General features: G+C 62.8%; 51 protein-coding genes (1 of these 51 cut by a window edge). 20 read left to right on the forward strand and 31 right to left on the reverse strand.

Features of this window, described 5'->3' with window-relative positions; translation table 11 throughout:
* On the reverse strand, positions 1-153 hold the beginning of the coding sequence (locus tag OQZ28_RS11320) for a glycosyltransferase (protein ID WP_458136221.1). 639 nt of this gene lie to the left of the window's left edge; the window shows 153 of its 792 coding nt (coding positions 1-153); its start codon is at positions 151-153; its stop codon lies off the left edge, out of view.
* A gap of 348 nt (positions 154-501) precedes the next feature.
* Between OQZ28_RS11320 and OQZ28_RS11325 the strand changes: the two genes are divergently transcribed.
* On the forward strand, positions 502-810 hold the full coding sequence (locus OQZ28_RS11325) for a hypothetical protein (RefSeq protein WP_458136176.1): 309 nt from the start codon (positions 502-504) through the stop codon (positions 808-810).
* A 108-nt stretch (positions 811-918) separates the two neighbouring features.
* Here OQZ28_RS11325 and OQZ28_RS11330 read toward each other — a convergent pair whose 3' ends face one another.
* The gene (locus tag OQZ28_RS11330; protein WP_242621829.1) at positions 919-1,149 is read right to left on the reverse strand and encodes a hypothetical protein; all 231 of its coding nucleotides are present in this window, start codon (positions 1,147-1,149) and stop codon (positions 919-921) included.
* Between the two features lie 339 nt (positions 1,150-1,488).
* Here OQZ28_RS11330 and OQZ28_RS11335 point away from each other — a divergent pair, with 339 nt between their 5' ends.
* The gene (locus tag OQZ28_RS11335) at positions 1,489-1,683 is read left to right on the forward strand and encodes a hypothetical protein (RefSeq protein WP_458136177.1); all 195 of its coding nucleotides are present in this window, start codon (positions 1,489-1,491) and stop codon (positions 1,681-1,683) included.
* Between the two features lie 19 nt (positions 1,684-1,702).
* Here OQZ28_RS11335 and OQZ28_RS11340 read toward each other — a convergent pair whose 3' ends face one another.
* The 3 genes from OQZ28_RS11340 to OQZ28_RS11350 form a co-directional block, all read right to left on the reverse strand.
* On the reverse strand, positions 1,703-2,143 hold the full coding sequence (locus tag OQZ28_RS11340) for a c-type cytochrome (RefSeq protein ID WP_458136178.1): 441 nt from the start codon (positions 2,141-2,143) through the stop codon (positions 1,703-1,705).
* Positions 2,143-3,384: an FAD-dependent oxidoreductase gene (locus OQZ28_RS11345; protein ID WP_207303468.1), complete on the reverse strand. Its 1,242-nt coding sequence runs from the start codon at positions 3,382-3,384 to the stop codon at positions 2,143-2,145. Before OQZ28_RS11345 ends, OQZ28_RS11340 begins: the two co-directional genes overlap by 1 nt.
* Positions 3,385-3,556: 172 nt before the next feature.
* On the reverse strand, positions 3,557-3,790 hold the full coding sequence (locus OQZ28_RS11350) for a hypothetical protein (RefSeq protein WP_458136179.1): 234 nt from the start codon (positions 3,788-3,790) through the stop codon (positions 3,557-3,559).
* Positions 3,791-3,820: 30 nt separating this feature from the next.
* Here OQZ28_RS11350 and OQZ28_RS11355 point away from each other — a divergent pair, with 30 nt between their 5' ends.
* Positions 3,821-4,201 (forward strand): hypothetical protein, encoded by a 381-nt coding sequence (locus tag OQZ28_RS11355; RefSeq protein WP_458136180.1) that lies wholly within the window; start codon positions 3,821-3,823, stop codon positions 4,199-4,201.
* A gap of 111 nt (positions 4,202-4,312) precedes the next feature.
* Here the strand turns inward: OQZ28_RS11355 and treY are convergent, their stop codons facing one another.
* From treY to glgA, 6 genes are all read right to left on the reverse strand, one after another.
* The gene (gene treY, locus OQZ28_RS11360; protein WP_458136181.1) at positions 4,313-7,057 is read right to left on the reverse strand and encodes a malto-oligosyltrehalose synthase; all 2,745 of its coding nucleotides are present in this window, start codon (positions 7,055-7,057) and stop codon (positions 4,313-4,315) included.
* Complete coding sequence (gene malQ, locus OQZ28_RS11365) at positions 7,050-9,125, reverse strand: 4-alpha-glucanotransferase (RefSeq protein WP_458136182.1); 2,076 nt, start codon at positions 9,123-9,125, stop codon at positions 7,050-7,052. Before malQ ends, treY begins: the two co-directional genes overlap by 8 nt.
* Positions 9,118-10,899: a malto-oligosyltrehalose trehalohydrolase gene (gene treZ / locus OQZ28_RS11370; RefSeq protein WP_458136183.1), complete on the reverse strand. Its 1,782-nt coding sequence runs from the start codon at positions 10,897-10,899 to the stop codon at positions 9,118-9,120. Before treZ ends, malQ begins: the two co-directional genes overlap by 8 nt.
* Positions 10,896-13,025, reverse strand: coding sequence for a glycogen debranching protein GlgX (gene glgX, locus OQZ28_RS11375; RefSeq protein ID WP_458136184.1), 2,130 nt, complete (start codon positions 13,023-13,025; stop codon positions 10,896-10,898). Before glgX ends, treZ begins: the two co-directional genes overlap by 4 nt.
* Positions 13,022-15,241 (reverse strand): 1,4-alpha-glucan branching protein GlgB, encoded by a 2,220-nt coding sequence (glgB, locus tag OQZ28_RS11380; RefSeq protein ID WP_458136185.1) that lies wholly within the window; start codon positions 15,239-15,241, stop codon positions 13,022-13,024. The genes glgX and glgB overlap by 4 nt, the downstream gene beginning before the upstream one ends.
* 63 nt (positions 15,242-15,304) lie before the next feature.
* Positions 15,305-16,939, reverse strand: a complete 1,635-nt coding sequence (glgA, locus tag OQZ28_RS11385; RefSeq protein ID WP_458136186.1) for a glycogen synthase GlgA — start codon at positions 16,937-16,939, stop codon at positions 15,305-15,307.
* A 246-nt stretch (positions 16,940-17,185) separates the two neighbouring features.
* Here glgA and OQZ28_RS11390 point away from each other — a divergent pair, with 246 nt between their 5' ends.
* On the forward strand, positions 17,186-17,707 hold the full coding sequence (locus OQZ28_RS11390) for an immunity protein Imm33 domain-containing protein (protein WP_458136187.1): 522 nt from the start codon (positions 17,186-17,188) through the stop codon (positions 17,705-17,707).
* 29 nt (positions 17,708-17,736) lie between these two features.
* Positions 17,737-17,850, forward strand: a complete 114-nt coding sequence (locus tag OQZ28_RS11395) for a hypothetical protein (RefSeq protein ID WP_458136188.1) — start codon at positions 17,737-17,739, stop codon at positions 17,848-17,850.
* 48 nt (positions 17,851-17,898) lie between these two features.
* On the opposite strand, the gene OQZ28_RS11400 is transcribed toward OQZ28_RS11395, so the two are convergent.
* The 3 genes from OQZ28_RS11400 to OQZ28_RS11410 all read right to left on the reverse strand — a co-directional run bounded on the left by OQZ28_RS11400 (position 17,899) and on the right by OQZ28_RS11410 (position 19,184).
* The gene (locus tag OQZ28_RS11400; RefSeq protein ID WP_130731644.1) at positions 17,899-18,084 is read right to left on the reverse strand and encodes a hypothetical protein; all 186 of its coding nucleotides are present in this window, start codon (positions 18,082-18,084) and stop codon (positions 17,899-17,901) included.
* Between the two features lie 92 nt (positions 18,085-18,176).
* Entirely contained in the window at positions 18,177-18,710 is a 534-nt protein-coding gene (locus OQZ28_RS11405) for a DUF4142 domain-containing protein (protein WP_458136189.1), read from the reverse strand.
* Positions 18,711-18,809: 99 nt separating this feature from the next.
* Positions 18,810-19,184, reverse strand: coding sequence for a general stress protein (locus tag OQZ28_RS11410; protein ID WP_458136190.1), 375 nt, complete (start codon positions 19,182-19,184; stop codon positions 18,810-18,812).
* Between the two features lie 306 nt (positions 19,185-19,490).
* On the opposite strand from OQZ28_RS11410, the gene OQZ28_RS11415 reads away from it, so the two are divergent.
* Positions 19,491-19,961 carry a hypothetical protein gene (locus OQZ28_RS11415; RefSeq protein ID WP_130731646.1) on the forward strand — a complete coding sequence of 157 codons (471 nt, stop codon included), beginning with the start codon at positions 19,491-19,493 and terminating at the stop codon, positions 19,959-19,961.
* Positions 19,962-20,075: 114 nt separating this feature from the next.
* On the opposite strand, the gene OQZ28_RS11420 is transcribed toward OQZ28_RS11415, so the two are convergent.
* On the reverse strand, positions 20,076-20,768 hold the full coding sequence (locus OQZ28_RS11420) for a YfdX family protein (protein ID WP_458136191.1): 693 nt from the start codon (positions 20,766-20,768) through the stop codon (positions 20,076-20,078).
* A gap of 201 nt (positions 20,769-20,969) precedes the next feature.
* On the opposite strand from OQZ28_RS11420, the gene OQZ28_RS11425 reads away from it, so the two are divergent.
* Positions 20,970-21,353, forward strand: coding sequence for a VOC family protein (locus tag OQZ28_RS11425; protein ID WP_130731648.1), 384 nt, complete (start codon positions 20,970-20,972; stop codon positions 21,351-21,353).
* Between the two features lie 106 nt (positions 21,354-21,459).
* The gene (locus tag OQZ28_RS11430; RefSeq protein WP_458136192.1) at positions 21,460-21,939 is read left to right on the forward strand and encodes a DUF3574 domain-containing protein; all 480 of its coding nucleotides are present in this window, start codon (positions 21,460-21,462) and stop codon (positions 21,937-21,939) included.
* 327 nt (positions 21,940-22,266) lie between these two features.
* Here OQZ28_RS11430 and OQZ28_RS11435 read toward each other — a convergent pair whose 3' ends face one another.
* Positions 22,267-22,971, reverse strand: a complete 705-nt coding sequence (locus tag OQZ28_RS11435) for a CDP-diacylglycerol pyrophosphatase (RefSeq protein WP_458136193.1) — start codon at positions 22,969-22,971, stop codon at positions 22,267-22,269.
* A gap of 228 nt (positions 22,972-23,199) precedes the next feature.
* Between OQZ28_RS11435 and OQZ28_RS11440 the strand changes: the two genes are divergently transcribed.
* Positions 23,200-24,759, forward strand: coding sequence for an acid phosphatase (locus OQZ28_RS11440; protein WP_458136194.1), 1,560 nt, complete (start codon positions 23,200-23,202; stop codon positions 24,757-24,759).
* Here OQZ28_RS11440 and OQZ28_RS11445 read toward each other — a convergent pair.
* On the reverse strand, positions 24,745-25,929 hold the full coding sequence (locus tag OQZ28_RS11445; protein WP_458136222.1) for a cytochrome-c peroxidase: 1,185 nt from the start codon (positions 25,927-25,929) through the stop codon (positions 24,745-24,747). The genes OQZ28_RS11440 and OQZ28_RS11445 overlap by 15 nt on opposite strands.
* 303 nt (positions 25,930-26,232) lie before the next feature.
* On the opposite strand from OQZ28_RS11445, the gene OQZ28_RS11450 reads away from it, so the two are divergent.
* From OQZ28_RS11450 to OQZ28_RS11460, 3 genes are all read left to right on the forward strand, one after another.
* Positions 26,233-27,174 carry a nucleoside hydrolase gene (locus OQZ28_RS11450; protein WP_458136223.1) on the forward strand — a complete coding sequence of 314 codons (942 nt, stop codon included), beginning with the start codon at positions 26,233-26,235 and terminating at the stop codon, positions 27,172-27,174.
* A gap of 211 nt (positions 27,175-27,385) precedes the next feature.
* The gene (locus OQZ28_RS11455; protein ID WP_458136195.1) at positions 27,386-27,622 is read left to right on the forward strand and encodes a hypothetical protein; all 237 of its coding nucleotides are present in this window, start codon (positions 27,386-27,388) and stop codon (positions 27,620-27,622) included.
* A 191-nt stretch (positions 27,623-27,813) separates the two neighbouring features.
* Positions 27,814-28,599, forward strand: coding sequence for a sulfite exporter TauE/SafE family protein (locus OQZ28_RS11460; protein ID WP_130732687.1), 786 nt, complete (start codon positions 27,814-27,816; stop codon positions 28,597-28,599).
* Between the two features lie 119 nt (positions 28,600-28,718).
* Here the strand turns inward: OQZ28_RS11460 and OQZ28_RS11465 are convergent, their stop codons facing one another.
* The 5 genes from OQZ28_RS11465 to OQZ28_RS11485 all read right to left on the reverse strand — a co-directional run bounded on the left by OQZ28_RS11465 (position 28,719) and on the right by OQZ28_RS11485 (position 33,619).
* A complete protein-coding gene (locus OQZ28_RS11465; RefSeq protein ID WP_458136196.1) occupies positions 28,719-29,228 on the reverse strand; it encodes a MucR family transcriptional regulator in 510 nt (169 codons plus the stop codon).
* Positions 29,229-30,057: 829 nt separating this feature from the next.
* On the reverse strand, positions 30,058-30,837 hold the full coding sequence (locus OQZ28_RS11470; RefSeq protein WP_130732689.1) for an ABC transporter ATP-binding protein: 780 nt from the start codon (positions 30,835-30,837) through the stop codon (positions 30,058-30,060).
* Positions 30,837-31,940, reverse strand: a complete 1,104-nt coding sequence (locus OQZ28_RS11475; protein WP_458136224.1) for a FecCD family ABC transporter permease — start codon at positions 31,938-31,940, stop codon at positions 30,837-30,839. Before OQZ28_RS11475 ends, OQZ28_RS11470 begins: the two co-directional genes overlap by 1 nt.
* Entirely contained in the window at positions 31,927-33,063 is a 1,137-nt protein-coding gene (locus OQZ28_RS11480; protein ID WP_458136197.1) for an ABC transporter substrate-binding protein, read from the reverse strand. Before OQZ28_RS11480 ends, OQZ28_RS11475 begins: the two co-directional genes overlap by 14 nt.
* A 13-nt stretch (positions 33,064-33,076) precedes the next feature.
* Positions 33,077-33,619 carry an iron transporter gene (locus OQZ28_RS11485; protein WP_458136198.1) on the reverse strand — a complete coding sequence of 181 codons (543 nt, stop codon included), beginning with the start codon at positions 33,617-33,619 and terminating at the stop codon, positions 33,077-33,079.
* 172 nt (positions 33,620-33,791) lie between these two features.
* Here OQZ28_RS11485 and OQZ28_RS11490 point away from each other — a divergent pair, with 172 nt between their 5' ends.
* The 6 genes from OQZ28_RS11490 to OQZ28_RS11515 all read left to right on the forward strand — a co-directional run bounded on the left by OQZ28_RS11490 (position 33,792) and on the right by OQZ28_RS11515 (position 38,507).
* Complete coding sequence (locus OQZ28_RS11490) at positions 33,792-34,310, forward strand: hypothetical protein (protein WP_458136199.1); 519 nt, start codon at positions 33,792-33,794, stop codon at positions 34,308-34,310.
* A gap of 107 nt (positions 34,311-34,417) precedes the next feature.
* Positions 34,418-36,076, forward strand: a complete 1,659-nt coding sequence (locus OQZ28_RS11495; protein ID WP_458136200.1) for a carbohydrate porin — start codon at positions 34,418-34,420, stop codon at positions 36,074-36,076.
* A gap of 223 nt (positions 36,077-36,299) precedes the next feature.
* On the forward strand, positions 36,300-37,511 hold the full coding sequence (locus OQZ28_RS11500) for an FUSC family protein (RefSeq protein WP_458136201.1): 1,212 nt from the start codon (positions 36,300-36,302) through the stop codon (positions 37,509-37,511).
* Entirely contained in the window at positions 37,508-37,708 is a 201-nt protein-coding gene (locus OQZ28_RS11505; RefSeq protein ID WP_458136202.1) for a hypothetical protein, read from the forward strand. The genes OQZ28_RS11500 and OQZ28_RS11505 overlap by 4 nt, the downstream gene beginning before the upstream one ends.
* Positions 37,709-37,775: 67 nt before the next feature.
* Positions 37,776-38,141, forward strand: coding sequence for a hypothetical protein (locus tag OQZ28_RS11510; RefSeq protein WP_130732694.1), 366 nt, complete (start codon positions 37,776-37,778; stop codon positions 38,139-38,141).
* 90 nt (positions 38,142-38,231) lie between these two features.
* The gene (locus OQZ28_RS11515) at positions 38,232-38,507 is read left to right on the forward strand and encodes a hypothetical protein (protein WP_458136203.1); all 276 of its coding nucleotides are present in this window, start codon (positions 38,232-38,234) and stop codon (positions 38,505-38,507) included.
* A gap of 152 nt (positions 38,508-38,659) precedes the next feature.
* On the opposite strand, the gene OQZ28_RS11520 is transcribed toward OQZ28_RS11515, so the two are convergent.
* Entirely contained in the window at positions 38,660-40,258 is a 1,599-nt protein-coding gene (locus tag OQZ28_RS11520) for an alkaline phosphatase D family protein (protein WP_130732696.1), read from the reverse strand.
* Between the two features lie 599 nt (positions 40,259-40,857).
* On the opposite strand from OQZ28_RS11520, the gene OQZ28_RS11525 reads away from it, so the two are divergent.
* Both OQZ28_RS11525 and OQZ28_RS11530 read left to right on the forward strand, forming a co-directional pair.
* A complete protein-coding gene (locus OQZ28_RS11525; RefSeq protein WP_458136204.1) occupies positions 40,858-41,712 on the forward strand; it encodes an acid phosphatase in 855 nt (284 codons plus the stop codon).
* Positions 41,713-41,895: 183 nt separating this feature from the next.
* A complete protein-coding gene (locus OQZ28_RS11530) occupies positions 41,896-42,354 on the forward strand; it encodes a c-type cytochrome (protein WP_458136205.1) in 459 nt (152 codons plus the stop codon).
* A 136-nt stretch (positions 42,355-42,490) separates the two neighbouring features.
* Here OQZ28_RS11530 and OQZ28_RS11535 read toward each other — a convergent pair whose 3' ends face one another.
* The 8 genes from OQZ28_RS11535 to OQZ28_RS11570 form a co-directional block, all read right to left on the reverse strand.
* Positions 42,491-43,003, reverse strand: a complete 513-nt coding sequence (locus OQZ28_RS11535; protein WP_458136206.1) for a RidA family protein — start codon at positions 43,001-43,003, stop codon at positions 42,491-42,493.
* A 4-nt stretch (positions 43,004-43,007) separates the two neighbouring features.
* Positions 43,008-43,433, reverse strand: a complete 426-nt coding sequence (locus OQZ28_RS11540) for a c-type cytochrome (protein WP_458136207.1) — start codon at positions 43,431-43,433, stop codon at positions 43,008-43,010.
* Positions 43,433-45,037 (reverse strand): flavin monoamine oxidase family protein, encoded by a 1,605-nt coding sequence (locus OQZ28_RS11545; protein ID WP_458136208.1) that lies wholly within the window; start codon positions 45,035-45,037, stop codon positions 43,433-43,435. Before OQZ28_RS11545 ends, OQZ28_RS11540 begins: the two co-directional genes overlap by 1 nt.
* Positions 45,038-45,277: 240 nt before the next feature.
* Positions 45,278-45,856: a DNA-3-methyladenine glycosylase I gene (locus OQZ28_RS11550; protein ID WP_458136209.1), complete on the reverse strand. Its 579-nt coding sequence runs from the start codon at positions 45,854-45,856 to the stop codon at positions 45,278-45,280.
* A 46-nt stretch (positions 45,857-45,902) separates the two neighbouring features.
* Positions 45,903-46,496, reverse strand: coding sequence for an NAD(P)H-dependent oxidoreductase (locus tag OQZ28_RS11555; RefSeq protein ID WP_458136210.1), 594 nt, complete (start codon positions 46,494-46,496; stop codon positions 45,903-45,905).
* 149 nt (positions 46,497-46,645) lie between these two features.
* Positions 46,646-48,832 carry an outer membrane protein assembly factor BamB family protein gene (locus tag OQZ28_RS11560; RefSeq protein WP_458136225.1) on the reverse strand — a complete coding sequence of 729 codons (2,187 nt, stop codon included), beginning with the start codon at positions 48,830-48,832 and terminating at the stop codon, positions 46,646-46,648.
* 17 nt (positions 48,833-48,849) lie between these two features.
* Positions 48,850-49,236, reverse strand: coding sequence for a glycerol dehydrogenase (locus OQZ28_RS11565; RefSeq protein ID WP_458136211.1), 387 nt, complete (start codon positions 49,234-49,236; stop codon positions 48,850-48,852).
* Between the two features lie 119 nt (positions 49,237-49,355).
* Positions 49,356-50,773, reverse strand: a 1,418-nt coding sequence (locus OQZ28_RS11570; protein WP_458136212.1) for a Tn3 family transposase, incomplete at its 5' end; no start/stop codon positions are given.

Consider the following 50,773-nt stretch of genomic DNA (forward strand, 5'->3'; position numbering starts at 1 on the left):
CTTTGTATTCCTCATGCGCCTGAACACATCATGCAGCTTATGCTCGCGTTTGGGCACCCGCACGGATGTGACAAGAATCCTGCGCACCGGCTGCCTGCGCGCAATATTCCTGACATGGCGGGAATACTTCCGGTTATGGAAATCAAACACCATGTCGGTCAGGACGGACACCTTGCGTTTTTGCCAGAAATTCTTGTGCTGGCAGAAATCGGAATCAAAGAAATCCGTTTTTTCCTGTTCTGGCATTGTCATGTTTTTCTCTCCATTACCATTTCAGAGGTGGCCGGCGATGGATGACATACATTGCCACCAAGGCGTGGATATGGCAGCACAAACAGGATTCTGATCACGAAGTTTCAAATTATTTCCAGGGTAGTCATATTCCATAATATTCAGGCCACGGCTGGAACTGTGCCTGCGCCCGCACGATACGACCAGCAGGGCGCCTGCCCCGAAGCCATCTTCACCCATGCGTGTTTCTTTACAGAGAAAGAGGACAACATGCGTATTATTTCTGCATTTGCAGTAACGGGCGTGATGCTCATGGCCAGCGGGTCCGTGGCCCTAGCCCAGAAACACCCGACCGACAAAAGCGTGGACCTGCCGGGGGATAATTCCCCCTCATCCATAGAGCGGGCGCATCCGCAGGCCCGCAAGACCGTGCCGCTGCCCGAAAAGAGTGAACGACCCGGCCCCACGGACCAGCCCGACCAGCCTTTGACCCGTCAACCCGCCGCCAATAAAAACCCGGATGCTCCCGGCATGTCTTCCAACCACCAGACCCTGCGCAGCCCGTCCGCCCTGCAATAGGGCACGACCCTAATGACATGCTTTTTGCGGGGCTGCTGCACGCAACCCCGCTTTATCTGATTGTCACGCCTGAACCAGAAATATGAAACGGTTCTCCCCGCATTCGCCTCAGGCGCAGCTTTTTGCGTGCGACATGGTCATGGCATGGGTGGCAAGGTAGCGAAACTGCGCCTGTTCTTCAGGAAAGGCGGGAATGCCCTGCAGGGCATGCGCGGTCCTGCGGTAGCGATGCAGGTTGCTCAGCCGCCGCCAGGGGCGGTCGGGGTGCTGCTTGTTCCACAGGCTGATCGCCCGCAGTTCAACTTCCTGAATGTTTACATCATGATCTGACTTCGGCATGTCCATCTCCCTTGCATCTGCGTTGTGGGTACTGGAACTGTCACGAGGTTTATGCTGGTGCGGTGGGTCATACCCGCCACGCGCATCCAACGCCGCAGCATAACACGGGTTCCCGCGCGGGCATGCACTCTCCCCATACTGTGATGGCAGGGCCTTTTTACATGCCGCAATCAAACCTCACGTTTCGTTACGGCTCCTGCGAAGCCGCACCCGTTAGGATCGCGCCCGGCATGACAATGACGGGGAGCGTGCATGTTTTTCCTGATCCGCAGGCCACCGGCTCCGGTGGCGGTATCGGCAATCCGCATCGGCGGGCCGGGCTGAATGCGGGCTGCGGTCATGCTGACGTGTTTCATGATGCTGGCGGGCTGCGCTACGCATCACGTGCCGCTTGATGATGACGGGCTGCCCGTTACAAACGGCCGGGAAATGGACACCCCGGCCGAAGGCGGCCCGCAGGGTGGCAGGGGCGCGCTGTGGCACGACATGCTGCATACCGCCATGCAAGCGGGCATGGGCATGCTCCACCACTAGCTGCCTCCTGCCCGCTTTTTTACTTCATGCTCGCAGCCGTTGTTTTGGGAAACAGCATGGTTTTCACCCCCTCGGGGGTGAGGTCGTGCCTGCCGGCAGGCACGCCATTTTCACGCAGCACGAATGCCAGCAGATCCGCATTCTGCGCCTGTGTCAGCGTGCCGGGCGCGAAAAGCGGCATGGCTTTTGACATGTAGTCAAACAACTGGCCCAGCGGCGCGCCCGACCAGTTGGCGGCAAAACGCCCCACAAGCGGCGGCACGTCAAACGCCCCGCCCAGATCCGCCCCATGGCACACCGCGCAGAACTGCTGGTAGGCCGCAGCCCCCCGCTCGGCCTGCGCTGCGGTATAATAGGATGTCCTGGCCCGCGACGGTGCCGCATGGGCCACCTGCCCTGCCAGGGCCAGCAGCCCCGCCCCCAGCGCGGCACAAAGCCCCTTTGCCCGTAAGCCGCGCATCAGCCCTGCCCCGCGGGAAAACGGGCGAAAAGGTTTTCAAATATGCCAATCGCCTTTTCCGCCTCGCTGCGATCGGCATGTTCAAAACTGTTGCCCACGCCGTCCATTTCGCCCAGGCCCGACATGTCAAACCCCTGTATCATCAAGCCATCACTTTTCGAAAGCGCCGAGGCCCCCTTGTATCGCACCCCATAGGCCACATCGGGCTGCGGCGGCAGCCACGCGGTCTGGCCACGCACGGGAATGAGCGAGCGGTCCCCCCACAGGTCACGCGCCGCGTAGCCGGGGCAATTGAGGATGACCGGCTCAGGCAGGCTCTTCATGTCGGCAGGCGTATGGAACTCACGGATGACGATCCGCCCCCCCGCCTGATAAAACTCGGACAGCAGAAGATGCCCGTACGCCCCGAAATTGAAGATCATCAGCGGCGCGCGCCGGGCATAGGGCACCGCAAAAGGATTTTCCTGCGCGGAGAGCAGTTCGGCGGCAGGAATGATATCGCGTATCCGCGCGCCATAACTGGCAAACTCGCTCGATTGCTGCGGCATGCCGGTCGTGGCGTAATCCCCCTTTTGGCCCGGGTTTTCCGGCTCGGGCTCCGGCGCGTCAAAAGGCGTGTCGGACAGGACGTAACTGTCGCGGAAGTCGATCGGGTTGCCGGGCAGGCCCAGGTAATCGCGATAGCTCTTCCATGAATAACGGGCCATCCGCTCCCATGTATCGGCAAATTGCGGGCCTGCGGGGGCGGTCAGCGCCACGCGTGAATCCGGTGTCCAGCTACCATTGGCCCTGACCGAGCGGGTGTGGGGCAGCAGGTCGCGCGTATAGATCGTGACATCAAGCCCCGCGCGCTGCGCCACGAGCGCCGTGGTCAGGCCAATGACCCCGCACCCCACGACCGCCACGCGCCGGGGCGAGAGCGCCGCCGCCTTGCCCACCGCCATCTCGGCCGACCCCCATGAAAGCGACCACCCGCTGCCCCCATGACCGTAATTATGGATGACCACCTTCTCGCCCACCCGCTCGACATCCAGCCGGGGGCCAGCGGCGCGGAACGGGCGCAGGCAGACCTTGATATCGGTTATCTGGTCGGCATGGGGGCGCATGGGCACAAGCCGGGGTACCGTGCCGGGCACCGCCGTGCGCCGCAGGGCGGCCGCAGCAGCCGGCACGGAGGCCCACCGGCCCCCCGCCAGCGCACCAAGCGCCAGGGAACCGGCAAACAGCCCCCTCCGGCCCAGGCGGGAGGGCGTGTTTTTCGGGTCGTCAGGAAAACTGTTCACGTTCAAACCTTTGGCTGCCGGGCACCTGTCATGGAAAACCCGCCGGTTCCATGACACGAGCATCCATGCACATCCGTCTGGAAAGAGTGTATGTGCCGCTTTTTGAAATCCGCTGTCATGACCTGTGCTTTCATGGGATGGACAGGATAATTTTCCTCTCCCCCGCCGTCAAACCGTAGCAAGAAACCGCCTGTGGCAATGTATCGGCACGCCCGGCCTGCGCCGTTTTACCGGTGTCGGGCAAGAGGCGCAGGGGGCTTGCCTGTACGGCACCAATATTATGGCAGATTTGGTCCATAATAACGTGCTTATGATATTCGGGATTTAAATAATGGGCTTCAATTCCTCCTGTCTTGCGTTCCATGGTGTCAGCCGGGAAGAAATACTGGCCCTTATGGAATTCGAGGATACCGGGATCAGGGATGAGGCACGCAAGGCCGATTTTTCCATTGCCGACAGGCCCACGGAGTGGACCATCTTGTGGTCCAGCCAGTGTGAATACCTGCCCGACAGCGAGCCGGTTCACCTGCCGTTCAGGGGCAGGCACAGCATCGTGGGCTGTTGCGTGCTGGAAACAACCATGATGAGCGTCGGCTTCGGGTATGATTATGATGATTACGGCAGGATGTGCAGTTCGTGGAATATTACCTACGATGGCCACAAGAGGTGCGACAACCTTGAGTGCACCGGTACCCTGCCGCCCGAAAGCAGGGCCATCATCGATGGCAGCCCGTACCAAGGCCAACATGAACACAAGCGTGGATATGTTTTTTGATGTACCGGTCAGCGTGATCCAGAGCCTGACCGGTTTCAGCTACGATCGACCGGTTTATGACGGCAAGGAAATCCTTTTTACCGAACTGCGTTCCCTCGCCACCGCCTGATTTCACGGCAGTCCCCGGCCACCCGCATCGTGCACGAGGCAGGCAAGGGGCACCTGCCCGCGCGTAAACGGCACGGCGGCCTGAAGTGGCACGGCACCCAGCAGGCTGTGCCACGGGCCGACTGGCTGCGGCAGGATCACGCGCAGCGCCATGTCGCGCCCTACGGCCAGCGTATCGGCCTGCACGTCCATGCCCAGCGGCAGGCGCGGGGCCACCACCAGCAGGCTGAACCCGTCATGCTCGCGCAGGAAGGCAATGGCGTGCTCGCGCTCCGCCCCTTCCACCTCAAGCGGCTGGTAGCTGCCTTGGGCAAACAGGTCCGGGTAGCGGGCCCGAAACGACAGGATGCGCCGGATCAGGTCGAGCTTGACCTGCCCCGTGCGCCATGAGGCAGCGGAGGCATCAAAACTGCCCGCGTGTTCGAGCAGCGCATGGCGCAGGCCGAAATCAACCGGGCGGCGGTTATCGGGGTCAACGAGGCTGAAATCCCATAAATCACAGCCCTGGTACAGGTCCGGCACGCCGGGCGTGGTCAGCCGCAGCAGGGTCTGCGCCAACCCGTTGAGCGCGCCCGCCGGGGCAATCCGGGCTACCATCCCCTCCATCTGCGCCATGAAAGCAGGGTTGGCGGCGAGGCGGCGCACAAAGGCCGCGCAGGCTTCTTCATAGGCCATGTCGGGGTCGAGCCAGTTGGTATGGCGCTTGGCCTCGCGCAGGGCTTTGGTCTGCCATTGCACGATCCGCTCGCACCACGCCTTACGCGCATCCTCGCTGGCAAAGGGGGTGAGCGGCCACGCGCCGAGCATGGTCTGGTACAGCATCAGTTCATCAATGCGGTCCGGCCCGATAGCCGTTTGCGCGCCATTGCGGGCAAACCATTCGCTGACCTGCGCATGCCACTGTGGCGCCATCTCGCTCAGCACGGCCAGGCGGGCGCGGCTGTCCTCGCCACGCTTGTGGTCATGGGTCGCGGTCGTGAGCATGGCGGCAGGGTGCTGGCGCGCGCGCGCGGTGCAGCCGGCATGGAAATCCGCAACCGCAAGGCCAAGCCGTGCGGGGTCGGACCCCACCTCATTACGCGAGATCAGGCGGACGTAGCGGTAGAAGGTCGTATCTTCCGTTGATTTGGCGGCCAGCGGTGCGGTCAGGTGCTCGAAGGCCTGCTCGGCGCGGCGCATGCAGGCCGCGGGCGCGTGCTCCGGCCGGGCCGACAGGATGCCCGTTACCGCATCAAGCACCGGTTCAAGGCCGCCTTCCAGCCGTGGCCGGGCGGTCTTTGCCGCAGCGTGCAGGGCCGCGCCATCTTCGGCATGGTCCTGCACCACCTCATCGCCAAAATAGGTGCGGTAGGACGTGAAGGAGAGCAGAACGGCCTCAAGCACCGTCCGCAGGCCCGCAGGTGGGCAGTCCATTCCCCCTGCCCTCAGCGCCGTGGCCAGCAGGCGGGTCAGATGCGCGAATTCGGCGGCAAAACCCTCAGCCAGCAGTTGTGCTCGGGCCTCGCGCGCAATCAGGCCGCAGGCTCTGGCATCCGGCCCGCACGCCGCCCACAGCCGATCGAGCACAGGGGCAGCGCGCGCATCATGCAGCACGGCGGAAACCTGGTCCATGAAGTCATAGCCCGTGGTGCCCGCCACCGGCCAGGCGGCAGGCAGGCTCTCGTGGGTGGCAAGAATTTTTTCCACGTAAATGGCCGCCCCCGGCAGGGCGCTTTCGGGGCGCAGGCGGGCCAGCGCGTCAAGCCGGGCACGCAGGCGCTGGCAGTAGGCGGCGGGAGCGGCCAGCCCATCAATGTGATCGACCCGCACGCCATCAACCAGCCCGCGCTGGTAAAGCGAGAACAGATAGCCATGCACGGCCTCGAACACCTCGGCGCGCTCCACGCACACGCCCACGAGGCCGGTAATGTCAAAAAACCGCCGCCAGTTGATCCGTGTCGCGGCATCACGCCAGCAGGCCAGACGCCATGGCTGTATGGCCAGCAGGCGCTCGAGGCGGGCATGGCCTGTGGGGTCGCATCCATCATGCAGGCTGGCAAGCCGCGCCATGGCCGCCTGCCCGCGCTGTGTTGCCGCCCAGTGCCGCAGGGCCGCCAGCGCGGAATCCGCTTCCGCCCCCGGCCCGCCGCGTAGCGCCACGGTGGTGAAGGCCGCGAGCAGCGCGCCGGGTGCCCCCACCTGCGCCAGCAGGCCCGCGTAGCTGGCCGGGCTCAGCGGAAAGCTGTGCTCATGGTGATGGATATGGAACAGCCCCCCATCCCCGTCATGGCGCAGGACAAGGCTGCCTGCCGCCATTGCCTCGGGCAGCGGGCGATCAAGGAAGGGCAGCAGCACGCGCCCGCGCAGATCCGGGTCCGGGTCATGCCAGTTGATGTCAAACCATGTGGCATGTGCCGAAGCCTGCCCCCAGGCCAGCACATCCATCCACCACGCATTATGGGCATCAACGGCCATGTGGTTGGGCACGATATCAAGGATCAGCCCCATGCCGTGGGCATGCAGCCGGTCGGCCAGGCGCACCAGTGCCGTCTCGCCGCCCAGCGCAGGGTCGATGCGATCATAGGCCACGGTATCATAGCCATGGGTCGAGCCGGGGCGCGCGGCAAACAGGGGCGAGGCATACAGATGGCTTATGCCAAGGCGGGCGAATTGTGGCACGAGGGCCGTGGCGTCATCGATCGTCATGCCCGCGCGGAACTGCAGCCGCAGCGTAGCCCGCACCAGGGCGGCCGGAATGGCGCTATTCATGGGCACGCCCCGCGCGCAGGCGGTTGAAGCGCCTGCGCGTATCATGCCCCGACAGCAGGGTTGCGGTCATGGCGGGGTAGCGGCGCTGCCAGTTGGGGTGGCCGCTCGTGGTGCCGGGCAGGTTGGGCTGCTCGGCAAGGCCGAGCATGTCCTCCACCGCCACGAGGGCCAGCGGGCACGCGGCCCGGCCCACGAAGCCGATGGCCTCCTCCACCACCCTTGCCGCGCCCGTGGCGTTGGGCGGGGGCCTTTGCGCGCACCTGCCCCGGGCAGCCGGTGCGGGCCGGTCCTGCATCAGGGCGGACCACAGGGCGGTGCGGTCATTTTCACGTTCGTCATGCACGGTGTTGGGGTCGAGGCCCGGGGGGAGCTGGTGCAGTTTCTCGCGCCAGGCAATATCCGTCCCCTGCCACCAGCCTGCCACCGTGGGCAGGTCATGGGTGGTGGTCATGGCCGTGGCATGGGGCGACCACGTGGCGGGTGGCTTGAACACGCCCTGCGGCGTACGCTCGAAAAACAGCACGTTCATGCCCATGATGCCATGTGCCCCCGCCGCCTTGCGAAAGGCGGTGGTGACCGTGCCCAGGTCCTCGCCAATCACCATGGCATCGGCCCGCATGGCCTCAAGGGCAACAAGCCGCATAAGGTCGCGCACGGGAAAGGACAGGTAACTCCCCTCCGCCGAAGCGCCGCCCTGCGGTATGATCCACAGCCGTTCCAGCGCCATGACATGGTCGATGCGCAAGCCCCCGCCATGGGCGAAGCCCGCGCGCAGCGTGTCGATAAAGGCGCGGTAGCCCGTGGCCCGCAGCCCGGCGGGTGAAAACGTGGTCAGCCCCCAGTCCTGCCCCAGCGGGCTGAGCGCATCGGGCGGCGCGCCGATGCCGGCACCCAGCAGGAATTCGGACTGGCGCGCCCAGCATTCGCTGCCCGTCGGGTCCACGCCCACCGCCATGTCCTTGATCAGGCCGATGCGCATGCCCGCTGAGCGCGCACCCGTACAGGCCCGGGCCAGGCTGGTGGCCGCCAGCCACTGCACGAACACATGGAAGGTTACGTCATGGGCGAATTCCTGCGCAAACCGCGCCACTTCGGGGCTGTCGGGCTGGCGCATGGCCACGGGCCAGCGCCGCCAGTCGCCGCCGCGTTCGCCACGGGTGGCGAAATAGGCATGCAACGCCTCGAACAGGGCATGCTGCTCGAGCGCTTTACCGCCCGCCGCGCGGAAGTCGCGCATGGCCTGTGGCGGGCTGGCCGCGATCCGGTCATCATACAGCCGCCTGAGCAGCTGGTAGCGACACGTGCTGGCCCGCACCCAGTCGATCAGCGGCGCATCCTCGAGTTGCCTGAGCGTATCGACATAGGCCGCGCCCCCCTTGACCACGGCGGCCTGCACGGTTGCGGCATCAAACACGGCATGCGGATCAGCCAGCAACACGTTGAGGAACAGGCGCGATGAGGGTGAATACGGGCTGTACTGCCCGGGGCGGGCTGCAAACATGGCATGGGCCGGGCTGATGGCCAGCGCATCCGCCCCGCGTGCTGCAGCTGCGCGAGCCAGGGTTTCGACCGCGCCAAAATGCCCGATCCCCCCATCGCCCGCCATGCGCAGGCCGTAAACCTGCGTGCCCAGCCCCCATGGGCGCACGCTGCCGCCTGCGCATATCCGGCTCACCCGCGGGCAGGATGCGGGGGCTATGGCCAGGGTGGTGGGCATATCCCCCACTTCCAGCCGGTGGTAGCCGCATACCCCCACGGGGGGGAGTGCGGGGTGGCCACGCATCAGGCGCAGGCTGCCCTCGATCTGCGCGCCATTTTCCAGCACGAGACGAAACCGGCCCCCTCCATCACCCGGTGGCAGGGGCAGCACGGTGGCCTGGCCTGCAACGCCTACCACCATGGCGGGCAATGCCCCGCGCGGACGTGGCGCAGGGGCATGGCCTTCCAGCACGGCCAGCAGGCGGCGCAGGCTCTCGTTCGAGACGCGGTGCATCTCGCCTGCGGCATCGCGCCAGCGCAGGCTCAGCCCGGCATGGCGGGCGCGCTCGACAAGGGTGCGGTTATTCATCCTCGGCCTCGTTCAGGCAGGCCATCATGGCATAAGGGGGCAGGGTTGCGGAGAACAGGTCCGCCCCGTGCGGCAGCACCGCATGCAGGCAGCGCCCCTGCGGCATGTCTGGCAGCGGCACTGCCGCATCGGCCAGGTTGAGGGCAATGGACAGCACCGCCCCATCGCCCATGCGCCACCGGGCAAAAACCGCTCCCGTGCCCAGAACCTGCGCCCCCATGGCGCGCGCGCCGGGCAGGCGGGGCGTGATCTCGGCGTGACGCAGGGCCAGCAGTTGCGCAATCTGCGCGTTCCATTCCCTGTGGGCCGGTTTATCGCGCTCGGCGGGGTCAAGGCGCGAGGCGGCATAGGTTTCGGGCGCGTTGGGGTCGGGGATGGTGTCGCGCTTTTCCGCCGAGGCAAAATGCGAGAAACCGGCAAATTCCTGCCGCCGCCCCTCGCGCACGATCCGCCCCAGCGCCGGGTTGTAGTCGGTAAAGAACAGGAAGGGCTGGTGCGAACCCCATTCCTCGCCCATGAACAGCATCGGGACCTGCGGACACAGGAGCACCAGCCCGTAGGCCGCGCGCAGGGCCTGTGGCGTGGCCAGCACGCCCAGCCGCTCGCCTAGCGCACGGTTGCCGATCTGGTCATGGTTTTGCAGGAAGATGATGAAGCGGTCCGGGGCAAGGTCGGCACTCGGGCTGCCCCTTGCCTTGCCGTTGACCGGCTGCACCTCGCCCTGAAAGGCAAAGCCTTCGGCCAGCACGCGCGCCAGCGCGGGCGCCGGATCGGGGGCGAAATTGCCGTAATAGCCCTCGTCCTCGCCGGTCAGCAGCACATGCAGGGCGTTATGGGCATCATCATTCCACTGGGCCCGATAACCTGCGCGCAGCAGGCCGGCATCGTTGTTTTCATTTTCCACGATCAGGTGCACATGCCGCCCGCGCTCGACATGGTTGCGGATGATGGCAGGCAGCGCCAGCAGCCAGTCCCGGTCCACAATGGCCTGCACGGCATCAAGCCGCAGCCCGTCAAAGCGGAATTCCATGAGCCAGTACAGCGCGTTATCAATAAAGAACTGGCTGACCGCCTCCTGCCTGAAATCGATGGCCGCCCCCCATGGTGTTGCCGTGTCATACCTAAAGAAGGGGGTTGCGTAGTCCGCCAGGTAATTCCCGTCCGGGCCGAAATGGTTGTACACCACATCAAGGAACACCATGAGCCCCAGCCCGTGCGCCGTATCAATCAGGGCCTTCAGCGCATCAGGCGGGCCGTAGGCGGATTCCGGGGCAAAAGGCAGCACGCCGTCATAACCCCAGTTGCGCCCGCCCGGCACCTCGGCCAGCGGCATGAGTTCGATTGCGGTCACGCCAAGGGCAGCAAGGCGCGGCAGTTCGCGGGCCACGCCGTCATAACCGCCCATCAGGCCCACATGCACCTCGTATATGACCACCTCATGCCACGGGCGGCCCGGCCATGCGCTATGCCGCCAGTCATAGGCGGCAGGGTCGACCACCTCGCTTGGCCCCCGCACGTCATCGGGCTGGTAGCATGATGCGGGGTCCGGCACGGCAAGGTCGCGGGCCACGCGGTAGCGGTAGCGCGTGCCCGCCCCGCAGGGGAACACGCATTCAAACCACCCTTCCCTGTCGCGGGCCATGGCAACCGGCGCATGGCCCTCAGCCTCGAGCAGGACCGTGTGGCATGAGGGCGCCCAGAATCGGAAGCGGGTATGCCGGGCATCAAGCAACGTGGCCCCGGTGTCGCGGTCAGACTGGAAATGGGTGTTCATGCGGCGTCCTCCGCCTCGTTATCGCTGCCGGGCACGAAAGCCAGCAGCACAAGCCCGTGGGCGGGCACGGTGATGTCCTGCACGTCCGCCGACAGCGCTTCGGCCCCGCGTTCGGGCCGCGTGGTGTCGATCAGCAGGGTCCACTGCCCCGGGGGCTCGGGTAGCGTGGCGTTCATGTCCTCGCTACCGGCGTTGAGCAGCATGTAGGTAATGTCGAACGTGCCATCGGCCACGGTGCTGGCGCGGCGCACGCCCAGCAGGTGGCATGCTTCGTCGTTCCACTGCTCCACCTCCATGGGCGTGCCATCATGGCTGAACCAGCCAATATCGGGCACATCAGGCAGTGGCCTGTGGCGGCCATGCATGTAGCGCGCCGCGCGCAGCGAGGCGTGGGCCCGGCGCAGCGTGGCAAGGCGGGCGACAAAGCCGGTCATCATCCGGCCCTGCGGCGTTGCGGCGCGCTTCCAGTCCAACCAGCTCGCGGGGTTGTCCTGACAGTAGGTGTTGTTGTTGCCGTTCTGGGTCTGGCCAAACTCATCGCCCGCCAGCAGCATGGGGGTTCCGTGCGCGAACATGAGGGTCGCCATCATGGCACGCTGCACGCGGCCACGCAGGTCAAGGATGGCGGGGTCATCGGTCGGGCCTTCCACGCCCCAGTTGGCGCTGTTGTTATCCGCACTGCCATCCTGGCCGTCTTCCCCATTGGCCTCGTTATGGCGCTCGGCGTAGCTGACCACGTCCTCGAGCGTGAAGCCGTCATGCGCGGTAATGAGGTTGACCGAGCTCCACGGCCTGCGCCCCCTGCGGTCGAGCAGGTCGCCCGAGCCTGCAATGCGGGCGGCGAGATCGCCAAGCTGCTGGCCATCGCCACGCCAGAAGCGCCGCGTGGTATCACGGAAGCGGTCATTCCATTCGGCAAATCCGGGCGGGAAGTTGCCGAACTGGTAACCACCGGGACCGGGGTCCCATGGCTCGGCAATGAGCTTGCGGGTGGACAGCACGGGATCCTGGATGATGGCATCGAAAAAGCCCGATCCCTGGTCAAAGCCGTAAGGCTCGCGGCCCAGCACCGGGGCGAGGTCGAAGCGGAAGCCATCGATGTGGAATTCGCTTGCCCAGTAGCGCAGCGAGTCCAGCACCATCTGCAGCACGCGCGGGTGCGACAGGTTGAGCGTGTTGCCGCAGCCTGTATCGTTTATGAGGTGGCGCTCGTCACCGGGCACGAGGCTGTAATAAGTGGCGTTGTCCAGCCCGCGGTAGCACAGGGTCGGGCCGAGTTCGCTGCCCTCGCAGGTGTGGTTGTAGACCACATCCATCACCACCTCGATGCCCGCCTTGTGCAGCCGCCTGATGGCCGCGCGCAGTTCATGCGCCGAGCCACTGGCCAGATAGCCCGCATGCGGCACGAAGAACGCCAGCGTGTTGTAGCCCCAGTAATTGGTCAGCCTGCGCTCGATCAGGTAACGCTCGGGGGCAAAGCACTGGATGGGCAGCAGCTCGAGCGTGGTCACACCCAGCCTGCGCAGGTGGGCGATCATCTCCGGCGCGCCAAGGGCCTGGAACGTACCGGGCTGGGGGTTGCGCTCCAGCGCGCGCTGCATGGTCAGGCCCCTGACATGGGCCTCCATGATGACGGTATCCGCCCATGGCACGCAGGGCAGGATGTCATCCTCCCACTCATACGCGTCGTTCACCACCACGCATTTGGGCATGGAGGGCGCGCTGTCGCGCCGGTCGAAGGACAGGTCGGCGCGCGGCGAGTGCAGGCGGTAGCCGAACTGCGTGTCCGACCATGCAACCGGCCCCGTAAGCCTGCGGGCATAGGGGTCGATCAGCAGCTTGTGCGGGTTGAAGCGGTGGCCGTTGGCGGGGTCATATGGCCCGAAGGCACGAAAGCCGTATAACAGCCCCGGCTCGGCATCGGGCAGGTAGCCGTGCCAGATTTCATCGGTATATTCGGGCAGGCGGAAGCGTGCGATCTCGCGCCGGTCGCGCGGGTCGAAAATGCACAGGTCGATCTGCTGGGCATTGGCCGAGAACACCGCGAAATTGACGCCAAGCCCATCCCAGCACGCCCCGAGGCGCGTGGGGCTGCCGGGCGATAGCGCGGGCGGGAAGCGCATCATGATCCTTCTCCCGCAGGCTGAAGGTAAAGCGCTGCCAGCGGCGGCAGGGTCAGCACGCACGAGCAGGGCTGGCCGTGGGCGGGCTCGGGCTGCGCCATGACGCCACCGCCATTACCCACGCCGCTGCCGCCATAGGCGCCAGCATCGGAATTGAGGCGCTCGCGCCACGGCCCGCCCACCGGCACGCCCACGCGGTAGCCATGGCGCACCACGGGGGTCAGGTTGAGCACCACCAGAACCGGGGCATGGCCCGGCGCCAGCCGCAGCCAGGCCAGCACGGCGTTGGCGGTGTCATCGCCAATCACCCACGCAAAACCGGCGGGGTCGCTGTCAAGCGCATGGAGGGCGGGCAGTTCACGATAAAGGCGGTTGAGATCGGTGATGAGACCGAGCATACCCGCCTTGAGCGGATCATCCAGACTGCGCCATGGCGGCTCGCTCTCATGCGACCATTCCGCCTCCTGCGCCAGCTCGGCGCCCATGAACACCAGCTTGCGCCCCGGATGGGCCCACATGAAGGCGAAAAACACCCGCAGGTTGGCATGGCGCTGCCACCCGTCACCAGGCATGCGGGCCAGCAGCGAGCCCTTGCCGTGGGTGACTTCATCATGCGACAGGCACAGGATGAAGTGCTCGCTGAAGGCATAATGCAGCCCGAACAGGATTTCATTGAGGTGATGGCCACGCCACAGCGGATCACGCGCAAAGAAGCGCAGGCTGTCATGCATCCACCCCATGTTCCATTTATAGGAAAAGCCAAGCCCCCCCTGCGCCACCGGGCGGGTCACGCCGGGCCAGGCGGTGGATTCCTCGGCAATCATCATCGCATCGGGGCAGGTTTCGTGCACGGTCTCGTTGAGCTGGCGCAGGAAGGCCACCGCCTCGAGGTTTTCACGCCCGCCATGGATGTTGGGGATCCACTCCCCTTCCCGCCGGCTGTAGTCGCGGTACAGCATGGAGGCCACGGCATCGACACGCAGGCCATCAATATGGAAGCGCTCCAGCCACATCAGCGCGCTGGCGATGAGGAAGCCGCGCACCTCATGACGCCCAAAATTATAGATATGGGTGTTCCAGTCGCGGTGCACGCCCTCGCGCGGGTCCTGATGCTCGTACAGCGCGCAGCCATCGAAACAGGCCAGCCCGTGCACGTCGTTGGGAAAATGGGCGGGCACCCAGTCCAGGATCACGCCGATGCCGGCTACGTGGCAGGCATCGATGAAGGCCGCGAAATCAGCCGGCGTGCCATGCCGGGCCGAGGGCGCGAACAGCCCGAGCGGCTGGTAGCCCCATGAGCCGCCAAACGGATATTCCATCACCGGCATCAACTCTACATGCGTAAAGGCCGCCGCCTGCATGTACGGAATGAGCTCGCCCGCCAGTTCCCGCCATGACATGATGCGGTCAGGGTCGCCCTGGGGCCTGCGCCATGAGGGAACATGCAGCTCGTATATGGCCAGCGGCGCATCCGTGGCCTGCGCGCGCCCGCGCGTGGCCATCCAGTCCGCATCGTTCCAGGCAAACGGCGCGGGGGATGCCACGACCGAGGCGGTGGCGGGCGGCCGCTCGGCAAACCGGGCGAAGGGATCGGCCTTGTGCGGCAGGATATGGCCCTCGCGCGTCATGATCTCGAATTTGTAGCGCTCGCCGGGGCCGAGGCCGGGAATGAACAGCTCCCACACCCCGGCGCTGTGGCGCAGGCGCATGGGGTGGCGCCTGCCATCCCAGAAATTGAAATCCCCGATGACCGAAACCCGCCGTGCATTGGGCGCCCACACGGCAAAGCGCACGCCCGGCGTGCCGTCAATCACCATGGGCTGCGCTCCCATGAGGTGGTCAAGCTGGCGGTGGCGGCCTTCGGCAAACAGGCGCAGCTCCGCCTCATCGAGCAGCAGGCCGAATGAATACGGGTCGGCGGTTTCCTCCACCGCGTCGGCCCAGACGATTTTCAGGTGATAGCGCGCGCCTGCGGGAATGGTGCCGACATGCAGCCCCGTGTCGTCCATGCGCCGCATGGGGCGCTCGATCGGGCTGGCGCGCGGGCGTTCAACCACCAGCCGCACGCGCGCCGCATCATGGTACAACACGCGGATGACATCGACACGCCCCATATTATGGCGGCCAAGAATGGCAAACGGGTCAGAACTGCGCCCATGCACAAGATCATCAATACCATCGGGGAGGACATAGTGGGCTGCATCGTGCCTGATCCGCATGCCGGGGCCTTTACTGTGCTGTCGGGATATGCCGTGGAGTGACGCCCCAAGGGGCCGGGCGCGTTAATGGGGAACTGCCAGCGCGCGCGACAGGCGGGGTGGCCTGCGCGCGATGCGCCGCCTGCGGCCCTCGCGCAGGCCATGCCACCCCGATGGCAGGCTGATCACGTTTGAATCCGCCCGGCCGCCCGCATCCATGCCCAGCATCTCGGCAAACAGCGTGACGTAGTGGGCGGCCTTCTCGTTCCACGACACGTCATAGGCCGCGCCCGTAAGCTGGAGCTGGCGCCACATGCGGCGGTTGCGCCGGTAGAGCAGGCGGGCGCGCACCACGGTGGCGAGCAGGGTCTCGCCATCAACGGGGGTGAACAGGAAGCCGGTCGCAGCGCCCTGGGCAATGGCAGCGGGGTTGGCGTTGACGATGGTGTCGGCCAGGCCGCCCACGCGGGCGGCGACCGGCACCGCGCCATAACGCAGCGCGCCAAGCTGGGTCAGCCCGCAAGGCTCGAAGCGCGAGGGGATGAGCAGCGCATCGACCGCCGAAGGCAGGCGGTGGCCAAGGGATTCACTATAGCCGAGATGGCAGGCGAACCGGCCGGGAAACTGGCGCTGCAGGCCAGCGAGGCGGCGCTCGATCTCGCGGTCGCCCTCGCCCACCACGATCAGCTGGGTGTTGCCTTCCAGCAGGCGTGGCGTGACATCGGCAAGCAGGTCGATGCCCTTTTGCGCGGTCAGGCGGCTGACAACACCCACCACAAAGGCATCCGGGTCGGCCCACAGGCCGAATTCCGCCTGCAGGTCGCGCTTGTTGGGCGCGCGCCCCACGGTATCGCCCACCCTGTAGGGAAAATGCACCGCCGGGTCGGAGGCGGGGTTCCATGTCTCGGTGCTGATGCCGTTGAGAATGCCCTCCAGCCGGTCGCTGCGGTGGCGCAGCAGGCCATCGAGGCCCATGCCGCCTTCAGGTGTCTGGATTTCCTGCGCGTAGGATGGCGAGACGGTGGTGATGCGATCGGCATGGTACAGCCCCGCCTTGAGGAAGCTGATGGCCCCGTAGCATTCGCACCCCTCAACCGAGAACGCCTCGGGAGGGAGGCCGAACTCGGCCAGGCACCCGGCGGGAAACCGCCCTTGGAAGGCAAGGTTGTGGATGGTCTGGATGACCGGAACGCGGGTGGCCACGGGCTGGCCGCCCTGCCCTGCCCTGACGTGGTCATGATGCAGGTAGGCTGCCACAAGCCCGGCCTGCCAGTCATGCGCCTGCACCAGGTCGGGGCGTGGATGCGGGGTGCGGCCCTGGGCAATATCCGCAGCCATGCGTGAAAGGGCTGCAAAGCGGATGCCGTTATCGGGCCAGTCCTGCCCCTCGGGGCCAAGATAGGGGTTGCCGGGGCGGTCGAACAGGGCGGGCACGTCAAGCACCAGCAGGTCCAGTCCCGCCACATGGGCCGACCATAGCGTGGCCTCATGCCCCAGCAGGTCGGGGTGATGCATGACCTGCGCGCGCGCAGGCAGTGCCGCCAGCACGGCGGGGTAGCCGGGCAGCAGGGTCGTGACCTCCACGCCATAAGGGGCCAGCGCATGTGGCAGGGAACCCGCCACATCGCCCAGCCCCCCGGTCTTGACGAAGGGAAACATCTCTGCCGCGACTGAAAGCAGGCGGATCGGGGTTGAAAAAGGCGTAACCGCATTCATCATCGGCCTGTTTCCTTGCAGGAGGAGAAACCGGTGCCATTTCTGGATCTGTATCGGTTAACGGGGTATTAACCCCATGGTCTCACCCACACGGTTAAGTGATCCTGCGCATGGAGTCGTTTTACTTATCTGTTCAGTGACACCTCAATAAAAATGGCAATTCCATGTCCCCGTTTACAATACCGACGCATGTGTTTATTATGCCCAGCTCAGGACAGGCCCGTTCCCCCACGCCGCCCCGACATGAAAATGACAGGATATGACCCCGGTCATAACACTCATAAAAACGGCCTGAGCCTGCACATATCGGGACTGCTCGACAGTAACGGGCATGAATTACGCGCAACCGTATCGCAGTCCCGCCTGCTTGCCGGGTATGAAAATTTCCTGTGCCACGCCATCGAGCGCATCACCATAAAACACAGGCCCATAGAACCTGACACCCCGATCCGTTACGGCTACTGGGCCACGCGTGGCGCGCTTGCGGCTGACGGCTACCTCGATTTTCATGAACCCGTGCCCGCCTGCCCCACCTTCGGGCTGGAAGAACAGAGCGGCGTGGATGCCTGCGTGACCTACCGGGAAGAACAGCATGCCACCTGCCGCAGCGTACAGGCAGCGTTCAGCCCGCCCTGGCCCGAGCATCTGGTCGTCATCTCCGGTGGGGTATATGAGGGTGATGTGGTGCAGGGCGTGCGCTATCCGTCCCCACCCCATATGTCAGGCTGGTGGATCACCACCGACGTTATGATGATGACATCACCAGCCTGAAAACCGTACACGCCTGCCATGTCACAGCCATGCGCCCTGAGCTGGCGCGGTATCTGGCCCTGCCGCCCGGGTGGCGGTTCGATACGGCGCGGGACAGCATTGGCTTCGACCTTGCAGCCAGCAGGCTTGCAGAGGACAGATAATGCCGCCTTCGTTAAAAAAAGGCGGCTTTACAGGCAGTGCCGCCACGATCAGAACCGTGGCAGCGGGATATGGGGCGCAAACAGGCATGTCAGCACGATAAGCGTTACAAAAAACACCACCATGCCCCCCACAATAAAGACATGCCGTTTTTCTGCCGGGGTGGCGAGAGGCGTATCGCGGCGTGGGTCGGTTACCGCCCCGCCGCGCATCTGTTTGTCCTGACCGTATTGCATGGGAATACTCCCTTGGCAGACGTTGATGCATGCCGCCTCCCGGGCAGGAAAGTAGCATGCCTGTGGTTTTGCCCGGTGCTTTGCCGGGTGTTTTACTGGGGCAGGTCCTTAGCCATCTGCAGGTGGTTTTCAAGCGTGGGCAATGTATTGCCTGCCCATGTCTTGAGGGCTGCGTTATCACCGCTCTGCGCATAACGGCGGAAGAGCGAGACAGCATCTTCATGCCCCGCGATCTGGTCCGCGCGGTACTGCAGGGCGAAGTCACGGCCATGCAGGGTCTTGAGGTGGTCAAGCTTGTCCTGATGGGTCTCATCAATGCCGGTGGGCGGACTGACCTGCACGTTACTGCTCTGGAGGAGGTCTTTCAGGGCAGCAGATGTTTTCTTGTGGTCTTCGATCATCCGGTTGGCGAAGGCGGTGAGCTTGGGGTCGTTATCCTGCAATGCCAGTTCGCTGGACTGGATCTCGAACATATCGCTGATGGTGGCGATCTTGATGAAATCCTCCGTGCGGGGCGCGACCCCCATCAGCGAATTGATGCCTGCCTTTTCGGGTATGGACTGGGCCAGGACCGGCGCGGGCACGCAGGCAACCAGCCCCAGTATCACCATCATGCTTTTTTTCATTGTTTTGCTCCAGATGGATCAGAAATCCGTATCATCCCGGCCCGGCCGGGCAATGGGAGGGGGCGGAACCAGGCACGGGTTCCGCGCACCCCGCATCAGTCAGGATTTATCGTGATCGTGGCTATGCTGGCCGCCCTTGCGCCCGGCTTCCGCCGCACGTTCGGGGTCCTTGGCAAAATTGCCGCCACTGTGCTGCCCGCCCTTGTGGCCCGCCTCGGCGGCCTTTGCCGGGTCATGGGCAAAATTGCCGGGGCTGTGCTCTCCCCCCTTATGGCCTGCTTCGGCTGCGCGCTCGGGGTCCTTGGCAAAATTGCCCGAGCTGTGCTGGCCACCCTTGTGCCCCGCCTCCGAGGCCTTCTTGCGGTCATTGGCGAAGTTGCCCGGATTATGCGCGGCGCCACCGCCGCCCCGGCTGTCAGCCGGCGCCAGGGTGGCAGTGCGGGTGCGTTCTTGCATGGGAATGCGATAAGCCATGATCGTTCACCTTTTCCAGATTACAGCGCGGCTACGGGGTCCTTGTTTTTTCTCGCCGCCCCATGGGTCCGTGGTGAGAAAGCGATCCCGGCCATATGCACTGTGGAGGGTTCAACGAGGCAACCGGCGAGCAGTTTCGGCATGGTCCTGGAAAATAAAAAATAAATATTCAGGACCACAAATGCATTATATGAGCCAAATCCATAGTAAAGCGAAGCGGCAGCCCTCACTTTGCCCGCAACCCATCCCCACGCCATGCGATAGGTAGCCCGTGCCCACGGGCTACCGCGTCAGGAAAAGAGAACCATGCACCATCTGTCCCGCTTCGCATTTGCCTGCGCCAGCCTTCTGCTCATGATGCTGGCCCTTTTCCTGCTGACATTTGGCATGTCCGACCTGCTCAGGGCGGTGGGGCAGTCATGGCATGCGGGCCGCAACGCCATATTGCAGGCCATCAGCTATGTCGTGATCGCGGTGGCGGTATTTGACGTGGCCAAGTACTTCGTGGAAGAAGAGGTGATCCAGACCAGTGGCAAGAAAAGCTTGGGCGAGGCACGGGCCAGCCTGACCAAGTTTATCACCACCATCATCATTGCGGTGTTCATTGAAGGGCTGGTGGGCGTTTTCGAGACCAGTACAAGCGAACCGGCCGCCATTCTCTACCCTGCCAGCCTGCTGGTGGTGGCAACCTTCATCGTCCTTTCGCTTGGCGCGTTCCAGCGCATGAGCGTGGATGCCGAGCGTGAAAAGAAAAAGGTGGGTGGCGGGGAAGAATAACCACCCTGCCCTACGGGATGTTCCAGCATTTAAAAAATAATGCCGCCTTTAAAATAAAGGCGGCATCAAAAAAGCTTTCCCGGGTTCCGGAGCCGCTTTTACGTTCGTGGCAGATTATTTCTGCGCGGGAGCGGCCGGGGCCTGCGCACCCGGAGGGGGCAGCGTCTCGGACACATCTTCCGAGACGAACACGACATTATCAAGCACCTGCTGCAGGGCCGCGGAAGCCTCCTGCGAGTGACGGGCCTCGGTAAAGACGGTGGCGCGGTTGATCGCCCCCTGCGTGGGTTCAAGCGCTGTCAGCGCCATGATGAAATCGGCATCCTCGCCCACGACCTGCAGCGTCTGCGCGGCCTGCTTGGTCTGGCCTGCCTTGAGCTGGGTATTGGCGGTGGCAATGGCGGCCTTCTTCTCGGGGGCCAGGGTCTCACTGCCAATGATTTCACCGCCAACCGGAATCCAGGTCACCGGCGTGGTGCCTGCCACATGGCCGGGCGCCGCCGGGTGCTGCGGGGCGGGATGGAGGCTGGTCTCGGCGGCGATGAACTGCGTGCTGGCCTTGCCTGCGGCGGTCAGGCGCTTGGTGGCATCATACAGCGCGGGAATGGCGGCATCGGTCTGGCCTGCGTCGAGCACCTGCTTGGCGTTGAGCACATCGAGCATGGCGCGCTGCCCATCAGCCGAAAGGTGATTGAATGCACGGGTGGCCTTGAACTTTTCCCAATCCGTATGCACCGATGCCGCCTGGGCACCCAGGGGTGCGGCGAGCAGTCCCGCCACGGCGGCCAGTGAAGCGATAAAACGCATGGTTTCCCTTTTCAGAGCAATCTGTCTGTTATTTATTCTGTGGCCCGGATATCCGGGCCCGGGCGGAATGTTACAAAAAATGGCATGCGGGGTCCATGACTATTCCCATCGTTACCATCCGGATCGCGTGGGGGCGGTTGTCGGCCCGCGGCACACCGTGCCATGATCGCGCCAGACCATTATCTCTCAGGGAGAAACTGCATGTTCAGCCATGTTACCGTTGGCGCAAACGATATTGAAGCCGCTAAGAAATTCTATGACAGCATATTCGCAACCCTTGGCGTGCCCGCCGCCACCGTCAATGCCAAGGGCAAGCTGTTCTACAAGGGCGATACGGGTTTTTTCCTCGTAACAAAGCCGGTGAACGGCCAGCCCGCCACGGCCGCCAACGGGGGCACGATCGGCTTTGCCGCCCCCTCGCCTGAAGTGATCGACGCATGGCATGCAGCCGGCGTGGCCAATGGCGGCACCACCTGCGAGGACCCGCCGGGCATTCGCCACATGCCCAATGGCGACCTGTACCTGGCCTATCTGCGCGACCCGACCGGCAACAAGCTGTGCGCGCTCTATCGCGTCCAGTCCTGATCCGGGCTGCCGGGCAAAGTTGCCGGGTGCCGCCTTTTGTCACTAAAGGCGGCACCAAAACTTTCCACTGTGCTGCGCCCCGTAGCGGGCAGGAAAAAGACCGAGCATGAACTGCCAGCCTCCTGTTTTTTCAAGGCAATGGTACCTGTGCGCCGCCGCCGTTGTGGCCAGTACGGTGGCCTGGGGGCAACCCGGCCACGCACGCGGCCCAGAGGCACCAGCCCCTGATGCGCTACAGACGGCCTGCACGGCGTTGCATGCCCCGCCCGTGCTGCAGGTGTCGTTGCTGTTTGGCCTTAAACGCCCTGATGGCGGCCATGTCAGCCGGCGGGACTGGGCCCGTTTTGTGCGCGACACTGTCACCCCGCGTTTTCCGGCCGGTTTTTCGGTCCTGCGCATGACGGGACAGTGGCGGGATGAACGCACCGGGCGCATCATACGCGAACCCTCGCGCATCATATGGATTGCAACCCCTCTTACCCCCGACCTCAGGCCGCGGCTTGAAGCGATACGCCAGGCCTATCGCCAACGCTTCGGGCAGGATACCGTGGGGCTGGTCATCACGCCGGGCTGTGCCGCGTTCTGAAACAATAGCAATGCGGACATGGACCTGAAATTATCAAAGTTTTTGGTAAAGCTTTTTCAAGATGCTTTGAAAGACGTCGCCTTTATGAAAAAAGGCGACACCAAAAAATTTTATTTATATGCCGTCCAGACGAGGCTTCACTATTTTACGAAAGAATCTGTGCTAAATATAGACTAGTACAAATCATATTTTCCGATAACCATTAATAATAAATAATGTGAATATGAAATTTGATATATTCATATCTTACTTTGGAATAGAAAACATTTCCGCGCAATTTCAGGAAGCAGGCGCTGCCGGAAGCGCCCGGGCAACCTTCACCCTGTTTCAGGGAAAACGTGCAATGCCGCAGGTATGATCCTGTAATTCCTCCCCACTTGCCGGGTCAGCGTGGGTCGGGTCAGCGCGGTCATCAAGTAAAACAAAATCCACCAATCCGTCAGGTCGTGTCATGGCACTCACCACCAGCGTGTGGCGCCCCATCTCGTGCACAGGGTCTGCCATGTCACGCCTCAGCAGGCGGAAGGGGCGGATGCCCGCGAGGCTGCCCGTTCCCACAAGGCGCGCCCGATAGGCGTGGCCTGCAAGCGGCAGCAGCACCCATGCCGGGCCGAGCCGGGACCGCGCCCAGTGCAACGCCACTTTTACATCGGGGCGGATGCAGTCCACATGGATATGCAACTGGTTCTGGCTGCGGCCATAAGCCGAGTTGATGGCCAGCGACAGGTCATCGGGTGGCAGGGCGCGCCCAAGGCTCTGGCTGACCCGACCGCTCTGCCGCCAGGCATAGGCGAAGTAATCAGGCGCATCGGCGCGCGTAATGAACGGGTCTTCCATGCCGGTCAGGCGCCTGGTGGGAATAAGCAGGTACTGGCTGGCCCCCACGCGGTCCTTCAACACGGCATAGCGGTCATTCACCATCACGCAGGGGCTGACGGAATGGTCGGGCCCATGCGGGCGGCACTGTTCATGCACGATATGCCATAGCGCATCCGGCCCGGCCCAGGCATGCTGTGCCCATGCCAGTAACATGACCAGTAACAAGTACCTCTTCATGCGCCGGATAAAGCACAGGGGCTGCATGCTGCCAGCCTCATGGAAAAACATGACTTGCTCCGATAGGATGACCGGGCCAGTATAATCAGGAAACCGACCCGCGCCGCTGTATGAATTTTTCATGAAAGGCAGGCCCCCTGCATTTCCTCCCCCTGCCGGTCTTTTCTATAAACAGGCCTTTACGCTCACAGCATCCGAGACCTCATGCCCCCCCTGACCCGCCCCCTGCTCCGCTCCACCACGCTTACGGTCCTGCTGGCAGGCATGATGGGCGCCCCTGCCGGTCAGGCAGCACCTGCGGGCATGCAACAGATCGAAACGGTCGTGGTCATCTTTGCCGAGAACCGGTCTTTCGATAATCTCTATAACGGCTTTCCCGGCGCGGATACATCGGGCAGCAGGGCAGCGCGACTACGGCCCCAGCGCGACCGTGATGGCAGCGTGCTGCGCGAACTGCCACCCGTATGGGGCGGCCTGACAGCCCGAGGCGCGGCCGACCCCATAACCCAGGCCATGAGCGCGCACCTGCCCAACCAGCCCTTCCGCATTGATGACCCGCAGGGCTTCAGCCGCCCGCTCAGCACACTCACGCAGGACCTGTGGCACCGCTTCTACCAGAACCAGATGCAGATCAACGGCGGCCGCAACGACATGTTCGTGGCCTGGGCCGATTCCGGGGCACTCCCCATGAGCGAGTGGGACGGATCGCATATGGAAATGTGGCAGATCGCCCGGCGCTACACGCTGGCCGACCACTTCTTCATGGGGGCGTTTGGCGGCTCGTTCCTCAACCACCAGTGGCTGGCCTGCGCGTGCGCGCCCTTCTATCCGCAGGCCGATACCAGCCCGGCGCAGCCGGTCATTTCGGCCGTAGCGCCATCGGGCACGGCCCTGCTCGTGGCGGCTGATTCACCCCGTTCAGCGCTGGAGGGCATCCCCAAATTCACGCGCGATGGCAACCTTACGCCCGATTTTTATGCCGTCAACACCATGCAGCCCCCCTACCAGCCCAGCGCCACCCCACCCGCCCCAGGCCAGGACCCGCTTTATGCCGACCCCGCACGCGCCACCACCCTGCCCGCGCAGAACACGCCCACCATTGGCGACCGGCTGAGCGAACGCGCCATAACATGGGCATGGTATGCGGGCGCATGGGGCGAAGTGCTGGAGCATGGCAATCATTACCCCGCCCCGGCCTTCCAGTACCATCACCAGCCCTATAATTATTACGCCGCCTACGCCCCCGGCACCCCCGCGCGCGCCGAACACCTGCGCGACGGCGGGCTGGCAGGCGCGCGCTTTATCGACGCCATTGACCACGGCCAGCTGCCCCAGGTCAGCTTTTATAAACCGCAGGGCAACCTGAACGAACATTCAGGCTATGCCGATATCCAGTCGGGCGATCATCATATTGCCGACCTTGTGGCCCATCTGGAAAAAAGCCCCCAGTGGCCGCACATGCTCGTTATTGTCACCTATGATGAAAATGGCGGCCTGTGGGACCATGTGGCCCCGCCCAAGGGCGACCGGTGGGGACCGGGTTCGCGCATTCCGGCCATCATCATCTCGCCTTATGCCCGGCGTGGATATGTTGACCATACGGTGCAGGACACGACCTCGATCCTGCTGTTCCTGACCAAGCGTTTCGGCCTGCGCCCGCTTGATGGCGTCACCACCCGCGCGCGCGCCATACAGGCGGCTACCGGCCAGCCGATGGGTGACCTGACGGGCGCACTCGACCTGAAGCAATCAAGGTTTAGGTGATGCGGGGCTAAAGTAACCATCCGTCAGGGTATGGAGAAAGGCCACGATGGCGTCGATCTCGTCATCCGACAGGGCGGGCCGCCCATCGGGTCGGGGGCCGAAGGGTGGGTCCATGTTGATGTTGGCGTGGTAACGCGCGGGCAGGTCATTATAGGCCTGCACCCTGCCATCAGGTCCGGTCGGGTACCACAGTGCCGGGCGCACGTCACGCAGCGCGTAAAACGCCACGGCCTGCCGGAGCGTATGGATCACCCCGTTATGAAAGAACACATGCCGCAGCGCCACGTTGCGCAGCGACGGCGTGCGGAACAGCCCGCAATACTGGCCGTGCCCTGCAAAATCGGTGCGATCGGGGCCGCACAGGCCCATATCATAATAGGCCGGATCGTGATTCAGCCCGATGGCGCCGTTACGCGGCACGCCAAGGGCCACCAGCCCGTAATCACTGAATTGCGGCGGCGTGCCATCGTGCCCCGGCGCGCTGACATGGCATGAGGCGCAATTGCCCTTGTCCGCGCGCTCAAACAGGTCCAGCCCCTGCGCCTCACGCGCGGTAAGGCGGGCCCTGCCCGCCAGCACCGCATCGTATTTGCTGCTGTAGGGATAAAACAGCCGGGCATCCTGCTGGTAGGTGGCCAGGGCCTCGGCAATCAGCGCAAAACGGGTGGCCGTATCATCCGGCCGGGGCGGCAGCAGGGCCTGCAGGCGCGGGCCATAGCCTGCGGCATTGGCGCGGCGCACCACGGCTTCAGGACTGGCATTGGCCATTTCGTATGGGGAAAACAGCGGTATGCTGGCCTGGCCCTGCGCGGTATCGGCCCGGCCATCCCATGTCAGGCCGCCGGTGGGGCCGTTATCGATGCTTTCATCGGCTTCATCTTCCGAATCATGAAAATGTTCGGTGAACTGCGGCACGGCCTGCAGATAGGTGAGCGATGGCACCGCACGATGCCCTCCCGGTTGCACCGACAGGTCATTGCCCTGCGCAAAGGCTGTATTGTCCTGATGGCACGATGAACACGCCATATGCCCCGAGGCCGACAGCCGGGGATCATGAAACAGGTCGCGCCCCAACTGCCCCAGCGCCTGCGCGCGGGCGCGGGCCTGCGGGCGCGACAGGGCGGGGCTGACCGCATCAGCCCCCTGCCCCCATGCGGCCCCGCCTATCATGAGAGCCACGGCCAGACCATGCAGCCCTGCACGATATAGCGCACGACCGACGCGCCTGGAAGCATCCGGAAGCATCATGCCACGCTGTCTTTTGGTAAAAAGCGGTACCAGAAGATGTTTGTCTTTTTCAATATTCTGCTTTTGCCCGATTTTTCATGGGCTTTCTTTTCCCACCCCCGCGCGGGCGGATCAAGCCGGGCCGCGCGTATCACATCGGTCGGGCGGGGAGTGGCTTTGCCAATCCGGGTTCAATCGGGTTACGTGTGGCAGCCAGCACCCCACAGCATGAAGGACCGGATGACCGTGGACCCACGCAAGATCATCATCGATACCGATCCGGGGCAGGACGATGCAATTGCCATCATGCTTGCCCTTGCCGCCCCCGGGCTTGACGTGCTGGGCCTGGTCAGCGTGGCGGGCAACGTGTCGGTGCAGCACACGACCACCAATGCCTGCAAGGTGCTTGAGCTGGCCGGGCGCACCGACATTGCGGTGCATGCAGGCTGCGCTGCCCCCCTGCGCCGCACGCCCGTTACCGCGGCACACGTGCACGGCCAGACCGGCATGGATGGCCCCACCCTGCCCGACCCCGTCATGCAGCCCCGCGCGCAGCATGGCGTCGATTTCCTGATCGATACGATCAGGGCGCACCCGCCGGGCACCATAACGGTGGTAACGCTGGGGCCAATGACCAACCTGGCCATGGCGCTGGTCAAGGCGCCCGATATCGCGCCACGCCTGGCAGGCATCGTCTCGATGGGCGGCGCATGGGCACAAGGTGGCAACATCACGCCCAGCGCCGAGTTCAACATCTATGCCGACCCCGATGCCGCCGATATCGTGCTGCACCACGCCATGGCACACACGCTTGTGCCGCTGGATGTAACCCATCGCTTTCTGGTCACGCCGCCACGGATGGCGCAGCTCAATGCGCTCGGGGGCCGCTGCGCCCGGGCGGCAGCAGCAATGCTGGGCTTTTCAGGGCGGTTTGACCTGGCCAAATATGGCTGGGACGGCGCCCCCCTGCACGATCCCTGCACCATTGGCTGGCTGCTCGCCCCCCACCTGTTTGCGGGCCGCGAGGTGAACGTATCGGTTGAGGTGGGCAGTCCGCTCATGCAGGGCGCCACCGCCATTGACTGGTGGCATGTGACCGACCGACCCCGTAACGCGCTTTTCCTGAACGAAGTGGATAGCGACGGGCTATGGGCGCTGCTGCTGGCGCATCTGGAGCGCCTGCCCTGAAGCGGGTTGGAGCCGCCTGTTTGAAAAAAGGCGGCACCCAAAAGCTTTTATCATTTTTTTATCAATGCATTGCTTTAAAGCAGTCTCTTATGAGGGCTGTTTTTTCACGCTCCGGCCCGCACGCCACCTCCCGGCGCGTTTATTGCATTGTGTAAAACAACCATCGTGATCCTGCCGCAATCCGGGGCTTTTCTGCCAGCAGGAGGACGCCATGAAAAAGATGATTCTGGCTGCTTTTACCGCCCTGCTCCTGCTCGGTACCCATGGTGGCGCGCAGGCACAGCCCTGGGGGTGGCATGACGAGCCACGCTGGCATGCGCCCCATGATGGCGGCCCGCGCCGCCCCTACTGGCGCGAGAGTGGCTGGCGTTATGACCGCCCCCCACCGCCACGCCGGTGGGCATGGCGGGCGCCACCGCCACCCCCGCCCTATCCCTACCCTTACTGATGATGGAACCCGGCCCTGTGCCGGGTTTTTTCTATTTTACGCGATACCTGCAAAAATAACGGGTCAGCTTATTAACGATCAGGCTTGTGCCTGACCATAATTCCACGTAGGAAATTGCACGCACAATGAATAATTCACTTTATTGTGTCGTATTTTAGCGTCAGGCGATCAGAAACGGATAACCCGCCATCATGCCACTGCTTGAATCCATCAACCTGCTTTATGTTCTCTCCGGCCTTGGCGTTGGCTTCCTTGTAGGCATGACCGGGGTGGGCGGCGGCTCGCTCATGACGCCACTGCTGATCCTGCTGTTCAAGGTGCACCCGCAATCCGCCGTCGGCACCGACCTGCTCTATGCCGCCCTGACCAAGACGGTGGGCACGCTGGTGCATGGTCGCAAACAGTCGGTGGAGTGGCACGTGGTCGGCCGCCTGGCGCTGGGCAGCATACCGGCAACACTGCTGACCATTGCCGCCCTGCACTGGGCGGGCAGCCCCTCACCCGCGGTGACGCATGTCATTTCGGTCGCACTGGGCATTGCCCTGCTCATTACCGCGCCGAGCGTGCTGTTCCGGCACAAATTGCAGGAGCTTTCGCGCCGCAAGGCTGCTGCCATCGCCCCCGCCACGACCGCGCGCCTGACCACGCTGCTCGGCGCGGTGCTGGGGGTCATGGTCACGCTGTCCTCCGTCGGTGCTGGCGCGATTGGCATGGCGGCATTGATTTTTCTCTACCCCGGGCTGGAAATCCGTCGCCTCGTGGGCTGTGACATTGCCCATGCCGTGCCGCTCACGGCCATTGCGGGCATGGGGCACTGGTGGATCGGTGATATCGACATGCCCCTGCTGGCATCGCTGCTCTGCGGGTCTGTTCCGGGCATCATATTGGGCAGCCTGTGCATCGGGCTTATTCCTGACCGGGCACAGCGGATCATACTGGCCGCCATTCTCCTGACCGTGGGCCTCAAGGTTATCTGACGCACGCCCCGCTCTGCCTGGCATGGAGCAGGCGTTAAAGCCGGTGTATCTATGCTTAATACAACAAACACCCGCTCCGTTACCGGAGCGGGTGTTTTGTACTGACGTAACAGGCTGACTCAGACCAGCGTGGCGTCCGTGTTCTTCTTGCTGCGGCGCGCGCGGGTCTTGCGGACAGGCTTGGCAGCGGGTGCTTCCTCCACTTCCTCGGCTACGGGTTCAACCACCACTTTCCGGCCCAGCCCGATCTTCTGGGCAAGTGACGAGCGGTGCGCGGCATAGCTCGGGGCCGTCATGGGGTAGCTGGCGGGCAGGCCCCACTTCTCGCGATACTGCTCCGGCGTCATGCCATAAGCGGTCTGCAGGTGGCGCTTGAGCATTTTCAGCTTCTTGCCGTCTTCAAGGCAGACAATGTAATCGGGGAAAACCGACTTCTTGATGGGCACGGCAGGCTGCAGCGGCGCGGGTTCAGCCGCCTTTTCAGCACCAAGCGCCTTGAGCGCAGTATAAACGGTCTCGACAAGGGTGGGGATCTGGTCGATGGCAACCGTATTGTGATTGGTGTGCGCGGCCACGATCTCGGTGGTCATGGATACCAGTTCGGTATGCGGGATTTCTTTATTATCCAATGTCGGTACTTTCCTTGGTGGTCGGGTCATCAGGGGATGATTGACCCTATGAGTAATAATCATGCGTGTATTATGCAACCACAATAAAGCATTTTAATCCGTAATTTTTACGCCATCCTCATTACAGCCCCGCCTGCTTGCACCGCCAGCATAGGTTGCATGGTGTGTGCCATGCTGTTCTTGCAGGTCATGGTTACATCATAATAATCCAACCATTATCCTGCCCCCAACACATATGCAATTATTTTGTTTATAATAATTAAATGTGACACGCCCGGCAAAGGCCCTGTTACTGCTTTTTCATTACGGCATCTTCATTGTAACCGCGCCAATAACAGGAACAGATTATAAACACGTGATGTTACGACAAATTTTAGCGATTATGGTTTATATCGTGGCGGGAATATAATATATCCTCATCAATAATCACAAACCGGCTGGTTCATCCAGCATGCCACCAGGTCACGCTTGTAACCGGGCCAACCATGCGCCTGCATCATATCTTGCCAGAATACGTTTATATATCAGCATTTTTTCAGCACCACGCTTCAATACAGTATTCATGATCGCGCCATGCCACACCATGGGGCACTGCATGAGCCTACACCCGTGCGCGTAATACAGGCGCCCCGTTTCATGGCGGGAGCACGCTATTGTAATGCACTGTATAATGGGCTGCCCTGCAGGTATTGCCCATCGGCGCCAGCCCTTCAATGTTGTTATGACAGACGGCGCGTTACTTATGAGTTACCCCTGCCCGCTACAGGCTGGCCGGTGAAATATCCATTATGTAATGAACTGTAAATTTTATCGGACCCCGAATCCCGCCTTAACGCAGGCCATCGACCATAACGTGCGGGAGGCCCCGGCTGCATTTTTCCACCCGCGCCACAATATCATAGGTCTGGCCCAGGGTTGCGGGCGTAATGACTGCCTGGGGCGCGCCTGCCGCAATGATGCGCCCTTCACGCAGGATCACGTCGTAATCGGTCATCCGCACGGCAATATTGAGGTCATGGAGCACCATCACAGTCACGATCTGCCGTGCAGCGGTTTCGCGCCGCAGGATATCCATCACCGCAAACTGGTGGTGCAGGTCGAGTGCGCTGAGCGGTTCATCAAGCAGCAGGGCATCAGGGTGGCGGCCAAGCGCCTGTGCCAGCCCCACAAGCTGCCGCTGGCCGCCCGAGAGTTCATCCATATACCGCATGGACAGGTCAGCTATGCCAAACACATCGAGCATATGCAGGGCGGCATCGATTTCATCGCCCTGCACATCGGATGGCACAACGCCGGTGGCATGCTGGGCGGCAAGCATGGATTCCAGCACCTGCAGGTGCACCATGGCCGGCAGGGCCTGCGGCAGGTACAGGCAGCGCCGCGTGCGCCGGGCCAGGGTGAGGCCCGTCAGGTCATCCGCCCCCAGCATGACCCGGCCCGTAGCTTCGCCCAGGCCGGCCAGCGCGCGCAGCAGCGTCGACTTGCCGCTGCCATTGGGGCCAAGCAGCGCCGAGACCCTGCCGGGCGGAAACGGGCCGACACTGATGTCATCCAGCACCGTGCGCCTGCCGTAGCGCACGGTCATGTGCTCGCAGTACAGCCCGTCCATCAGCCCATGCTCCGCCTGCGCAGCACGATGCCCAGAAAGAACGGGATGCCCACCAGCGCCGTTACAATACCGGTGGGAATGACCACGCCCGGCAGCAGGTTTCGCGCCGCGATGGATGAGAGCGACATGACCAGCGCACCCACCAGCATGCTGCCCGGCAGGTAGAAGCGATGGTCCTCGCCCAGCAGGCGGCGCGCGATATGGGGCGCAACCAGGCCCACGAAACCGATCGTGCCCACAAAGGACACGGCCAGCGCGGACAGGATGCTCACCCGCAGCAGCGCGCCACGCCGCACGCGCGGCACGTCCACGCCCAGGCTTGCGGCACGTTCCTCGCCCATGCGCAGCACGGTCAGCTTCCATGAAGCCGCGAAGGAAAGGGGGGCCACGATCACGCAGGCGGCGGCCAGCAGGCCCAGCTTGGGCCACGTCGCCCGCGTCAGGCTGCCCATGGTCCAGAACACAAGGTCCTGCAACGCATCTTCATTGGCCACGAACTGCAGCAGCGACACCAGCGCATGAAAGGCAAAAACCAGCGCAATACCAAACAGCACTACCGTGCCGGTACCTGCATTGCGCCTGCGCGAGACCATGTCGAGCAGCAGCACGGAGCCTATGGCAAAGACAAAGGCATCGCCCGACACCACCCACGCATCGGGCACGCCGGGCAGCCGCCAGCCCAGAATGATAGCGAGTGACGCACCAAACGCCGCCGCAGCCGAGACCCCGAGCGTAAACGGGCTTGCCAGCGGGTTGGCCAGCACGGTCTGCATTTCCGCCCCCGCCAGCCCGAGCGATGCCCCCACGCACACGGCCATGAGCGCATAGGGCAGCCTGATCTGCCACACGATCACGCCCTGGCCTGCGGGCACATGATGCGGGTGCAGCAGGGTGCGGATGAGTGCCGAAGGCGAAAGCCCCGATGGCCCGAGCGAGAAATCAAGCACCACCGAGGCCACGATCAGCCCGAGCAGCAGGCCAAGCAGGCCCATGCGCCGCCGCAGCAGGCCATGGTAGCGCCCACGCACCTCACGCGCATAAGCCGACAGGCCAGCAGAGGTAGAAACAGGAGGCGCCGCGATCGATTCCTCAGGGACGCGCATCAATCCAGAAGGTCCCTTCCTGCTTTACGGGGGGGAAGCGGCTGTACAGTTCCTTCTGCGTGGCATCAGGGTCGAGATCGGCAAACAGGTCGGGGTGGAACCACTTTGCCATGACTTCGATGGCAAGAATATTGTACGGCGAATCATAAAACGAATGCCAGATGCCATGGGCATGCCCGTCCGTTACGGCGCGGAGCGATGAAATGCCGGGGCGTTCCATGACCTTGAGCAGCGAGGCACGGGCCACGTCCGGCGTCACTTCCGCCCCCATGCGCACGCCCGGCCCGCTGGCCTTCGGCCCCTTGGTGCCATCCGCAATATAGATATCGGGGTCGGAGGCGATCACTTTTTCGAGGTCGATATCGCCTATATAGCCCGGCAGGAGGGGCGCTGCGATATTCTGGCCGCCCGCAGCAGCAATGAACGCGCCCATATTGCCCTTGCCTGCCGTGTGGCAGCAGCTCTCGCGCATGGCGGCCAGCATTTCAATGAACACTTTTGGCCGCTGGCTTTCGGGCAGCGGGGCGACGCGATCGGTAATACGCCTGAGGTGTGACTGGTAGAAGTCAAGATAATCAGCGGCTTCATGCTCGCGGTGCAGCACCTGACCCAGGATCTGCATGGAGCGAATGGTATCCATCACCGGATCGGCGCGGAAATCGACAAAGATGACCGGAATATGCGCGCTTTCGAGCTGGCCTACGAGTTCGCTCGCCTTGCCCGGCCCGTGACCCGACACGGTCAGGATGGCAAGGTCGGGGTGCAGGTCGAGCACGCGCTCGGGGCTGACGGTATCCGCCGTGGTCTTGCCGATCAGCGCAATATTGGCCGCCTGCGGAAAGCTGGCCACATACTGGTCATAGCTCTGCGTATCCGCGCCCCGGAACTCGCCCTGCCAGCCCACGATCCGGTCGAACAGGTGCTCTTTCTCCAGCGGGGCAAGGGCATAGATCAGCCGCCCTTCCCCCAATATGATGCGATGGACACTGGCCGGCACGTCCACCTTGCGGCCTGCAAGGTCGGTCACGGTATCAGCCCGCGCGGCAGGTGCGTGGGCTGCAAGCCCCACGGCCATGACCGCGCCACAGGCCACGGCCCGCCATCCGTCCAGTATCCGGTTCATGATGATGCCCTGCTTATTTCTGGGGATAGGCGAAGTTGAAGGTCTCGCTGAATGGCTGCCAGAAGCCCGGCGTGCCGGTTTCCTTGTCCACATGATGCAGGAAGCCGTTCTGCTCGGGCGAGGAATAGGTCAGCACCACCGTATAGCGGCCCGGACCATTCATCTGCACGTTATCGGCATAATGCGGGCCATCCTTGGCGGTCATGAAATGCATGGTGCCCTCGGCCTTCCACGCCGTGCCATCCTTGGTCAGCCTGTAGCCGATGTTGAGGTACGGCACCCATGCGCCATCAGGGTAGCCCCACACGTTATCGGCCGTGGCATGCACGTCGGTTTCAAGGTGGATGGTGTCGGGCTTTGTGTTGTCCGTCATGCCTGCGGGCATGGGGTCGACCATGATGCCGGTCAGGTAGCTTGAGGCGATTTCCATGTCATGTGCATGGACCGGGCCACCGATCGGGTATTCACGCGCCTGTGCAGCAGTAGCAAGGGCAGGCAGCGCCGCTACGGCAAGAGCCAGAATGGAATATTTCTTGTTCATGATGACGGTTTCCATAACTTCGATAGAAATGAAGTCCGCGCGCCTGCTGCCATTTATTATTGTTTGCAGTCACGTACGGGCCTGATCGCAGCTTCCCATCCGAGTGATCTCCCGGTCCTGTTAATGATAATTGTTATCATTGTCAACGGATGGTATGCCCTCTCCAAGGCAACGGAGAGCCACCGCCATGATTACCCACCCCTTCGCATTCATGCGCCTGCCCTATGCGGTCCTGATGGCGCTCGACAGCCGGATGTTCCATTTCTGGCTGCAGCCGGTCCATTACCTGATCCGCATTGTGCACATCATCAGCATGGCCATGTTCTTTGGCATGGACATGCTGTTCGACCTTGGCGTGCTCAGGCCCCGCATGGCCGCGCGGATCACGCCCGCAGCCCAGCTCATGGTGCGGCCGCTGCACGTGACCTTCGCCATCGCCATGGTCTCGGGCGTGGTGCTGTTCTTCTATGACCCGGTGCATATCGGCAGCCGTGCGTATCTTACGCCCAAGCTGCTGCTCATTACGCTGGCCATGCTCAACGCGCTGTGGTGCCACCGCAGTGTCTATCTGCCCGTGCTGCGTGGCAATGCCGCCATGAGCATGCGCGGGCGCATCGGGGCCAGCCTTTCACTGCTGCTGTGGAGCGGGGTGATGATCATGTCCTGCCTCAACAGCGAGGGCGTGCCCAAGGTTTTCCTAAGATAATGGCAGTATTGCAATATGCGCATGGCGGTTTGAATTGACGGCTTCGTATCAAAATGTGATTGAGAATTATTATTAATGATATTGATTCTCAATACGGCGGACCCCCAATGAGCCCCTCATCCCTCGCGACTGCCATTGCCAAACATGCCTTTTCCCCCTCCAGCCTGACGCGCCACCGCCTGCGTGCAGGTTCGTGTCTGGTCTGTTTCGGGCTGGTGCTGCCAGCAACCGGCTTCGCGCAGGTCCAGACCCAGATCGAGGAAGACCGGGCCCGCCTGGGCAACTCCACCCCGCTTGTTGAGCAGATCGACCCCGTCACGGTGCGCGATTCAGAACGCGCCACCGCCGAAGCGGAGGAAAAAGCCGCGGGCGACGGTGACAAGCTCGACACCAGCGGCAACCTGCTGGGCAATATGTGGGGTGCCCGGCCATGGCTGTACAAGCACGGCATCAGCTTCGACATTCAGGAAGTCGATGAAGTGTGGGGCAACGGCACCGGCGGCACGCCATCAGGCAATGATGGCGCCAGTGGCTCGGGCACCGGGCCTGCCTATGATGGCGTGACCATGCCCACCCTCACCGTGGATACCGAGAAGCTGTTCGGGCTCAAGGGCGGCCTGTTCAATGTCAGCGCATTGCAGACACGCGGGCGCTCGATCTCGCAGGATCACCTGGCCAACTTCAACCCCGTCAGCGGGTTCGAGGCCGACCGCTCCACCCGCCTGTTCGAGCTGTGGTACCAGCAGTCCTTCCTGAAAGGCAAGCTCGACGTCAAGATCGGCCAGCAGGATCTCGATACCGAATTCCTGATCAGCGATTACGCCTCGCTTTACCTCAACGCCAATTTCGGCTGGCCCATGGCGCCCTCGGTCAACCTGTATGGCGGCGGGCCATCGTGGCCGCTGTCGTCTCCCGCCATCCGCATCCGCTACCGGCCCAGCGAGAAGTTCACCTTCATGTTTGCCGCAGCCGACGACAACCCGCCGGGCAACCGCTACAATTCTACCCCCATCCAGCAGGCCACAGGTTCCACCAGCGGGTACAATTCCGATCCGACCAGCCAGACCTATAACGGCGCCAACGGCACGAACTTCAACATGGGCACCGGCGCGCTGCTCATCACCGAGCTGCAATACGCGCTTAACCCGCAACCCGCCGACATGTCGAATGTCACAAAAAATCCGGGGTTGCCCGGCGTGTACAAACTTGGCGGTTTTTATGACACCGCGAAGTTCGCTGACTACCGCTACAACCAGAACGGCGGCTCACTGGGGGCAGCGACGCTGAACCCCAACGCAACCCAGTCCGACCTGACCCCGCGCTGGGACCGCGGCAACTGGATGGTCTATGGCATCATCGACCAGATGATCTGGCGCCCCTCGCTGAAGTCAGCCCGATCCGTTGGCATTTTCGCGCGTGCAACCGGTAACGGTGGAGACCGCAACATGATCAGCTTTGCTGTTGACGCGGGCATCAATCTCAAGGCCCCGTTCAAAGGACGTGACAATGATACGGTCGGTCTGGGCTGGGGCATTGGCCGCGCCAGTTCCGGGCAGCGCCAGTTTGACCGCGATAGCGGATCATACGTGCAGGGCAACGAAAACCACCTGGAACTGACCTATCAAGCCCAGGTCACGCCATGGATGGTCATGCAGCCCGACTTCCAGTACGTCTGGCATCCCTCCGGCGGGGTCGCTGACTGGACAGGTTACCGCCGCGTGGGCAACGAGGCGGTTTTTGGACTGCACAGCAGCATTACGTTCTAACAATCTGTTTGTGGGCCATCACCTTTTTGCAAAAAAGTGATGGTCTGCAATGCTTTTTGAAAAAGGCTTCATCAGAAGCTTTCTCCGTTTATGAGCATTTCATAAGCAGCCTTTATCAAAATATCATGACAAACGATTGGACCGCTCCCCAAGGCTGCCTTCATGTTCCGCCACACTCAGCCTTTCCGGCTGAACCCGGCACATGATGTAAAGGCACAGGACAATGGGGGGACAGGGCACCGCATTTCCCCTGCACGGCGCGCTGCATACGGGCCTGCTGCGCCATATCCGGCGCTTTTCATGGATATACGCGCCCTCGCTGGCCGATCTGGGCTTTGCGGTGCGCACGTCATGCGCGGCTATCCTCTCGCTGCTCATCGCCATGTGGATGGAACTCGACAGCCCGCAATGGGCGCCGCTCACCGTCTGGGTCGTGGCGCAGTCCTCACGCGGGGAGAGCCTGTCAAAGGCGCGGTGGCGGATTGTGGGCACGCTGGCGGGCAGCGTTGCCGCGATGACGCTCATGGCCGCCTTTCCGCAGGCTCCGGCCATGTTCTTTGTCTGCCTGGCACTCTGGATCGGGCTGTGCTGCGCGCTGGCCACCCTGCTCGACCAGTACCGCGCCTACGGGCTGGTGCTGACCGGGTTCACCTCCGCCATCATCGCAACCGGGGCCATCGTGCAGCCTGATGATGTCTTTGCCGTCAGTGTCGCGCGCAGCAGCTACATCATACTGGGCGTGCTGTGCGAGGCGGTGCTGGCCGTGCTGTTCATGCCCAACATGGTGGAACACACCCGCACGCAGCTGCTGGCCCGGCTTGATGACACGTTTGACGCGACATGCAGCGCCATCCCCACGTTAGTGGGCATGACCGCCGCGACCGCGCGGCAGGCGGCAACCGGCCGCCTGCTGGACCGGATCATGGCCTTTAGCGGGCAGATCGAATTCGCGGCCCTTGAACTCGGGCCGCGCAACCGGGTGGGCGACCATGCCCGCCGGGCGCTTGCGGGCATGCTGGTCATGCTCGCCCATGCCCGCGCGCTACAGATCCTCTCCCCCCGGCCCGATGCCAGCCCCCTGCCCGCCAGTGAGGCGCCCGGGCGCGCGCTGGCTACATGGCTGCATGACCACGCGCCCCCGCCCGGGCCTGACACCATGGCGGCGCGGGCCTGGCAGCCGGTTGCCGCAGCACTGACGCATGAAACCACCCTGGTGCATGATGAAATGCTGGCCTGCCACGCCACCCGCCATGGCGACCGGTTCCGCTTTAGCCTGACCTCGCGCCGCCATGCGCGTGAGGCGATGCATAACGGCATCCGCTCCAGCGTTGCCATCATGGCGGCGGCGGTGATGTGGGAGATCACGGCCTGTACATCATCCGCCTGCGTGAGATGCTGCGCACGGGCGCACTGCCACCACGGGCCACGCGCATGATCGCCCTTTTCCTGGCGCGGTGGCAGCGCGGGCAGGCTGGCTCCACCACCGCGCATGTGCTGGCCTGGCTGCGCCACGAACAGACCCTCCCCCATGCGGCGCGCGACCGCGCCAGCCTGGCCGAGGCAGTGGCCTGCCTGCACATCATTGCCGCAAGCCTGCATGAACATGAGCCGGGCGAGCCTATGGCAAGGTGACAAAACATGTCGTATCGGATATGCCATGAACGCATTATTCGCATTCATGCACAAAAGGGGTCATTTCATGCGTAAGATTGTTACTGCCGCTGCAATCGCAGCCATTACCTGCGTTACCGCCACCGCACAGGCCGAGCCCGGCGGCTGCCTGAAATATGGTGCGGTAGGGGCCGTGGGCGGCCATGTGGCCGGTGGCCACAGCGTGCTGGGTGCGGCCGCCGGTTGCGTGACCGGCATGTACAAGCGCCACGAATACCGCAAGGAAGCCAAGGCCAAAGCCAAGCTGTACGATCAGGAACACCCCGGCTCGAAGGGGACCTACATGGAGAAGGCAACGGCCTATGACGTGGAGCACTCGACCACGCCGGGCAAGATGACGCCTGACAACACCCCGGCCACCACCGCCGCGCCGCAGGGCAACGCGAGCATGTAAGCCGCCACGTCCGCAGGCGAACCCCGGTCTGCCTGCGGACACTGCGCCCGAACCGCTGCATCACCCTGCCCCACACGGCGAAGGACCGCCATGCGCGCCATTACATTCCTGTTCCGCTCGACACTGGCCACCGTGCTGGTGGCTGGCCTTATGGGGTGGCTGGCCGGGCCTTTCTTTTACGTTCCCGTACTCGGCGTGGCGCTGGCGGTTGAAGCGGTTATCTTCTGGGTGTGCGGGCTGCTCTATACCGAGGACTATCCGCACCACATGACCACGTTCGTGGGCATGACCATTGTGCTCGGGCTCCTGAGCATTGGTGTCATGCTGCCCTTTGCGCGGCAATATGTGATGATCCACCCGGCCTGAACGGGTGCGTGCAATTATTTTTTCATATTAGCTCAATTTAAGGAAAACCATTATCCACAAATGGAGTTAATGGGGCGTGGCTTTCGTGACACCACAACGTCTCCCAATCCCTAAACTTGGCGTCCCGCCCCGGCGGGACGCCCTTTTTTTGCTCAGGCTTTCTGCAGGCCGGGCTGGCCGCGTTCCACCGCAAAACTGGCATAGGTGGACAGCCTGCCATCACGCTCCATGACCTTGTCGAGCACCTTGAGGTCCGCGCGCCAGACATCCGGCCCCACATCGCACAGCACGTAGCCGCGCTGGTCAGTCGTGGCCTTGAGGTGCGGGTTTTCACGCCGGACGGAGCGGCTGAAACCGTCATCATCGCCCACCCCATCCGCGCCTGAGGTGACGGACGTGGCCAGAAACTCGACCGAGACCGGCTTTTTCTGGCCCGGATCAACAAGCAGATCCCCTGCAAAATGGCGGTGCGCATCGCCCGTCACGTTCACTACGTTACCGGGGCAATGCGCGCCAATGAACTCAAGCAGGCGCTTGCGGCTGTACATGTAGCCCGACCACTGGTCCATGCTGTAAAGCAGTTCGCCCTGCGGGGTGCGCCGGTGGGCAAGGTTCATCATCATCACCTGATGCGCCAGCAGGTTCCATCGCGTATCAGACCTGCCCAGCCCGTCAAACAGCCATTTTTCCTGCGCGGCGCCCATCATGGTGCGGCTGGGCGACCAGACATCGGGGCCCTGCGTCGCGCTGCCATCGCCATAGGCCTGATCGCTGCGGTACTGGCGCGTGTCAAGCACGAAGGCATTCATGAGCGTGCCATAGCGCAGGCTGCGATAAAGCTGCATATGGCTGCCATCAGGCAGGGCCGACAGCCGCAGCGGCATGTGTTCGTAATAAGCCTGCATGGCGGCTTCGCGGCGCAGGCGGAAGATCTCGGGCGGCGTGCCGTCCTGGTCGGTATCGCCTGCCCAGTTATTATCCACCTCATGGTCATCGGAGGTCACGATCCATGGCACCGCGGCGTGGGCGGCCTGCAGGTCGGGATCGGTCTTGTACTGGGCGTAGCGGCGGCGGTATTCATCAAGCGAATAGCATTCCGGCCCGATATGGCGGCGCAGGGCCTGGAAGGGGCGGCCGTTCATCTCATGCACGCGACCCTTGCTGTCTGGGCCTTCGTAAATGTAATCGCCATAATGAAAGACGAAATCGATCGGTTCATTGGCGATGTTGCGCCAGGCGGTGTAATACCCTTCCTCATAATGCTGGCAGCCTGCGGCGGCAAAGCGCACCCGCGCGGGCGTGGCCCCGGGCAGCGGAAAGGTATGGCTGCGCCCGACCGGACTGTCATGGCCTGCAATGCGGAAACGGTACCAGTACGGGCGATCTGGCCTGAGGCCCGCGACTTCGACATGGACGGAATGCGCCAGTTCAGGATGCGCCAGCGCCTGCCCTTTTTTGACGACATGGCCGAGTTTTTCATCCTCGGCCACTTCCCAGTCGACCAGCACGGGGCGGTTGCGGCTCATGCCGCCCTCCAATTCAAGTGGATGCGGGGCAAGACGGGTCCAGATGACAAAACCATCGGGTGCTGGATCACCTGACGCCACGCCAAGCTGGAAGGGAGAGATGTCGAATCTCGGCTTTTCATCCAGATTGCGCGGGGTCGCCGCCCGCAGGGCACGCACCTGGGCTGAAAACAATAGCCCCGTGCCAAGGCCCGCAAGTACCTGCCTGCGCTTGATAAACACCATGGAACACATCCTTCTGCATCAAGGCCGATCGCGACCCGTATTCTGTCCTGACAAGTAAAAGGGGGCACCGGCGGGTTTTGCCGCCCAAGTTTCATGCAGGGGTGATTTCCGGCCCGTCGGGCGCACGCACCAGCCGGACGGGAAGCAGGCAGGACGGATGCCACCAAGTTCCCATCATTCGGTCAGTTGCCCGAAGGCGGTCGCGTGCATACCTGCCTCACTGCCCCATCCATGTGGAAAAGAAAGACCAGAACCCTGGCTATGTGTGTTTCGACCCGGCTTTCGCTCATGGTGATCTTCCGCATCATCGCGGCGCGTCAGGGATCGCATGCGCCGGTAAAGGCGAAGCCACCCCTGCCGGCAGGGTAACCATTTTTCACTCAACGGCTTCCTCATCCCATCTGGGGCTGCTGGAAAAGACCGTTGCTGTGTAAGGGGTTTTGAAAGGAAACATTTGTGACAGTTTCATGAAAGTTGCATACCCATGAAGGGGCTGGCGTTTCCTGCGGCTGTCATTGTGCCATGCTCCGCCAGCAGATATCTGCCCCCGGCATGAGCGCCTCCTGCCCTTTGTAACCCTGAGTTGTCCAAGCCATAGCATGACCCGATCCAGCCTTATCGCCCCCCTCCCCTGCCCTGCGTCACGGCTGGGGCTGCCTCTTATGGCGGCCCTGCTTGCAGCCGCAGCCCTTGTCGGCACACCCTGCCGCGCGGCCGACCCGCTTGAGCCCGCCACGCCCGAGCAGGGATATTTCACCCCCGCCACCCAGCCGGACGCGATCGCCTACCTGCCACCCCCACCCCAGCCCGGAACGGTGCGGCAGGCAAATGATGACCACGCCTTCACCACCACCCGCGCCTTGCGGGGCAGTCCGCGCTGGGCGCTGGCCACGGCAGATGCCGACCTGCATGAAAACGCGCTGCTGCGCAGTTTTTCCTGTGCGGCGGACCTGCCCCTGAACACCACCGATGCGCCAGAACTCAGCGCGCTCATTCACAAGATGGATGTGTCGGAAATTGCCGACATGCGTAACAGCAAGGCCTACTGGCACCGGCCACGGCCTTTTGTTGGCAACAGCCAGCCCATCTGCACCGAAAAGGACCGGGCGCATCTGGCAACATCAGGCGCCTATCCTTCGGGCCATACCATGCTGGGCTGGAGCACGGCGCTGGTGCTGGCCGAACTGCTGCCTGAGCGCGCAACGCAGATCCTGCAACGCGGCCGGGTTTTTGGCGAGAGCCGGATCATATGCGGCGTGCATTGGGAAAGTGACGTGCAGGCAGGCTACATGCTGGGCGCAGCCGAGATTGCCGCCCTGCATGGAAGCGCGGCCTTCCGTGCGGATATGGACGCGGCCCGGGCGGAACTGGCCGCCCTGCGCAGCAGGGCGACCGCACCCGCTACGCATGCATGCGCCATCGAGCAGGAGGCGGCCAGCCATTCACCGCTGTAATTCGATCTGTTGCAGGCAATGTGGATTTGTGAACACAGGCGCGGGTCAAACCACGTAGGCGCCGGTGCCTGTAAGGGCGGTGATATAGGCAGCGCGCCTGCTTTATAATAGGATCGACAGGGAAACGATTGAAAAGCCTGATTTTCGACGGCTTCAAATAATTGTCATAGCTGGAAACGATCGATGAAACAAAGACTGCTGGCCGCTCTCTTCTCCCTTTCCCTTCCCGCGGCACCCGCACTTGCAGCTGATGGTGCGGCCCTGTTCCAGACCAATTGCAGCGCCTGCCACCAGGCCGATGGCCAGGGCGTGCCCGGGCAGTTCCCGCCGCTGGCCGGGCGCGTGGGCAAGATCGCCGCCACACCCGAAGGCAGGCAGTATGTCATTGCCGTGGCGCTGAATGGCCTGATGGGGCCGATTACCGCCGCAGGCAATACCTATGCAAGCTTCATGCCGCCCTTCAAGACCCTGCCCGATGACCAGGTCGCTGCCATACTGAACCATGTGGCCGGCCTGCCCTCAGGCCCCGATGCAACCGTGTTTACTGCTGAGGAAGTGGCCACCGGCCGCAAGGAAGCCCTGACGCCACCCGCCGTGGTTGAAAAGCGCAAGGCGCTTGACGCTCAGCACCCGCTGCCCTGAGCCCTAGGCACAAAAAAGGGGATCCAAGCGATCCCCTTTTTTCAGGCACATGCCATAAAGACTGAATGAAATAATCAGTTTTAAAAAGCATTCGGGGCATGCCGCCTTTTTTACAAAGGCGGCACCCGGGAAAATGTTATTTGGCCGGCGCGCGCACGGCCGTGGTCTCGACTTCAACCAGCCAGCCCGGGTTGGCCAGATGCGCCACGCCAATGGCCGAACGCACCGGCAGGTTGGGCTGCTTGGCCGTGGGGCCGTAAAACTGGGTGTAGGCTTTCATCATGCCATCAAAGTCGAGCTTGCCCAGCTTGGGGTCTTCCGCCATGTAGATGTGCATCTGCACCACATCGGCCATGTCCAGCCCCATCTTTTTCAGCGCATCCTGGGTGCGCCGCAGGGCCGCATAGGTCTGCGCCTGCGTATCACCATAGGCGGCAATGCTCTTGGGGTCGGCCTTCTTGTCCTGCACCGTCGGGCCCAGGCCGCTCAGATACACGGTGGATGCCCCGGCAGGCACCTCAATGGCGGTGGAAATGGGGAATGTCCCCTCCACATGGCGCACGATGCCATCATCGGCATGAGCAGGCATGGCAGCCGCCATGCCGCCAAGAACCGCCACGGCGGCAACGGTTTTCCTGAGGTCGAACATTCTTTTACTGCTCCTTTGGTGTTGCGGGGGGCCGCTGGGCGGCCACGTCAGCCGCGGTGACGGCATCGGTGTAATGATTGCCAAAATGGGTGCGGATATAATTCACCACATTGGCGATCTGGTCATCTTTCAGCATGCCAGAAAACCACTGCATGCCACCATATCCGTTCAGGATGACATAAACCGGGTAGGCACTGCTCTGCAGCTTGGTGTTGCCTGCAAAAGCCGGGAACTGCGCACCCGCGCCCATCGCCCCCTTGCCATCAGGCATGTGACAGCCCTGGCAGACATGCCGGTACACATCCTCGCCCGTGGTCATGGGCTGCACCTTTCCCACCACGGCGGCGGCGCTATCGGCGCGCGCGGGGCCGGAAGGGGCGGCAAGCAGCGGCAGGACTGCAAGGGCGGACAGGAGAAGGATCTTACGCATCAGCTGGCTCCCTGCGCGCGCTTGTGCAACTGGGTTACGGCATCGAGGGCGGAAAGGATGGCGCCTTCCTGCCAGCAGCCCACATAGGATGCATGCTCACCGGCCAGAACCACGCGGTTATCCATGGTGCACAGCGCCTTGTAGTGGGTCTTGCGGGCCTGCTCGCTCCACATCGAGCAGCAGCCCATGGACCAGGGCACGCGGCTCCATGCGAAGCTCACGCCGTTGGAGAACTCCTTGCGGTAATGTTTCGGGTGGAACACCTCGCCCTGTGCCAGCGCGCGCTCGATACGCTCCTGCGGGGTCATGCCCGCGAAATCGTAGGCCGCCGGGCCAAACATGTAGCCGCCAAGCAGCACCGCCGGCCCGCGCGAGAAGTAGCCGTGGCTGGGATAGGAGATCTGGCTGATCGGCTGGTCGGTAAAGCTGATGCCGCCATAGATCTGGTCCTCTTCCTCCCAGAAGCGACGCTTGAACTCCAGCCCGAGCTTGACGGAGGAGCCATAGGGCACCGCCATGATCGCGGCCTTGAGCGGCGCGCTGACCTGCACGTCAAGCTGCGAGAGCACGGGCAGCGGAATGGTGCACACGCAGTAATCGGCCTTGGCCTCGCGCACGGCGCCGCCATGGTTCATGTCGTTATAGGTAACGCTCACGCCCTTGTCGTCCTGATGGATGGACGTGACCTTGCAGTTGAGCGTGATGAGGTCATGCACCTGGCGGTTGAAGCCCTTGCCGATCATGTCCATGCCGCCTACGGGCTGGAACATGGTGGTCTGCATCTCGAGGCGTTCATGGAAGGCCATCCATGTCCACAGGCCCGAAGCCAGCACATCCTTGCGGTCGAACGGATCAGAGGGCACGGGCTCTCCATTGAGGCCGCCGCCCTGCGCCTTTTCATAGCCACGGCACTCGGAGCTGATCACGCCCTTGCGGTAGTTCAGCCCGGAATCAAGGTTGCCCCACTGGCGCATGGCCGTGAGCACGTGCTCGCGCTCATCGGGCGAGACCGCATCATCAAGCTTGTGCTGGTCGATCGCCTTGCCGAGCAGCTCAGCCGTAAAGCCATTGAAGTCAGCGGCATATTCGCGGTAGCGCACGGCCTTGCCGCCAAATGCCTTGCTGGAATGGAGCCAGGTGTTGTGATTGAGCTCGATAAACGGCTCGAGTTCCACGCCAAATTCGCGGCAGTAATGCAGCAGGCCCTGATGGTGGTAGGGAATGCGCCACGGGCCGGGATTGATGTAGTTGCCCGAGGCGAAACCGACCTTCTGGGTTGCGCCGCCCAGTTCAGCAACCGTATCACCGCCACGCAGGCTGATATTGCGGCCACCGGCACGGCCCTGAAACTCCAGTATCTGGACCTGATAGCCTGCCTTGCGCAGTTCGTAGGCGGCGAGCATGCCCGCAAGCCCCGCACCAAGCACCAGCACGCGGGTACCACGCTTTGCACCTGACAGGACGGGTGGCGCGGTAAAATCCGTGCCCTGAGCATGCCCCATGGAGGTCATGGCCTGATACAGCGCGGCGCTACCGGCCAGTGTGCCGATACGGGTAAGGAGTTGCCTACGCGTGGGGGCTTTACGCGGATGAGCGTTTGTCATCAAGAAATCCCAAGCAATCAACGAAAACAGCCCTTTACCCTTAAACAACAAACAGGGGCTTAACCATATCTGTTCCGGAATAATTTCTTATCGAAACAATTGATGTTGCTGTTATGCAACATCAGCCTGAAGCCGCGCGCCCTTCAGGCCGCCCCTCCCCACCAAGATGGAAAATAATGCTGATATTACCGTAAATTTTCTTGCGTCAGGACGCACTGCATGTGTGCGGGACCACACCCCTTACATCCCTGCCCCGGCATGACGGAAACAGCCAGCCTCATGGTCATGGATCATGCCGGCGGCCTGCATCCAGGCATAGGCCGTAACCGGGCCGACAAAACGAAAGCCCCGCGCCTTCAGCGCTGATGCCATGGCCTGCGACAGGGGTGACTGTGCCTGCACCACAGGTGTCGGTTCATGCACTGCCTTGCCGCCGGGCAGCATGCCCCATGCGAAGGTGGCAAAATCCTCGCCTGCCACCCGCATGGCCACATAGGCACGGGCATTGCCAATCGCCGCCACGATCTTGGCGCGGGCGCGGATAATGCCGGGATCGGCCATGAGGCGGCTGATATCGGCCTCGGTAAACCGCGCGACGCGATCGGGATCAAACCCCATGAAAGCACGACGAAACCCGTCACGCCGCCGCAGGATCGTGCGCCAGGACAGGCCCGCCTGAAAGCTTTCGAGCACCAGCATTTCCCATAACTGGCGGCTGTCATGCACGGGCACGCCCCATTCCTCATCATGATAGGTCATCATCATGGCATCAGCCTGCGCCCACTTGCAGCGCGGGCGGGTGGAATCGGGTCCGTTCATCTCCGTTTCCATGCGCCGGGCAACAGGCCGCCCCGTTCCCATGATCTCATGGCAGGGTAAACGCCAGCACCTGGGCCAGATGCTGGCGATAGCGCTGGATATCCGCCTCGATGGACGGGTTCTTGATCACGTCCGTCGCCAGGAAGGTCGGCAGGGCCGAGAGTGCAAGAAACTGGTTGGCCTTGTGGAAAGGGAAATAGACAGCATCGATCCCCCTGCCCTCAAAAAACTGCGCGGGGTCAGTAAAGGCTTCTTCCGGGGCGTTCCACGTCAATGAAAGCATGTAATGTTTGCCATGCAGCAACCCGCCGGAGCCATATCTGCGCCCGGGGTGGGCGCGGCTGCGGCCATCGCTGGCGTATAGCGTGCCGTGACCGGCGGTAAAGACCTCATCCATGTATTTCTTGACAATCCACGGCGCGCCCATCCACCACCCCGGCATCTGGTAGATCACGAGATCGGCCCACAGGAAGTTGCGCACTTCTTCTTCAATGTCATAGCCCGAATCAATCTTTGTCTGCCGCAGGGCAAAACCTGCGGCTGCCAGCGTCTGTGCCGCGACAGCCTGCAAGGTGTCATTGAGCCGGCCGTGCGAATGGGCAAACTGTTTTCCGCCGTTCAGAAGAAGGATGTTTTCCATGCCCTGTCCCTCATGTTCGACCATAAGGGATAGGGCGTGCTTTCGTGCCATACAATGGGCAACACAAAGACTGCGCGGCACGGCACATAAAAAAACCGGGGCCGCATTGCACGGCCCCGGTCGGGTCAGTCAGGTCATGACGGGTTGGATCAGTTCACGTTATCCAGCGCATAGACCACAAGGTCATCCGTCACGGGCGTCATCATGAAGTGGTGGCCACCGGCCATGATGGCGACATACTGCTTGCCCTTGTATTCATACGTCATGGGCGTGGCCTGGCCGCCACCGGGCAGCACGTCGTTCCACACTTCCTTGCCGGTATGGATATCGAAAGCATGGATCATGTTGTCGGTCGTGGCCGCAACAAAGATCAGCCCACCAGCGGTAATGACCGGGCCGCCATTGTTGGGCGTGCCGATGGTCAGCGGCAGGTGCGTGGGCAGGCCGAACGGGCCGTTGGCGCGCGCGCTGCCCAGCGGGTGCTGCCACAGCACTTTCTGGGTGTGCATGTCGATCGCGGTGATCATGCCATAGGGCGGCCGGTTGCACATCATGCCCGTATATTCATCCCAGAACGGCGAGACCACGATGCCGTAGGGCGTTTCCGCCATGGCGCCAGCACCTTCCGCACCGCCGCCACCGGGCTTGAAGTTGGGGTCATCCACCGGCATCAGGCCCAGCTTGTCGGCCTTCTTGCGGCTGACCAGCTGGTCATACATCGGGGTGTTGTTCCAGTTGGCGATCAGGATGCCGGTCTTTTCATCATAGGCCACGCTGCCCCAGTCCGAGCCACCGTTATAGCCGGGATATTCCAGCCAGGGCTTGTCGATGCTGGGCGGGGTGAACTCACCCACGTAATGCGCGCGGCGGTATTTCAGGCGGCAGTAAAGCTGGTCGATTGGCGACATGCCCCACATGTCGGCTTCCTTGAGGGGGGCAAAGCCAAGGCGTGGCATGCCAACCGACCAGGGCTGCGTGGGCGAGCGCGTATCACCCGGCACCATGCCCGGCGAGGGCGCGGGCCGTTCTTCAACCGGCAGCACCGGGTCGCCCGTGCGGCGGTCAAGCACAAAGGTCTGGCCACGCTTGGTGGGCATGATCAGGGCCGGAACCGTCGAGCCATCGGGCTTGGTGAAGTCCATCAGCGTGGGCTGGGAGCCGATGTCGTAGTCCCACACATCCTTGTGCACGGTCTGGAACACCCAGCGCGGTTCGCCGGTCTTCACGTCAATCGCCACGACGGCGGAGGAGACCTTGTTTTCTTCCGGGCTGCGCATGGCGCTGTAGTAATCGGCCGCCGAGTTGCCGGTCGGCACGTAAACCAGCCCCAGCGCGTTATCGCCAATCATGGCCGCCCAGGAGTTGGGGGTGCCGCGGCTGTAATGCTCGCCTTCCTTCGGTTCACCATGCTCATGCGGGCGATTGACATCCCATGCCCACAGGAAGCGCCCGGTCTCGGCATCGTACCCGCGGATCACGCCCGAGGGCGCCCAGCGGCGCTGGCCGTCGAGAATTTCCTGGTTGGTGATGATCGCGCCGTTGACGATGGGCGGCGGCGCGGTCTCGGCCACGAAACCGGGTACCGATTCACCCATGCCCTTCATCAGGTTGACCATGCCGTGCCAGCCAAAGCCCTCGCACACCTTGCCGTCCTCGCTGTCCACCTCGATCAGGCGTTCATCCAGCGTGGCTTCAAGAATGCGGTGATGGCAGTGCTCGCCTTCCGGCACGGTGGAGGAGGTGTAATACACCACCGCCTTACATGCTGCCGTGTAGGGAATGCTCTCGTATTTCTCGTTGGCGTGGAAATGCCAGATTTCCTTGCCGGTGGCCGGGTCGATACGCATCATGTCATTCAGCGCGGAACACATGTACAGACCGTCGCCAACCTTGATGGGCGTGGTCTCGGCAGCCCATTTGTTGGTCTGCCCCGGCCCCGGCTTGCTGCCGGTGTGGTAGATGAAGGCGCGCTTGAGGTGGCCGATATTGGATGGCGTGATCTGGTCAAGCGGCGAGAAGCGGGTTGCCTTGTCATCGCGCCCGTAGCCGGGCCAGTCATCATGCGCGGGGTTGGCCGTGACCTGGTCCACCATGGGGGTGGCTTCGCTGGGCTCGGCGGGCGGCCCGTCAGGAATGTTAGCGGCGTTCACACCAGGCGACTGCGGCGCATTGGGCGAAGGGGGCGAGAACGCATCGCTCGGCGGCGTGGGCGTGCCGGGCGAGACCGTGGCATTGCCGTTACCGGGCGGCTGGTCGGCAGGGGGCACCTGCGCGAGGGCTACGGAACCCGCAGTGCCCGCGATAATGGTGGCGCCAAGCAGCAATGTGCGAAGCATGGGGCTTTTGGCGGACATTATGCGACCTCCCGCACGGATGTTGAGTGGGCATTTTCCATGCGGCGCAGGGCGGGCAGGCACAGGGCAACAGCAATGGCGAGGATGGTCGGCCCGAACACGCGGGGCAGCAGGCCCCAGCCATCAAACCCGACCTCCCAGAAGGCCCACAGCCATGTCACGCCAACAGCGGCCAGATACACGATGGCCCCCATGGCCCGGCCCATGGCCATGAGCACGCCCGCGGCCGTAACGGCTATGCCAATAATGACATAATACCACGAGCCGCCCAGAAACATGAGTTCGGCACCCATGTAAGCAAGGGGCAGCCCCAGAAGAACGATGACAACCGCAAGACCCAGGATCGCCCACGCGGCGGGGGTCTGTGGTTTTATGAAAGCTGACATGATGGATATTCCTCCAGTATCATGTAACGGAAGCTAATCCCGTTAATAGGGATCACGACACGAAAGTGTATTTTACGTACGCTTGGAGTGAACACCTGTAGAACTGGCCACATTGAGGTTCACGCAACAAGTAGGGATGCAGGTACCCGAAGCGGTCGTAACGCGCCAGCTTCGGGCTGCTCATCGACATTCCAGCGATAGTCGCCTGTCAGAGAAATATGCTCCCAGCCGAGGGGTGCGATATGCTGGGCCAGGTCATCTGAAATACCGAGCGTCGTGATGGCAGACTGAAGATAGCGCGTATTCCATAGGATGACCGCTGCCACCAGCAGGTTCAGACCTGACGCCCGATAGGCCTGATTTTCAAAACGCCGATCCCGCAGTTCGCCAAGCTGATTGAAGAAGAGCGCCCGAGCCAGCGCATTCCGGGCTTCTCCCTTATTGAGTCCAGCCTGGGTTCGTCTGCGCAAATCCAGATCCTGTATCCAGTCGAGCATAAAAATTGACCGTTCGATCCGGCCGACTTCGCGCAAAGCCACAGCCAGACCATTCTGACGGGGGTAAGATCCGAGTTTGCGCAGCATGGCCGAAGCGGTCACGGTTCCACTCCGAATAGATGTGACGAGACGCAGCAGGTCGTCCCAGTGTTCCACAATATGGTTGGTATTGATCAGGTCACCGGCCATCCCACCCAGAAGTTCGCCCGGGTGTTGTCCCGGAAAAAGGTGAAGTTTCCGCTCTTTCAGATCCCGTATCCTGGGCGCAAATCGATAACCAAAGAAGGGCATCAGCCCGAAAACATGATCCGATGCCCCACTCGTATCTGTATAATGCTCTTCAATGGAAAGTCCGTTAGCATGATAAAGCAGTCCATCCAGAACATAGGGCGCTTCACCGGCCGTCGCAGCAATCACCCGGGTCGAAAACGGATCATACTGATCGGAGATGTGGGTGTAGAAACTGACGCCCGGTTCACTGCCATTGCGCGCATTGATATCGCTGATCGCAGCGCCTCTGCCACCTGCATGAAACAATTGACCATCACTTGAGGACGATGTGCCGTCTCCCCAGAGTGACGCCAGGGGCAGCCCACGATGGGCTGCAACCATACGGCCAAGGGCTTCGGCGTATCCGGCCTCGCTGATATGCCAGTCATGCAGATGCGCCAACTGGCGCAGGGTGGCACCCTGACAGGTGTCGGCCATGCGTGTCAGACCAAGATTAATCCCATCCGCCAGGATCACCGTCAGCAGGGCGTTTTTGTCATCCGCGACACGGCTGGAACGGCGATGGGTAAAGCAGTCGGTGAAGCTGATCCAGCGGTCCACTTCCAGCAGAAGATCAGTAATCTTGATCCGTGGCAGCCGGTCGTAAGCCGCCCGCCTCAACTCTTCCACAGCAGGGGGTGTAATTGCTTTCAGAGGCGAAATCACAAGACCATGTGCATCAAGCCGGACCTGTGACAACTCGCCCTTCCTGGCAAGAGCCGTCACCCGGTTCAGCGCGGTTTCCAGCACTGCACGCCGTTGAGAAAGGA

The sequence above is a fragment of the Komagataeibacter sp. NFXK3 genome (assembly GCF_054182245.1).

Bases quoted from the DNA above. Each gene is read 5' to 3' on its own strand.
- OQZ28_RS11325 (WP_458136176.1), top strand. From the start codon at position 502: ATGCGTATTATTTCTGCATTTGCAGTAACGGGCGTGATGCTCATGGCC.
- OQZ28_RS11330 (WP_242621829.1), bottom strand. From the start codon at position 1,149: ATGCCGAAGTCAGATCATGATGTAAACATTCAGGAAGTTGAACTGCGG.
- OQZ28_RS11335 (WP_458136177.1), top strand. From the start codon at position 1,489: ATGCTGACGTGTTTCATGATGCTGGCGGGCTGCGCTACGCATCACGTG.
- OQZ28_RS11340 (WP_458136178.1), bottom strand. From the start codon at position 2,143: ATGCGCGGCTTACGGGCAAAGGGGCTTTGTGCCGCGCTGGGGGCGGGG.
- OQZ28_RS11350 (WP_458136179.1), bottom strand. From the start codon at position 3,790: ATGGAACGCAAGACAGGAGGAATTGAAGCCCATTATTTAAATCCCGAA.
- OQZ28_RS11355 (WP_458136180.1), top strand. From the start codon at position 3,821: ATGGAATTCGAGGATACCGGGATCAGGGATGAGGCACGCAAGGCCGAT.
- treY (WP_458136181.1), bottom strand. From the start codon at position 7,057: ATGAATAGCGCCATTCCGGCCGCCCTGGTGCGGGCTACGCTGCGGCTG.
- malQ (WP_458136182.1), bottom strand. From the start codon at position 9,125: ATGAATAACCGCACCCTTGTCGAGCGCGCCCGCCATGCCGGGCTGAGC.
- treZ (WP_458136183.1), bottom strand. From the start codon at position 10,899: ATGAACACCCATTTCCAGTCTGACCGCGACACCGGGGCCACGTTGCTT.
- glgX (WP_458136184.1), bottom strand. From the start codon at position 13,025: ATGATGCGCTTCCCGCCCGCGCTATCGCCCGGCAGCCCCACGCGCCTC.
- glgB (WP_458136185.1), bottom strand. From the start codon at position 15,241: ATGCGGATCAGGCACGATGCAGCCCACTATGTCCTCCCCGATGGTATT.
- glgA (WP_458136186.1), bottom strand. From the start codon at position 16,939: ATGATGAATGCGGTTACGCCTTTTTCAACCCCGATCCGCCTGCTTTCA.
- OQZ28_RS11390 (WP_458136187.1), top strand. From the start codon at position 17,186: ATGACAGGATATGACCCCGGTCATAACACTCATAAAAACGGCCTGAGC.
- OQZ28_RS11395 (WP_458136188.1), top strand. From the start codon at position 17,737: ATGCGCCCTGAGCTGGCGCGGTATCTGGCCCTGCCGCCCGGGTGGCGG.
- OQZ28_RS11400 (WP_130731644.1), bottom strand. From the start codon at position 18,084: ATGCAATACGGTCAGGACAAACAGATGCGCGGCGGGGCGGTAACCGAC.
- OQZ28_RS11405 (WP_458136189.1), bottom strand. From the start codon at position 18,710: ATGAAAAAAAGCATGATGGTGATACTGGGGCTGGTTGCCTGCGTGCCC.
- OQZ28_RS11410 (WP_458136190.1), bottom strand. From the start codon at position 19,184: ATGGCTTATCGCATTCCCATGCAAGAACGCACCCGCACTGCCACCCTG.
- OQZ28_RS11415 (WP_130731646.1), top strand. From the start codon at position 19,491: ATGCACCATCTGTCCCGCTTCGCATTTGCCTGCGCCAGCCTTCTGCTC.
- OQZ28_RS11420 (WP_458136191.1), bottom strand. From the start codon at position 20,768: ATGCGTTTTATCGCTTCACTGGCCGCCGTGGCGGGACTGCTCGCCGCA.
- OQZ28_RS11425 (WP_130731648.1), top strand. From the start codon at position 20,970: ATGTTCAGCCATGTTACCGTTGGCGCAAACGATATTGAAGCCGCTAAG.
- OQZ28_RS11430 (WP_458136192.1), top strand. From the start codon at position 21,460: ATGAACTGCCAGCCTCCTGTTTTTTCAAGGCAATGGTACCTGTGCGCC.
- OQZ28_RS11435 (WP_458136193.1), bottom strand. From the start codon at position 22,971: ATGTTACTGGCATGGGCACAGCATGCCTGGGCCGGGCCGGATGCGCTA.
- OQZ28_RS11440 (WP_458136194.1), top strand. From the start codon at position 23,200: ATGCCCCCCCTGACCCGCCCCCTGCTCCGCTCCACCACGCTTACGGTC.
- OQZ28_RS11445 (WP_458136222.1), bottom strand. From the start codon at position 25,929: ATGATAGGCGGGGCCGCATGGGGGCAGGGGGCTGATGCGGTCAGCCCC.
- OQZ28_RS11455 (WP_458136195.1), top strand. From the start codon at position 27,386: ATGAAAAAGATGATTCTGGCTGCTTTTACCGCCCTGCTCCTGCTCGGT.
- OQZ28_RS11460 (WP_130732687.1), top strand. From the start codon at position 27,814: ATGCCACTGCTTGAATCCATCAACCTGCTTTATGTTCTCTCCGGCCTT.
- OQZ28_RS11470 (WP_130732689.1), bottom strand. From the start codon at position 30,837: ATGGACGGGCTGTACTGCGAGCACATGACCGTGCGCTACGGCAGGCGC.
- OQZ28_RS11475 (WP_458136224.1), bottom strand. From the start codon at position 31,940: ATGCGCGTCCCTGAGGAATCGATCGCGGCGCCTCCTGTTTCTACCTCT.
- OQZ28_RS11480 (WP_458136197.1), bottom strand. From the start codon at position 33,063: ATGAACCGGATACTGGACGGATGGCGGGCCGTGGCCTGTGGCGCGGTC.
- OQZ28_RS11485 (WP_458136198.1), bottom strand. From the start codon at position 33,619: ATGGAAACCGTCATCATGAACAAGAAATATTCCATTCTGGCTCTTGCC.
- OQZ28_RS11490 (WP_458136199.1), top strand. From the start codon at position 33,792: ATGATTACCCACCCCTTCGCATTCATGCGCCTGCCCTATGCGGTCCTG.
- OQZ28_RS11495 (WP_458136200.1), top strand. From the start codon at position 34,418: ATGAGCCCCTCATCCCTCGCGACTGCCATTGCCAAACATGCCTTTTCC.
- OQZ28_RS11500 (WP_458136201.1), top strand. From the start codon at position 36,300: ATGGGGGGACAGGGCACCGCATTTCCCCTGCACGGCGCGCTGCATACG.
- OQZ28_RS11505 (WP_458136202.1), top strand. From the start codon at position 37,508: ATGATCGCCCTTTTCCTGGCGCGGTGGCAGCGCGGGCAGGCTGGCTCC.
- OQZ28_RS11510 (WP_130732694.1), top strand. From the start codon at position 37,776: ATGCGTAAGATTGTTACTGCCGCTGCAATCGCAGCCATTACCTGCGTT.
- OQZ28_RS11515 (WP_458136203.1), top strand. From the start codon at position 38,232: ATGCGCGCCATTACATTCCTGTTCCGCTCGACACTGGCCACCGTGCTG.
- OQZ28_RS11520 (WP_130732696.1), bottom strand. From the start codon at position 40,258: ATGGTGTTTATCAAGCGCAGGCAGGTACTTGCGGGCCTTGGCACGGGG.
- OQZ28_RS11525 (WP_458136204.1), top strand. From the start codon at position 40,858: ATGACCCGATCCAGCCTTATCGCCCCCCTCCCCTGCCCTGCGTCACGG.
- OQZ28_RS11530 (WP_458136205.1), top strand. From the start codon at position 41,896: ATGAAACAAAGACTGCTGGCCGCTCTCTTCTCCCTTTCCCTTCCCGCG.
- OQZ28_RS11535 (WP_458136206.1), bottom strand. From the start codon at position 43,003: ATGTTCGACCTCAGGAAAACCGTTGCCGCCGTGGCGGTTCTTGGCGGC.
- OQZ28_RS11540 (WP_458136207.1), bottom strand. From the start codon at position 43,433: ATGCGTAAGATCCTTCTCCTGTCCGCCCTTGCAGTCCTGCCGCTGCTT.
- OQZ28_RS11545 (WP_458136208.1), bottom strand. From the start codon at position 45,037: ATGACAAACGCTCATCCGCGTAAAGCCCCCACGCGTAGGCAACTCCTT.
- OQZ28_RS11550 (WP_458136209.1), bottom strand. From the start codon at position 45,856: ATGAACGGACCCGATTCCACCCGCCCGCGCTGCAAGTGGGCGCAGGCT.
- OQZ28_RS11555 (WP_458136210.1), bottom strand. From the start codon at position 46,496: ATGGAAAACATCCTTCTTCTGAACGGCGGAAAACAGTTTGCCCATTCG.
- OQZ28_RS11560 (WP_458136225.1), bottom strand. From the start codon at position 48,832: ATGCTTCGCACATTGCTGCTTGGCGCCACCATTATCGCGGGCACTGCG.
- OQZ28_RS11565 (WP_458136211.1), bottom strand. From the start codon at position 49,236: ATGTCAGCTTTCATAAAACCACAGACCCCCGCCGCGTGGGCGATCCTG.